The sequence below is a fragment of the Salinicola sp. V024 genome, from assembly GCF_052645315.1.
Window position 1 is genome coordinate 1 of sequence record NZ_JBQXYB010000007.1, and the last position, 57,389, is coordinate 57,389.

The 57,389-nt window shown below is 62.0% G+C and carries 48 protein-coding genes and 8 tRNA genes; 20 read left to right on the plus strand and 36 right to left on the minus strand.

Going from position 1 to position 57,389, the window contains the following annotated elements:
* Positions 1-563, plus strand: a 563-nt coding sequence (locus tag ACUN9V_RS11620) for an IS3 family transposase (RefSeq protein ID WP_445511503.1), incomplete at its 5' end; no start/stop codon positions are given.
* A 119-nt stretch (positions 564-682) separates the two neighbouring features.
* Here the strand turns inward: ACUN9V_RS11620 and coq7 are convergent.
* From coq7 to purD, 4 genes are all read right to left on the minus strand, one after another.
* Positions 683-1,324: a 2-polyprenyl-3-methyl-6-methoxy-1,4-benzoquinone monooxygenase gene (gene coq7 / locus ACUN9V_RS11625; RefSeq protein WP_445511504.1), complete on the minus strand. Its 642-nt coding sequence runs from the start codon at positions 1,322-1,324 to the stop codon at positions 683-685.
* A gap of 83 nt (positions 1,325-1,407) precedes the next feature.
* A complete protein-coding gene (locus ACUN9V_RS11630; RefSeq protein ID WP_445511505.1) occupies positions 1,408-1,752 on the minus strand; it encodes a histidine triad nucleotide-binding protein in 345 nt (114 codons plus the stop codon).
* Positions 1,753-1,799: 47 nt separating this feature from the next.
* Complete coding sequence (locus ACUN9V_RS11635) at positions 1,800-2,672, minus strand: phosphoribulokinase (RefSeq protein ID WP_445511506.1); 873 nt, start codon at positions 2,670-2,672, stop codon at positions 1,800-1,802.
* A gap of 221 nt (positions 2,673-2,893) precedes the next feature.
* Positions 2,894-4,189, minus strand: coding sequence for a phosphoribosylamine--glycine ligase (gene purD, locus ACUN9V_RS11640; protein ID WP_445511507.1), 1,296 nt, complete (start codon positions 4,187-4,189; stop codon positions 2,894-2,896).
* A 171-nt stretch (positions 4,190-4,360) separates the two neighbouring features.
* Here purD and ACUN9V_RS11645 point away from each other — a divergent pair, with 171 nt between their 5' ends.
* The gene (locus ACUN9V_RS11645; RefSeq protein WP_445511508.1) at positions 4,361-5,071 is read left to right on the plus strand and encodes a 16S rRNA (uracil(1498)-N(3))-methyltransferase; all 711 of its coding nucleotides are present in this window, start codon (positions 4,361-4,363) and stop codon (positions 5,069-5,071) included.
* Between the two features lie 70 nt (positions 5,072-5,141).
* On the opposite strand, the gene ACUN9V_RS11650 is transcribed toward ACUN9V_RS11645, so the two are convergent.
* The 3 genes from ACUN9V_RS11650 to ACUN9V_RS11660 all read right to left on the minus strand — a co-directional run bounded on the left by ACUN9V_RS11650 (position 5,142) and on the right by ACUN9V_RS11660 (position 9,613).
* Positions 5,142-5,639: a hypothetical protein gene (locus tag ACUN9V_RS11650; protein WP_445511509.1), complete on the minus strand. Its 498-nt coding sequence runs from the start codon at positions 5,637-5,639 to the stop codon at positions 5,142-5,144.
* Positions 5,636-7,963, minus strand: coding sequence for a flagellar biosynthesis protein FlhF (gene flhF / locus ACUN9V_RS11655; RefSeq protein WP_445511510.1), 2,328 nt, complete (start codon positions 7,961-7,963; stop codon positions 5,636-5,638). The genes ACUN9V_RS11650 and flhF overlap by 4 nt, the downstream gene beginning before the upstream one ends.
* Before the next feature lie 219 nt (positions 7,964-8,182).
* A complete protein-coding gene (locus tag ACUN9V_RS11660; protein ID WP_445511511.1) occupies positions 8,183-9,613 on the minus strand; it encodes a lytic murein transglycosylase in 1,431 nt (476 codons plus the stop codon).
* Positions 9,614-9,982: 369 nt separating this feature from the next.
* Here ACUN9V_RS11660 and ACUN9V_RS11665 point away from each other — a divergent pair, with 369 nt between their 5' ends.
* From ACUN9V_RS11665 to ACUN9V_RS11695, 7 genes are all read left to right on the plus strand, one after another.
* Complete coding sequence (locus tag ACUN9V_RS11665) at positions 9,983-10,153, plus strand: hypothetical protein (RefSeq protein ID WP_168170681.1); 171 nt, start codon at positions 9,983-9,985, stop codon at positions 10,151-10,153.
* A 304-nt stretch (positions 10,154-10,457) separates the two neighbouring features.
* Positions 10,458-13,262, plus strand: a complete 2,805-nt coding sequence (locus tag ACUN9V_RS11670) for a monovalent cation/H+ antiporter subunit A (protein WP_445511512.1) — start codon at positions 10,458-10,460, stop codon at positions 13,260-13,262.
* On the plus strand, positions 13,262-13,609 hold the full coding sequence (locus ACUN9V_RS11675) for a Na+/H+ antiporter subunit C (RefSeq protein ID WP_445511513.1): 348 nt from the start codon (positions 13,262-13,264) through the stop codon (positions 13,607-13,609). Before ACUN9V_RS11670 ends, ACUN9V_RS11675 begins: the two co-directional genes overlap by 1 nt.
* On the plus strand, positions 13,606-15,123 hold the full coding sequence (locus tag ACUN9V_RS11680) for a monovalent cation/H+ antiporter subunit D (RefSeq protein WP_445511514.1): 1,518 nt from the start codon (positions 13,606-13,608) through the stop codon (positions 15,121-15,123). The genes ACUN9V_RS11675 and ACUN9V_RS11680 overlap by 4 nt, the downstream gene beginning before the upstream one ends.
* A complete protein-coding gene (locus ACUN9V_RS11685; protein WP_445511515.1) occupies positions 15,120-15,617 on the plus strand; it encodes a Na+/H+ antiporter subunit E in 498 nt (165 codons plus the stop codon). Before ACUN9V_RS11680 ends, ACUN9V_RS11685 begins: the two co-directional genes overlap by 4 nt.
* Positions 15,614-15,883: a K+/H+ antiporter subunit F gene (locus ACUN9V_RS11690; protein ID WP_075563615.1), complete on the plus strand. Its 270-nt coding sequence runs from the start codon at positions 15,614-15,616 to the stop codon at positions 15,881-15,883. The genes ACUN9V_RS11685 and ACUN9V_RS11690 overlap by 4 nt, the downstream gene beginning before the upstream one ends.
* A gap of 11 nt (positions 15,884-15,894) precedes the next feature.
* Positions 15,895-16,287: a Na+/H+ antiporter subunit G gene (locus ACUN9V_RS11695; protein WP_075563616.1), complete on the plus strand. Its 393-nt coding sequence runs from the start codon at positions 15,895-15,897 to the stop codon at positions 16,285-16,287.
* 74 nt (positions 16,288-16,361) lie between these two features.
* Here ACUN9V_RS11695 and hemH read toward each other — a convergent pair whose 3' ends face one another.
* Complete coding sequence (gene hemH / locus ACUN9V_RS11700; protein WP_075563617.1) at positions 16,362-17,345, minus strand: ferrochelatase; 984 nt, start codon at positions 17,343-17,345, stop codon at positions 16,362-16,364.
* A 112-nt stretch (positions 17,346-17,457) separates the two neighbouring features.
* On the opposite strand from hemH, the gene ACUN9V_RS11705 reads away from it, so the two are divergent.
* Positions 17,458-19,020 carry a cryptochrome/photolyase family protein gene (locus ACUN9V_RS11705; protein ID WP_445511516.1) on the plus strand — a complete coding sequence of 521 codons (1,563 nt, stop codon included), beginning with the start codon at positions 17,458-17,460 and terminating at the stop codon, positions 19,018-19,020.
* Positions 19,021-19,258: 238 nt separating this feature from the next.
* Here ACUN9V_RS11705 and ACUN9V_RS11710 read toward each other — a convergent pair whose 3' ends face one another.
* The 11 genes from ACUN9V_RS11710 to rnr all read right to left on the minus strand — a co-directional run bounded on the left by ACUN9V_RS11710 (position 19,259) and on the right by rnr (position 29,303).
* On the minus strand, positions 19,259-19,561 hold the full coding sequence (locus tag ACUN9V_RS11710) for a DUF6482 family protein (RefSeq protein WP_445511517.1): 303 nt from the start codon (positions 19,559-19,561) through the stop codon (positions 19,259-19,261).
* 190 nt (positions 19,562-19,751) lie between these two features.
* Positions 19,752-20,174 (minus strand): hypothetical protein, encoded by a 423-nt coding sequence (locus tag ACUN9V_RS11715; RefSeq protein ID WP_445511518.1) that lies wholly within the window; start codon positions 20,172-20,174, stop codon positions 19,752-19,754.
* On the minus strand, positions 20,171-21,481 hold the full coding sequence (locus tag ACUN9V_RS11720) for a GGDEF domain-containing protein (protein WP_445511519.1): 1,311 nt from the start codon (positions 21,479-21,481) through the stop codon (positions 20,171-20,173). Before ACUN9V_RS11720 ends, ACUN9V_RS11715 begins: the two co-directional genes overlap by 4 nt.
* Positions 21,482-21,629: 148 nt before the next feature.
* Positions 21,630-21,923, minus strand: coding sequence for a hypothetical protein (locus ACUN9V_RS11725; protein ID WP_075563621.1), 294 nt, complete (start codon positions 21,921-21,923; stop codon positions 21,630-21,632).
* Positions 21,924-22,092: 169 nt separating this feature from the next.
* Positions 22,093-23,478, minus strand: coding sequence for a replicative DNA helicase (dnaB, locus tag ACUN9V_RS11730; protein ID WP_110691405.1), 1,386 nt, complete (start codon positions 23,476-23,478; stop codon positions 22,093-22,095).
* 168 nt (positions 23,479-23,646) lie between these two features.
* Entirely contained in the window at positions 23,647-24,093 is a 447-nt protein-coding gene (rplI, locus tag ACUN9V_RS11735; RefSeq protein ID WP_075563623.1) for a 50S ribosomal protein L9, read from the minus strand.
* Between the two features lie 16 nt (positions 24,094-24,109).
* On the minus strand, positions 24,110-24,961 hold the full coding sequence (locus tag ACUN9V_RS11740) for a hypothetical protein (protein WP_445511520.1): 852 nt from the start codon (positions 24,959-24,961) through the stop codon (positions 24,110-24,112).
* 31 nt (positions 24,962-24,992) lie between these two features.
* A complete protein-coding gene (gene rpsR / locus ACUN9V_RS11745) occupies positions 24,993-25,220 on the minus strand; it encodes a 30S ribosomal protein S18 (RefSeq protein ID WP_035472385.1) in 228 nt (75 codons plus the stop codon).
* Between the two features lie 26 nt (positions 25,221-25,246).
* A complete protein-coding gene (gene rpsF, locus ACUN9V_RS11750) occupies positions 25,247-25,666 on the minus strand; it encodes a 30S ribosomal protein S6 (protein ID WP_075563625.1) in 420 nt (139 codons plus the stop codon).
* A 262-nt stretch (positions 25,667-25,928) separates the two neighbouring features.
* On the minus strand, positions 25,929-26,744 hold the full coding sequence (rlmB, locus tag ACUN9V_RS11755; RefSeq protein WP_445511521.1) for a 23S rRNA (guanosine(2251)-2'-O)-methyltransferase RlmB: 816 nt from the start codon (positions 26,742-26,744) through the stop codon (positions 25,929-25,931).
* Positions 26,745-26,786: 42 nt separating this feature from the next.
* A complete protein-coding gene (gene rnr, locus ACUN9V_RS11760; protein WP_075563627.1) occupies positions 26,787-29,303 on the minus strand; it encodes a ribonuclease R in 2,517 nt (838 codons plus the stop codon).
* 270 nt (positions 29,304-29,573) lie between these two features.
* Between rnr and ACUN9V_RS11765 the strand changes: the two genes are divergently transcribed.
* The 3 genes from ACUN9V_RS11765 (at position 29,574) to ACUN9V_RS11775 (ending at position 29,923) form a co-directional block, all read left to right on the plus strand.
* Positions 29,574-29,660: transfer RNA gene (locus ACUN9V_RS11765), tRNA-Leu, on the plus strand.
* Positions 29,661-29,703: 43 nt separating this feature from the next.
* Positions 29,704-29,790, plus strand: a tRNA-Leu gene (locus ACUN9V_RS11770).
* Positions 29,791-29,836: 46 nt separating this feature from the next.
* A tRNA-Leu gene (locus ACUN9V_RS11775) sits at positions 29,837-29,923 on the plus strand.
* A gap of 231 nt (positions 29,924-30,154) precedes the next feature.
* On the opposite strand, the gene ACUN9V_RS11780 is transcribed toward ACUN9V_RS11775, so the two are convergent.
* The gene (locus ACUN9V_RS11780) at positions 30,155-31,009 is read right to left on the minus strand and encodes a DNA/RNA non-specific endonuclease (protein ID WP_445511522.1); all 855 of its coding nucleotides are present in this window, start codon (positions 31,007-31,009) and stop codon (positions 30,155-30,157) included.
* 6 nt (positions 31,010-31,015) lie between these two features.
* Positions 31,016-31,291, minus strand: coding sequence for an Lrp/AsnC family transcriptional regulator (locus ACUN9V_RS11785; RefSeq protein ID WP_075562155.1), 276 nt, complete (start codon positions 31,289-31,291; stop codon positions 31,016-31,018).
* Between the two features lie 332 nt (positions 31,292-31,623).
* On the opposite strand from ACUN9V_RS11785, the gene ACUN9V_RS11790 reads away from it, so the two are divergent.
* Positions 31,624-31,977 (plus strand): high-potential iron-sulfur protein, encoded by a 354-nt coding sequence (locus tag ACUN9V_RS11790; RefSeq protein WP_445511523.1) that lies wholly within the window; start codon positions 31,624-31,626, stop codon positions 31,975-31,977.
* Between the two features lie 48 nt (positions 31,978-32,025).
* On the opposite strand, the gene ACUN9V_RS11795 is transcribed toward ACUN9V_RS11790, so the two are convergent.
* The 11 genes from ACUN9V_RS11795 to ACUN9V_RS11845 form a co-directional block, all read right to left on the minus strand.
* The gene (locus ACUN9V_RS11795; protein WP_445511524.1) at positions 32,026-33,582 is read right to left on the minus strand and encodes a SpoVR family protein; all 1,557 of its coding nucleotides are present in this window, start codon (positions 33,580-33,582) and stop codon (positions 32,026-32,028) included.
* Positions 33,583-33,628: 46 nt separating this feature from the next.
* Positions 33,629-34,912 carry a YeaH/YhbH family protein gene (locus ACUN9V_RS11800; protein WP_075562157.1) on the minus strand — a complete coding sequence of 428 codons (1,284 nt, stop codon included), beginning with the start codon at positions 34,910-34,912 and terminating at the stop codon, positions 33,629-33,631.
* A 124-nt stretch (positions 34,913-35,036) separates the two neighbouring features.
* Positions 35,037-36,959, minus strand: coding sequence for a PrkA family serine protein kinase (locus ACUN9V_RS11805; protein WP_075562158.1), 1,923 nt, complete (start codon positions 36,957-36,959; stop codon positions 35,037-35,039).
* Positions 36,960-37,278: 319 nt separating this feature from the next.
* Complete coding sequence (locus ACUN9V_RS11810) at positions 37,279-38,328, minus strand: threonine aldolase family protein (protein WP_075562159.1); 1,050 nt, start codon at positions 38,326-38,328, stop codon at positions 37,279-37,281.
* A 266-nt stretch (positions 38,329-38,594) separates the two neighbouring features.
* On the minus strand, positions 38,595-40,607 hold the full coding sequence (locus ACUN9V_RS11815) for an FAD-dependent oxidoreductase (protein ID WP_445511525.1): 2,013 nt from the start codon (positions 40,605-40,607) through the stop codon (positions 38,595-38,597).
* Positions 40,608-40,956: 349 nt separating this feature from the next.
* Positions 40,957-41,033 (minus strand) — tRNA-Asp (locus tag ACUN9V_RS11820).
* 4 nt (positions 41,034-41,037) lie between these two features.
* Positions 41,038-41,114: transfer RNA gene (locus ACUN9V_RS11825), tRNA-Val, on the minus strand.
* A gap of 45 nt (positions 41,115-41,159) precedes the next feature.
* Positions 41,160-41,236 (minus strand) — tRNA-Asp (locus ACUN9V_RS11830).
* Positions 41,237-41,343: 107 nt separating this feature from the next.
* Positions 41,344-41,420 (minus strand) — tRNA-Asp (locus ACUN9V_RS11835).
* A 99-nt stretch (positions 41,421-41,519) separates the two neighbouring features.
* A tRNA-Val gene (locus ACUN9V_RS11840) sits at positions 41,520-41,595 on the minus strand.
* A 77-nt stretch (positions 41,596-41,672) separates the two neighbouring features.
* On the minus strand, positions 41,673-42,398 hold the full coding sequence (locus ACUN9V_RS11845) for an alpha/beta family hydrolase (protein WP_445511526.1): 726 nt from the start codon (positions 42,396-42,398) through the stop codon (positions 41,673-41,675).
* A 188-nt stretch (positions 42,399-42,586) separates the two neighbouring features.
* Here ACUN9V_RS11845 and hpxO point away from each other — a divergent pair, with 188 nt between their 5' ends.
* Positions 42,587-43,759: an FAD-dependent urate hydroxylase HpxO gene (gene hpxO, locus ACUN9V_RS11850; protein WP_445511527.1), complete on the plus strand. Its 1,173-nt coding sequence runs from the start codon at positions 42,587-42,589 to the stop codon at positions 43,757-43,759.
* A gap of 189 nt (positions 43,760-43,948) precedes the next feature.
* Here the strand turns inward: hpxO and ttcA are convergent, their stop codons facing one another.
* From ttcA to ACUN9V_RS11865, 3 genes are all read right to left on the minus strand, one after another.
* Positions 43,949-44,803: a tRNA 2-thiocytidine(32) synthetase TtcA gene (ttcA, locus tag ACUN9V_RS11855; protein WP_445511528.1), complete on the minus strand. Its 855-nt coding sequence runs from the start codon at positions 44,801-44,803 to the stop codon at positions 43,949-43,951.
* A gap of 87 nt (positions 44,804-44,890) precedes the next feature.
* Positions 44,891-45,508: a 3'-5' exonuclease gene (locus ACUN9V_RS11860; RefSeq protein WP_075560846.1), complete on the minus strand. Its 618-nt coding sequence runs from the start codon at positions 45,506-45,508 to the stop codon at positions 44,891-44,893.
* Positions 45,509-45,518: 10 nt separating this feature from the next.
* Complete coding sequence (locus ACUN9V_RS11865) at positions 45,519-47,336, minus strand: putative nucleotidyltransferase substrate binding domain-containing protein (RefSeq protein WP_445511529.1); 1,818 nt, start codon at positions 47,334-47,336, stop codon at positions 45,519-45,521.
* Here ACUN9V_RS11865 and ACUN9V_RS11870 point away from each other — a divergent pair.
* The 5 genes from ACUN9V_RS11870 (at position 47,326) to ACUN9V_RS11890 (ending at position 54,825) form a co-directional block, all read left to right on the plus strand.
* On the plus strand, positions 47,326-47,607 hold the full coding sequence (locus ACUN9V_RS11870) for a hypothetical protein (protein ID WP_445511530.1): 282 nt from the start codon (positions 47,326-47,328) through the stop codon (positions 47,605-47,607). The genes ACUN9V_RS11865 and ACUN9V_RS11870 overlap by 11 nt on opposite strands.
* A gap of 495 nt (positions 47,608-48,102) precedes the next feature.
* Entirely contained in the window at positions 48,103-48,363 is a 261-nt protein-coding gene (locus ACUN9V_RS11875; RefSeq protein WP_075560844.1) for a DUF4212 domain-containing protein, read from the plus strand.
* Between the two features lie 6 nt (positions 48,364-48,369).
* Complete coding sequence (locus ACUN9V_RS11880; RefSeq protein WP_445511531.1) at positions 48,370-50,151, plus strand: sodium:solute symporter family protein; 1,782 nt, start codon at positions 48,370-48,372, stop codon at positions 50,149-50,151.
* Positions 50,152-50,243: 92 nt separating this feature from the next.
* The gene (locus tag ACUN9V_RS11885; RefSeq protein WP_445511532.1) at positions 50,244-50,759 is read left to right on the plus strand and encodes a hypothetical protein; all 516 of its coding nucleotides are present in this window, start codon (positions 50,244-50,246) and stop codon (positions 50,757-50,759) included.
* 97 nt (positions 50,760-50,856) lie between these two features.
* Positions 50,857-54,825 (plus strand): hybrid sensor histidine kinase/response regulator, encoded by a 3,969-nt coding sequence (locus ACUN9V_RS11890; protein ID WP_439286558.1) that lies wholly within the window; start codon positions 50,857-50,859, stop codon positions 54,823-54,825.
* 447 nt (positions 54,826-55,272) lie between these two features.
* Here the strand turns inward: ACUN9V_RS11890 and rpoD are convergent, their stop codons facing one another.
* Positions 55,273-57,117, minus strand: a complete 1,845-nt coding sequence (gene rpoD, locus ACUN9V_RS11895) for an RNA polymerase sigma factor RpoD (protein ID WP_445511533.1) — start codon at positions 57,115-57,117, stop codon at positions 55,273-55,275.
* Positions 57,118-57,389: the final 272 nt, after the last annotated feature.

The following is a 57,389-nucleotide window of genomic DNA, read 5'->3' on the forward strand; positions in this document are numbered from 1 at the left end:
GATACCGCTCCTATCGAGGAACCGTAGGGCGAATCGCGCCCAATCTGCTCGACCGCCAGTTCCAGGCACAATGGCCTAATCAGAAGTGGGTCACCGATATCACGGAGTTCAGCGTCAACGGCCAGAAGCTCTATCTGTCGCCGGTCATGGACCTCTACAATGGTGAGATCGTGGCCTACCAGACAGGCAAGCGGCCGGCCCTGTCACTGGTGAGTGGCATGCTGCATAAGGCGTTGGCTCGATTGGAGCCCTCGGACAAACCGCAGTTGCACTCCGATCAAGGATGGCATTATCAACATCCCGCTTACCGGCGTTTGCTGGCGGAGAGATCCCTGGTCCAGAGCATGTCGCGGAAAGGCAACTGTCTGGACAATGCAGCGATGGAGAGTTTCTTCGGCACCCTCAAGGCCGAGTACTTCCACCTGAATCGGTTCGAGACGCTCGAGCAGCTGCAGCGAGGGATCGATCACTACATCCACTACTACAATCACGAACGCATCAAACTGACACTAAAAGGTCTGAGCCCTGTGCAGTACAGGACCCAGGCCTTGAGAGCCGACTAATTGAACCGTCCAACTTTATGGGGTCAGTTCACAATGTCGCTGGCGCTTTTCGTAGCTCGTAGCTCGTAGCTCGTAGCTCGTAGCTCGTAGCTCGTAGCTCGTAGCTCGTAGCTCGTAGCTCAGATCCGGTAGACGCTAGTCGTCATGACTTTCGACACTAGCCGCATGCCCCACTTCAACGGCAGCGGGAAGCGCTGACCGCCGGATTCCAGCGCCCAGCGCTCATGCTGCGCTTCGTCGATGCACATCTGCTCCAGTACCGCGCGCGAGCGCTTGTCGTCGATCGGCAATTTGCGCAGATGGGCTTCGAGATGCCGGCCGACCTGCTCTTCCGTCGCTGCCACGAAACCGAGACTGACTCGGTCGCCGATGGCGCCGGCCAATGCGCCCAGCCCGAAAGAAGCGGCATAGAACGCCGGATTGAGATAGCTGGTTCGGCTGTCGAGCTCCTGCAGACGCTGATCGCACCATGCCAGATGGTCGATCTCCTCTGCCGCGGCCTCTTCCATGCGTTCGCGAGTCTCGGTCAGCTTGGCCGTCAACCCCTGGCCCTGGTAGAGCGCCTGGGCGCAGACCTCGCCGGTGTGATTGACGCGCATCAATCCTGCGACCTGGTAACGCTGCTCGTCGTTCAGAGCACTTTCTGGCTGGACGTTGGCCGGCGAGGGGCGGCTCGGCTGGGCGGCCTTGGGCACCAGCGTGCGCAGCACGGTATCGAACTGGTGAATCAGATTATCGGCGCGAGAAATCTGGCGAGTCATCGATGCCTCCTGGCAATCTAGCGGCTAAACGAGGTCGGTCACTGTTGGCGAGCTGGGAAAGATGCCCTCGAGCGCGCCTTCATTCAGCCCGGCGGCCATTGCATCGAACGGCCACCCAGCAGATGCATGTGAATATGATAGACCGACTGACCGCCCGCTTCGTTGCAGTTCATCACCACTCGATAGCCGTCTTCGGCGAATCCGAGCTGCTTGGCCAGTTTGGCCGCGGTGTACTGCAGCCGCCCGACCAGGGCCAGATCGTCTTCCTCGATGTCGTTGAGGGTGGCGATCGGTTTCTTGGGGATGATCAGAATATGCGTGGGCGCCTGCGGATTGATGTCGTTGAACGCCAGCACGTGGTCGTCTTCATAGACGATATCCGCGGCTATTTCGCGATCGATGATCTTGCTGAAGAGTGTCGGCTCCATGAAAGCTCCTGAGTTCGAGATGATTTGCCGGCAGCGGCGGCTGGCGCTCAGCGAAAGCGACGCTGGGCCAGCAGTTGGCGCACCTGTGGCGCGAGGATCAGATCCATCGCCAATGACAGCCGTGCGCCCGGCACGACCAGCGTGTTGGGTCGGCTCATGAAGGCATCATGAATCATGGTGACCAGGTAAGGAAAGTCCACGGCCGCGGGATCCCGGAAACGAATCACCACGAACGACTCGCCATCGTTGGGCACGTCCTGCAGCTCGAACGGGTTGGAAGTATCGACCGTCGGCACGCGCTGAAAGTTGATGTGCGTGCGCGACAGCTGGGGCTGAATATAGCGCACGTAGTCGTGCATGCGGCCGAGAATGGTGTCGATGACCGCTTCCTGGGAGTAGCCGCGCAGCTTGGTATCGCGATCGATCTTCTGCAGCCATTCGAGATTGATGGTCGGCGCCACGCCGATCAACATGTCGACGTGCCTGGCGATGTCGACCTCGTGGGTCACCAGGCCTCCATGCAGCCCTTCGTAGAGCATCAGATCCGTGCCGCTGGGAATCGGCTGCCAGTCGGTGAAGGTGCCGACTGGCCAGCCCGCCTCGATCATGCGCTTGTCTTCGGCATGGATGTAATGGCGGTAGGTGCCCTTGCCGCTTTCACCGTACTCCTGGAACAGATCGTCGAGCCGGTCGAGCAGGTTGGCGTTGACCGAGAAATGCGAAAGCTCGGCCTTGCGCTCCGGTTCGACCTGAAGGATCTGGGCCAGCTCGGCCCGCGAATAGCGATGGAAGGCGTCGCCATCGATGAACGCCGCATGCACGTCCTCGCGGGCGAACATGCGCTCGAAGGTTCGCTTGACCGTGGTGGTACCGGCCCCCGAGGAGCCGGTCACCGCGATGATCGGAAATTCACGCGACATGCCGGACCTCCCCGACGACGAGATTCAACGCGGTCCCGAGGTCGCTCGAGAAGACGAACCGTTGTCCGGCCAATCGTTGGCACGTCACTCGCTGCATCGCGGATTCCCTTGTCTCTAAACTGGCCGATTTTCTAGCTGACTATCTCTCAGTAACTGACTTTCTCTACATACCCGACTTGCAGGACGGCCGGCGCTCTTGTCACGCCGGTCGACAGGTTTTCTCAGGTTGACCGACGCTCTCGGGCGATGGCGCGATAGGCGATATCGCGGCGGTACTCGGCGCCGGCCCAGCGGACTACCTCGACGCTGGCATAGGCCTGCGATGCCGCCGCGCCGACCGTCTCGCCGAGAGCGGTCACACATAGCACACGGCCCCCGCTGGTGACGACGCGACCATCGTCGCTGACGCGAGTACCGGCGTGGAACACCTTGCAACCAGCGGCATCCGCGGCATCGAGCCCGCCGATCTCGTCACCCTTGCGATAGTCACCGGGATAGCCTTCCGCTGCCAGCACCACGCCGACCGCCGCACGCGGATCCCACTCGCACTCGATCTGGTCGAGACGGCGCTCCAGTGCGGCCTGGCACAGCGCCACCAGATCGCTCTTCAAGCGCATCAGGATCGGCTGGGTTTCCGGATCGCCGAAACGACAGTTGTACTCGATCACTCTGGGAGCGCCGTCGGCATCGATCATCAGTCCGGCATACAGAAAGCCGGTATAAGGATGACCTTCGGCCGCCATGCCGCGAACGGTGGGCAGGATCACCTCATCCATGACGCGTTGATGAACGCTCGCGGTGACCACCGGCGCCGGCGAATACGCGCCCATGCCGCCGGTATTGGGGCCGGTATCGCCATCGCCGGCACGCTTGTGATCCTGACTAGTGGCCATTGGCAGCACGTGTTCGCCATCGACCATGACGATGAAGCTCGCCTCTTCGCCGTCGAGAAACTCCTCGATGACGACCCGAGCCCCGGCGTCGCCGAAGGCGTTGTCCTCGAGCATGTCGCGAATCGCCGCTTCGGCCTCGGCTTCGGTCATCGCCACGACGACGCCCTTGCCCGCGGCCAGCCCGTCGGCCTTGATCACGATCGGCGCGCCCATCTGCTCGAGATAGGCCAGCGCCGGCGCGACATCGCTGAAAGTCTGATAATCGGCGGACGGAATCGAATGGCGCGCCAGAAAATCCTTGGTGAAGGCCTTGGAACCTTCAAGCTGCGCGGCGCCTTCGCTGGGCCCGAAAATCGAAAGCCCCGCGGCCTGGAACGCATCGACGACGCCGGCAACGAGCGGCGCTTCCGGCCCCACGATGGTCAACTCGATCGCGTTGTCGCGCACAAAGGCGATCAGCCCTTTGCTATCCATGACATCGATGGCAACGTTGGTCAGTCCGGGCTCGCGCGCGGTGCCGGCATTGCCCGGTGCCACGAAAACCGTCTCGACCTGCGGCGATTGTGCCGCTTTCCACGCCAGCGCATGTTCGCGCCCGCCCCCGCCAATGATCAAAACCTTCATCGCTAGCCTTCTTGTGCCGAGCCTTGGCTGGCTGTGTAAGAGTGTGTGGGTAAAAGCAAGGGGCATTATGTCAGAAAGGTGCTGCGCTCGCCGCTGTGTTCAGGTAACGCCCGTTCGGGCAGAATGGCCGCCCGGTCCGATCCCTTTTCACGATGTCTCGAACGCCCGCCCATGAACCTGATTCTCCTGCAACCCGACGAATGGCTGGATGATACCCACGCCGTCATTCGCGACCCCCGCCGCCTGAGCCATCTGCGCGACATCCACGGCGCCAGCCCCGGCGACGTGCTGACCGTGGGCGCCCTCGATGGCCTGATGGGGCGCGGCGAACTGCTCTCGCTGGAGGAGATGCAAGCCCGATTCCGGATCACGCTGGACCGCGAGCCGCCGGCGCCACTGCCGGTTCATCTGCTGCTGGCGCTGCCGCGACCACGAATGCTGGCACGGACGCTGGAGCACGTCGCAGCACTGGGGGTCAAACGCGTGACGCTGATGCATACGCGCCGCGTCGAGAAAAGCTACTGGCAGTCCCCCGAGCTTAAGCCGGACAAGATCCGCCAGCATCTGCTGCTGGGGCTGGAACAGGCCCGCGATACCCGGCTGCCGGAGATTACGTTCGAGACGCGCTTCAAACCCTACGTGGAAGATCGATTGCCGGCCCTGCTCGAGGGTCAGCGCGGCCTGCTGGCGCATCCCGGCCTGAGTCAGGAGTGCCCGCGCGGGATCAGCGATCCGACCCTGCTGGCCATCGGCCCGGAGGGCGGTTTCGTCGACTACGAGGTCGAGAAGTTTCTCGAACTGGGCTTCGAGGGCATTCACCTGGGGGAGCGCATTCTACGGGTGGAAACCGCGGTGACGGCGCTACTGTCGCGATTGTTCTGAACGGATAGTCGGACCGGCCCGGGCGCCACGTGCCGTCGTTTGTACCAGCCGCTAGTACCAGCCGCTCGTACTAGCCGCTCGCTGCCGATACGCGACCCGACGCGATCAGACGATGCTGCCAGTCGGCCGGATCGCGCAGCAGTTCGACGTTCAGAAAGCGTTTGAGAGTTGTACCCAGATTGTCGAGCAGACGCGCCGTCGCGGGAGCCAAGGTTGGACGACCATACTCGCCGCCGTCATCGTCGAGCCAGAGCAGCAGAGGCAGAGAGGTGGCGGAGGCCGCTGACGCGGTGATGGATGTCAGCGCGCGCTTCACCCGGCGGTAGAGATCGGCCACGTCGAGCTCAGCCACATCAAACCCAGCCGTATCGACCCATAGCATCCAGGCCGTCACGCTCGCTTGCCGAACCTGATCGTTGCGCAGCGCTTGCCAACGACGGCCTTCGACGCGGGGAAGTTGCGCTAGCGCTCGCCCTAGCGCGTCCTCTCCCGGATCGCCGATCACCCCCAGCGCCAGGACATCGGCACTCCCCGCCCACACGCGCAGCCCCGCGGCCTGATCGGTCACGCCGCGACCGATCGACCGGAAGCGGTGACGACGCCCGCCTGCGTCAGCGCATCATGGGCGCTTAGCGTATCCATCAGCGCTTCCAGCAGCGCTTTGGGGCGGCGCCCGCAGCGGCGTTGCGCGATGCCCGACAGACGCGCGCGAACATCCATCGCCCAGGCGGCGTCTTCCGCGCCCAGCCGCAGGGCCAGCGCGGCCAACATCGAGGCCAGATGCCAGCGCTGCTCCCGATCCTTCATCAGGCCCCGTTCCTGCATCAGCTGATCGGCCTGCCGGGTCAATCCGGGCAAGGCTTCGACGAGCACGGCCTGAGGCATCCGCGATGCCATATCCAGCCCCGCATGACTGCTGCTCAACCAATAGCGACGCGCCAGGCGGCGGCCATCATCGGCATCCCGGATCTCGCCGCACCACGCCAGCACAGGCAACCCTTGTGAATCCTGCCGGCGCTGACTGATGCTCGTCTCCAGTCGCGTCAGATGAAGACTGGCTGCGCGCCCCTGATGGCGAACGCGCTGCGGTTCGACGGCCTCACCCAGCGCCATCGTCTGGGATAGCGCCTGAGACAACGTCAGCCATTCGCCAGCGTGACGAATCCGCCGCGCGCCGGTCACCGCGGCCAGCCAGCCGCCACCGGCGTCATCGAGGCATTCGAGATCGGCGACGGCCGGCAGTTGCATCAACAGGTGCCAACCAGCTCCGAGCCCGTCGGCCCAGCGCTGCTGCTCGGCATGGCCCGCGGGTAGCCGATGGCGCGGCCAGCTCAGCGGCTGTGGCATGCCCTGATGATTCAGCGAGACCAGCGGCATCGCCCGATCGGCACCGCTGACACTGGAGGTCTTCGACCAGTAGAGCGCATGCGGCGCGTCCTCTGCCGTGAGCAGGCCTTGCTGGGTGGCGTCGGCCATCAGTTGAGCAAACTTGTCAGGGCCGTCATCGGGACGTTTGGCCCGTTGCCAGACCTGCTCCAGCAGCGTCATGCCCAGGTTGTGCTGTCTCAGGGTATCGAGGGTGGCCGCCAGGGCGTCGCTCTGGCGCAGCACGCCTCGCGACAACGCCTGTTGGCGTGCCTGCTGCGGCGGTAGCTCGCGCCCCGCCGGTGCACTTGAAAAAGGGGATTCCCCCGCGAGCGACAGCGCTTCGTCGAGCAGGGATTCGGCATCCGCGCGCTCGAGATCTTCCGGCACCCGTTGCCCACGCGAGACATAGCAGAGCTTGAGCCGGTGGCGCATGACCACGTCCAGCACGCTTCCCAGCCGCGCCGCTTCATCGAGCTTGGTCAGAATACAGCCCCACAACGGCTCTCCCGCTTCCATCGACGCCTGCTGCCAGGCCTCGATGACCTGCGCCAGGGTATCGCCATGACTGGCCGCATTGAGCACCAGCACTCGCCGGACCGTTGACGGGCCGCTGCCCAGCCGCGCGATCTCGCCCATCAGACGCTGATCACGCTGGCTCATGCCGATGGTGTCGATCACCGTCAGCTTTTTTCCCGAGCTGCGCGACAGCAAGGCCCGACGCGGCTGGGTCAGACGCGTCAGCAGATCGCCGAGATCACCGTCCGCCTCCAGTGCATGGACTTCCGTGCCCAGCAGCCGCGCATAGATGCGCAGCTGTTCGGCGGCGCCAATCCGGTAGCTGTCGGTCGTGACCAGCGCGACATCCTTCGGGCCGTGACGCATCACGTAACGCGATGCCAGCTTGGCCGTCGTGGTGGTCTTGCCGACGCCGGTGGGCCCGATCAGTGCAAACACGCCGCCGGCGTCGAACACGGCGTCCTCGTCCTCCAGCAACGACAGTCGCGAGCGTAGCTGACGCACCAGCCAAGCCTTCACAGCGGGGGAATCCGGGGCTTCATCGCGCAACTCCTCCGGCGGATCCTGCAACACGTCATCGGCCAGAGTGGCGCTGAACCCGGCCTGAACCAGCTGCTGGCGCAAGCCGGCAACCAGCGTCGACACACCGGATGTCGAGGCGGATGGCATGGCAACAGTGCTTTCGCGCAACATGGTGCGGACATCATCGAGCAGCTGCCGGTTGAGCGCCTGCAGGGTTTCTACGGTCGCGTCACCGAGGGGTTCGGCGGCCGGTGTCGCGACGGTGGCCACCGTCGTCGAAGGATCAAACTCGGAAAGCGCCTGCTCATGCTCCTGTTCGGGCATGGCAATGATCTCGACCCCTCCTTCGACGGAGCGGTTGGAAAGAATCAATACCTGATCCCCCAGCGCCGATCTCACTTGGCGCATGGCTTCGCGGCTGTTGCTGGCAATGAAACGCTGGACGCCCATGGCTTCCTCGGTAGCTCGAGGCAGCCACTCGGTCATCGCGGGCTGCTCTGGAAAATCGCGCCCACAGTCTGCCAGCCGAGAAGCCTCGGGGAAGGATCGGAATGGCATTGAAATCGGCGCCAATTCGCCGCGTGAACGATCCCTACGAGATTGGGATCGATAACGACCCTATCGGCGTTTGAACACATGAAGTCTGCGAGAAGGATGGCTAGACGAGACCGGCGCCAAGGTTCGGCGCCGGTTCGACGGTCGCGATCAGCTGTCGGTGAGTTGCTGGATCAGCGACTGAGTGGGATAACCGTCGGGGATGACGCCGACACTGCGCTGATAGTCACGCAATCCCGCGCGGGTATTGGGGCCAACCAAACCGTCCGGCGTGCCGACCTCGAAGCCGTGATCGTTGAGACCCTGCTGCATGCGCCGGATACGATCCCGCGACAGCGCCGGCTCATCACGCGGCCAGTCGCTCTGGATGCCGGGACGCCCGGCCAGCCGATCCGAGAGTGTCGCCACCGCCAGCGCATAGCTGGTCGAGGCGTTGTAACGCATGATCACGCGGAAGTTGTGACCCACCAGAAAGGCCGGTCCCTTGGCGCCGGCGGGCGCAATGACCGAGGCCTGATCGAAGTCCGGCAACGATTGGCCGTCCAGGCGCTTCACACCCTGCGCCTGCCAGTCCTGGGCCGCATGGCGCACCGATAGCTCGGTCTGCGAGTAATCGAAATCATCCGGCAGTGTGACCTCGACGCCCCAGGGCTGGCCGCGCTGCCAGCCGGAAGCATCCAGATAGTTGGCGGTCGAGCCCATTACGTCGGGAATGCTGCCCCAGATGTCGCGCCGACCGTCGCCATCCTCGTCGACGGCATAGGCCAGGAAGCTGCTGGGGATGAACTGGGTATGGCCCATCGCCCCGGCCCAGGAACCCCGCATGCGATCGCGATCGATATCGCCATTCTGCAAAATCTTGAGCGCCGCCATCAGTTCGCTCCGCGCGAACGACTGACGGCGACCGTCGAAACCCAGCGTGGAGAGCGCGTCGATGGTCTCGAAGTCGCCGAAGTTGCTGCCGTAATTGCTCTCGATGCCCCAGATGGCGACGATCACTTCGCCAGGAACGCCATATTGCTGCGTCACCTCGTCCGCCGTGGCGCGATTTTCCGCGAGCCGTTCACGCCCGTTGGCGACGCGAGTCGACGATACGGCCGTGTCGAGATAGCTCCAGATCTGACGGGTGAACTCCGGCTGGGAGCGATCGAGCTCGAGAATACGCGGCTGGTAGCGGGCCTGATCGAAGGCTTCGGCAAGCGTTGCCTGGTCGATGCCCTCAGCGGCGGCGCGCTGGCGGAAATCGTCGACCCATGCATCGAACTTGGGGGCATCCTGAGCGACCTCCGGGTCCGAATCCCGTTTTGCCTCATCGTCTGCCGCCGTCGTCGAGGACGCCTGCGAGTTCGATGGCTCGGAACGCGACGATGCCGGCTGGGGTGAAGTCGCTCCAGACGAGTTCGTTCCCGAGGGGTTCGCGCTGGAAGTCGCACCGGCGGACGATGCGGATGCCTCGCTCGCACTCGCGTCCGAGGCGCTCTGCGCCGTGTGGGTATCGGCAACGCTCTGACAGCCCAGGAGGGCGAGACAGAGGCACAGCGAGAGTGTGGCTGGGGCCTTGACCGGCAGTGAACGCTTCACGAGAGCACATCCTTAATGCTGAGTTCTTGATGCAGAGTTGTTCCGAAATCACGCTGGACGCGGTGGAGCTCACCATCGCGCCGCATCCGCAGTGTAGCGCATCCCATCACCGGGGGAATTCGAGGATGGCGAGGAAGCGACGATAGAGGGCCACCGGCCCGCCCCGCTTTCAGCCACCGGCAGCGAGCGCCACGACCCGGTCGCCGGTGTCGCACCCTATGGCTAGGTGTATATCGGCATGGTACAGTCGGTGCGACACCCTCGTTCGAATCTCGTAAATCACTAGGTTTTTCAGTGATTTCGCTGCGCGCGAACGATGATCGAGCGTTTTCTACCCATCGCGCGTTTCGTGCAAAGAGGAGAGACACCATGCCGGGCCACATGCCTAGCCAGCGATCGCTGACATGCGCGACCTGCCGCATCGGTGCCCACGCCCCGTCGTCCCTTACCGGTACGATCCAGGACCAGACGCCCGCCTGGATGCTGGCCCCTCGCGGCGCTCGCCGCCCCTATCTGACCGATCCGCCTCGGCGTCTCTGAGCTGGCACGGAAGCTCGGGCGGGCCAATAGCGTCGCTGCCCTCTCCGTTCGTCAGCCGCATCGTTGGGTAGATGAATGCTCCTACCGCTTCGCGCGGAACAAGCTCACCAGGCCCCCGCGTCAACTCCTGATCCCGACGACACGATGCCATTCTCGTGCGACTGGCGACATCGCTTACACTGAACCAGGAAGCGATTGCAGACCCGGAGCGACAAACGCGAGAACGAAGCTCGACCCCTTGGCTCGCGGCCCTGTGCCGGGCCGAACTCGAGCCTCCCTGATCCCAGAATAGAGCGACAACTTCATGTCACTGCCGCTAATCGTTCTGCTGCCCCTGCTGGGCAGCCTGATACCGATGCTGAGCAACAACCAGCATCGAACGATCAATGCCTGGTCCACCGCGCTGCTGCCGGCCATTGCGCTGGGCATCGTCATCGCCCATGCGCCGGGCGTGATCTCCGGCGAGGTCTACCACTTCAGCGTGAACTGGGTGCCTCAACTGGGGCTCGATCTGGCGTTCCGGATCGATGGGCTCTCGCTGCTGTTTTTGCTGCTGATTCTGGGCATCGGGCTGCTGATCATTCTGTATGCCCGCTACTATCTGTCGCCGGACGACAGCATGCCGCGCTTCTACGCCTATCTGATGCTGTTCATGACCTCGATGATCGGCATCGTCATGGCCGACAACCTGCTGCTGCTGTGGGTGTTCTGGGAGCTGACCAGCCTGTCGTCCTTCCTGTTGATCGGCTACTGGTCTCAGCAGAGCGAGGCCAGACGCGGCGCTCGGATGGCGCTTGTCGTGACCGGCATGGGCGGGCTCGCGATGCTGGCCGGGTTCCTGCTGATCGGCCATATCGTCGGCACCTACGACATGCAGACCGTGCTCGACAGCCGTGACCTGATCCAGGCCGATCCGCGCTATCTGCCGGCACTGCTGCTGGTGCTGCTGGGCGCCTTCACCAAGTCGGCGCAGTTCCCGTTCCACTTCTGGCTGCCGCATGCGATGGCAGCGCCGACACCGGTGTCGGCATTCCTGCACTCCGCGACCATGGTCAAGGCCGGGGTGTTTCTGCTCGCGCGCATGCATCCGGCGCTGGCTGGCTCCCAGCTGTGGCTCTATATCGTCACCCTCACCGGGCTGGTGACGATGATCTACGCGGCCTATTTCGCCCTGCTCAAATACGACCTCAAGGGCGTGCTGGCGTTCTCTACCGTCAGCCATCTCGGCATGATCACCATGCTGTTCGGCCTGGACAGCAAGCTGGCGGTCGCCGCGGGCCTGTTCCACATCATCAACCACGCGCTGTTCAAGGCGTCGCTATTCATGTCAGCCGGCATCATCGATCACGAAACCGGTACGCGCGACATCCGCAAGCTCAGCGGCCTGCGCCACAGCATGCCGATGACCGCGCTGCTGGCCGGATTGGCCGCGTCATCCATGGCCGGGGTGCCCCTGCTCAACGGTTTCATCTCGAAAGAGATGATGCTGACCGAAGCGCTGGGGACCGGCATTCTCGGCGGCCTGGCCTGGCTGATTCCGGTGCTGGCAACGATCGGCAGCATACTCTCGGTGGCCTATTCGCTGCGCTACGTGCGCAACATCTTTTTCGGCCCCGAAGCCAAGGATCTGCCCCAAACGCCCCACGAAGCCCCATTCTTGATGCGGCTACCGATGCTGGTGCTCGTCGGCCTCTGCGTGATCATCGGTCTGATGCCGGCGCTGACGGTCACGGGGCTGCTCGATGCCGCCGCTCAGGCCACGATCCTGTCGCCGCGCCCGGAACTCCATCTGGCGATCTGGCACGGTTTCAATCTGCCGCTGCTGATGAGCGCCGTCGCCCTGGCCGGCGGCGCCGGGCTCTATGCGGTGCGTCGCAATCTGTTCAACTTTCAACGCCAGTTTCCGCAGCGCGATGCCCTGATGACCTTCGAGAACAACGTTCTGCGGCTCCTGCACTGGACACAGACGGCGATCGACCGTTTCGAAAACGGCTCGCTTCAGCGCTACATGCTGTGGCTGATCATTGCCGTGCTGTTCCTGACCGGAAGCGGTCTGCTGGATCTCGAGCAGCTGCAGGGCCCACGTCAGCTGCAGGCCCTCGATGGTCTGCTGATCGTCGGCGCCGCGATCACTATCCTGGCCGGGCTGGGCACGGCGATCCTGCATCGGCGACGGCTGGTGTCGTTGATGATGCTGTCGGTGGTCGGTCTGATGGTCTCGCTGGCTTTCGCACGCTTCTCGGCCCCCGATCTCGCGCTGACCCAGCTGGCGGTCGAGGTAGTGACGGTGATCCTGCTGATGCTGGCGCTGTTCTTCCTGCCCCAGCGTACGCCCAAGGAGTCCAGCGGCCCGCGAGTGGTCAGGGACGTACTGTTAGCCGCAGGTTTCGGCGGCGTGGTCGCGAGTCTCAACTACGCCCTGCTGACCCGACCGCTGGATACCATCTCCGGCTTCTTCCTCGACAATAGCGTCAGCGGCGGCGGGGGCCACAACGTGGTCAACGTCATCCTGGTCGACTTCCGCGGGTTCGATACGCTAGGCGAGATCACGGTGCTGTGCATCGCCGCCATCGGCATCTACAAGCTGCTCAATCGCCTGCGCCTGTTCATGCCGTCGAGCGACAGTGAGGGCCGCCCGTGGTCGAAGGATCTCCATCCGATGCTGCTGGGAACGGTATCGCAGACGCTACTGCCACTGGCGCTGCTGGTGTCCGTCTACATCTTCCTGCGCGGCCACAACGAGCCCGGTGGCGGTTTCATCGCCGGGCTGGTGACCGCGGTGGCGCTGATCCTGCTCTACATCGCCCGTGGCGTGGACTGGTCTCAGCAGCGACTGTCGTTCCACTATCAACCGATCGCGGTGACCGGGGTCGCCATCGCGGCGCTGACCGGGCTCGGCAGCTGGGCCTTCGGTCACAACTTCCTGACCTCCGCCTTCGGTCATTTCTCGATTCCCTACATTGGCGAGGTCGAGCTGGCGACGGCCATGCTGTTCGACCTGGGCGTCTATCTGACCGTCGTCGGCGCCACCCTGATGATCCTGGCCAACCTGGGCAAACTGACGACACGCCATCGTCCCAGCAAAGAAAATGACAAGGAGACCGTCTGATGGAAGCGCTCTATGCCACCGTGACCGGTTTCCTCGCCGCCAGCGGCCTCTACCTGGCGCTGCGCGGGCGGACTTTCCCCGTGGTCGTGGGCCTGACCCTGCTCTCCTATGCGGTCAACCTGTTCCTGTTTTCCACCGGCGGCCTGACCACCAACGGCGCCGCGGTGATCCAGGACGGCGTCAGCTACTATGCGGATCCGCTCCCCCAGGCCCTGGTGCTGACGGCGATCGTGATCGGCTTCGCCATGACCGCCTTCTCGGTGATCCTGGCGATGCGCGTGCGTGGCGATCTGGGCAGCGATCAGGTCAATGACCAGCGCGAAGAGTCGAAGGAGGACAAGTCATGATGCACCACTTGATCACCCTGCCGATCCTTCTGCCGCTGTTGAGCGGGCTGCTGATGCTGGTCAAGCGCGACTCGGTGGTACTGCCACGCCGAGTGATCGCCGTCGTCACCACGGCGCTGCTGCTGCTGATCAGTGCCGTGCTGGTGATCCAGAGCGACAGCGGCGAGATCACCTATTACGCGCTGGGTGACTGGCAGCCGCCGTTCGGCATCATTCTGGTGCTCGATCGGCTCTCCGCGCTGATGGTATGCCTGACCAGTTTCCTAGCGCTGGGTAGCGTGGTCTACGCCTGTGCCGGTGACGATCGCAAGGGCAGCAACTTTCACGGCCTGTTCCAGCTCCAGTTGATGGGGATCAACGGCGCCTTCCTGACCGGCGACATCTTCAACCTGTTCGTGTTCTTCGAGGTACTGCTGATCGCCTCCTACTCGCTGCTGATGCACGGCGGCGGCAAGGATCGAACCCAGGCCGGCTTCCACTACGTGGCGCTGAACCTGGCAGGGTCGGCGATGTTCCTGATCGCTCTCGGCGTGCTTTACGGCACCACCGGCACCCTCAACATGGTGGACATGTCGCAAAAAGTGGCAACGCTCGATCCCAGCCGGCTGGGCTTGCTGAAGGCGGGGGCGTTCCTGTTGCTGGTGGTGTTCGGGCTCAAGGCGGCGATCCTGCCGCTCTATTTCTGGCTGCCGCGCGCCTACAGCAGCGCGCCGGCACCGGTGGCGGCACTGTTCGCGATCATGACCAAGGTGGGTGTCTACGCCATTCTGCGGATCTACACGCTGATCTTCGGGGGTAGCGCAGGAGAGCTCGCCAATTTCGTCCAGCCCTGGCTGTGGTGGTTCGCGCTGGCGACCCTCGCGCTGGGTGGCGTGGGCGTGCTGTCGGCGCGCGATCTACGCAGCCAGGTGGCCTATCTGATCATCATCTCGGTGGGCACGCTACTGGTCGGCGTCAGCATGAGTCGTGAGGCACCTTTCGCCGCCCTGCTTTACTACATGATCCATACGACCCTGGCCACCGGCGGACTGTTTCTGCTCGCGGATGCGATCAGCGAACAGCGTGGCAAGGCCGGGGCGCGTATCGTGTCCGGGCGCGGCGTCACTCAGCCGGCGCTGCTGGGTCTGTTCTACTTCGTCGGCGCAATGACCGTCGTTGGTCTGCCACCGCTGTCGGGTGCGATCGGCAAGGTGCTGCTGCTCGACTCGGCCCTACCCAGCGAACAGCCCTGGCTGTGGTCGCTGCTGCTGCTCTCGAGTCTCGCCGGGCTCATTGCCATGTCGCGCAGCGGTTCGGCGGTTTTCTGGAAGGCGACGCGTGGCGATGAGGAAGGACCGCGCCTGAAGGTCGCCATGCTGGCCGGCCTGATCCTGCTGATCGGTGCCTCGCCGGTGATGTCGATTCTGGCCGGCCCGATCACGCGATTCACCGATGCCAGTGCCACGCAGCTGCTCGATCACAGCGCCTACGTCGAGGCGATCCTGTCCCACAACGTCGCTGGAGGTGATTCATGATTCCTCCCACTCGCTGGCTGCCGATGCCGGTTCTGTCCCTGATGCTGCTGGTGGTGTGGCTACTGCTGCAGCACAGTATTTCACTCGGCCAGTGGCTTCTCGGCGGCTTTCTGGCGATTCTGATTCCGGTGCTGTGTCGTCCGTTCTGGGAGCGCCAGCCGACCATCAAGCGACCGCTGAAGCTGGTCGGCTACTTTTTTCGTGTCCTGGGCGACATCGTGACCGCCAATCTGCAGGTCTCGAAGTTGATTCTCGATCCTCGTGGCCGGATGCGCCCGGCCTTCGTCGAGTATCCGCTGACGCTGAAGGAGAATTTTCCGATCACCATTCTCGCCAGCACCATCACCATGACACCCGGCACCGTTTCGGCCCACCTGCGTCTGGATGGCAGGACTCTGCTGATTCACGCGCTGGACGTGGGCGATATCGACGCCCTGATCAACGACATTCACCAGCGCTACGAGCGCCCGTTGCTGGAGATCTTCGAATCATGATCGATACGGCTCTGTGGATCGCACTGGCGCTGTTCTGCGCCGCCATCGTGCTCAATTTCTATCGTGCCGTGGTCGGGCCGAGCCTGCCGGATCGCATTCTGGCGGTGGACACCATGTACATGAACTCGATCGCGCTGATCGTGCTGTTCGGTATCTGGGTCAACAACAAGGACTACTTCGAGGCGGCACTGCTGATCGCGATGCTGGGCTTCGTCAGTACCATTGCCGTCTGCAAGTATCTGCTGCGCGGCGATATCATCGAATAGGAGGCGAGAAGATGCTGGATACGATGATTGAAGGCGCGATCGCCTTCATGCTAATCGCCGGGGGTGCGTTTGCCTTCATCGGCTCGTTGGGCCTGACCCACCTGAAGGACTTCTACATGCGCCTTCACGGCCCTTCGAAGACCACCACGCTGGGAGTCGGCTGCACGCTGATCGGCGCACTTATCTTCTTCAGCCGCGAGGATGGGCCGGTGATCCAGGAACTGCTGATCACCATCTTCGCGTTCATCACCGCGCCGGTTTCGGCACATATGCTGGCCAAGAGCGCGCTGCACCATAAGCTCAAGCCGGATCCCCGCACCCGCGGCAATCCGGTCGAGCTGGAGAGTGAAAAGCCCCGGCACACGATCGAGGAATCCCCTCAGGGCGACTCTCCCCTGCCTTAGCTTTGGCCTTGGCCTGGGCCTAAAAACCGCCCGGGGAGTGCCTGGAACAGCGTGCGTCGCCCGCCACCGCGGCTTTACCAGCCTGCGGTGTGCTGTTCGACCAGATTGGCCAACAGGGTGATGTGCTCGGGGCGTTCGTTGAGTGCAGGGATATAGCGGTAGCGCCCGCCTCCGGCGTGCTGGAAGTATTCGCGGTTCTCGGCGTCGATCTCTTCCAGCGTCTCCAGGCAGTCCGCCGCAAAGGCGGGGCTGATGATGTCGACGCACTCGGTCTTGTCCGCGCCCCACGCCTTCAAGGTTTCGTCGGTGTAAGGCTTGAGCCACTCCTCCCGCCCGAATCGCGACTGATAGCTCTGGAACCACTCTCCCTTGCCCAGCCCCAGCTCTTCGGCCAGCAGCCGGCTGGTCGTCTGGCAGTGCCGAGCGTAGGGATCGCCGTTATCGACGTAGCGCTTGGGGATGCCGTGGTAGGACATCAGCAACCGACCGCGGTCGCCGTTAACCTCCCAGTGCTGACGAACGCTAGCCGCCAGCGCGGCGATGTAGTCAGGATGGTCGTGATAATCGCGCACGAAACGCAGTTCCGGCAGATGTGGGCAGGGATCCAGCGCCTTGGCCAGGCGCTGGAATACCGCGCCGGTGGTGGTACGCGAGAACTGCGGATAAAGCGGCAATACCAGAATGCGGTCGACCCCGGCGTCGCGCAGCCGCAGCCCAGCCTCTTCCATGCTCGGCTTGCCGTAGGTCATCGCCAGCTCCACCGGGATTTCCTCACCTTCAGAGCTTGCCAGACGCGCATGCAGCGCGCGCTGCTGGCGCCGGCCGATCGCCAGCAACGGCGACCCCTCCTCCTGCCATACCGAGGCGTAGGCCTTGGCGACCTTGGGCGGACGAATACGCAGAATCACGCCATGAAGAATGGGCCACCACAGCCAGCGCGGCGCGTCGATGACCCGTGGGTCGCCGAGAAACTCGCCCAGATACTGCCTCACCGCCTTGGGGGTGGGCGCCTCGGGCGTACCCAGATTGACCAGCATGACTCCGTAACGGGCCGTCATTTATACCACTCCTGTCCCTGCCATCTTGGGGCGAAATTCTATCACTATCGGTTTGCACGAACCCGATCATCTTATACGATCAAATCCATGTGTATAAGTTATGGATAACTTCATGTCGAAACCGCTGATCCTGATTCTGGGCGATCAGTTGAGCGAGGCACTGGACGTCCTCGCCAGCGCCCCGCCCAATGCCGTGGTCGCACTCTGCGAAGTCAAGGCAGAGGGAGACTACGTCCCCCACCACCCCCAGAAGATCGTGCTGATATTGTCGGCGATGCGTCACTTCGCCGATACCCTGCGCGACAAAGGGTATCAGGTCCACTACAGCGCGCTCGACGACGATGACAATCGCCAGGACCTGCTGGAAGAAGCCGAACGACTTGCCGACGCCTACGGCTGTGACGAGATCCGGGTGACACATCCCGGCGAATGGCGGCTGCTCGAACGCATTCAGCGTAGAGGGACGCGTTGGCGACTGTTCGAGGATTCACGCTTCTACTGCTCGATCGATGATTTCGGCGATTGGCTCGAGGGGCGCAAGCGCTTCCGGATGGAAGATTTCTACCGCCAGATGCGCCAACGTACCAGCCTGCTGATGGAAGATGGCGAACCCGCCGGCGGGCAGTGGAACTTCGACCATGACAATCGCCGGCCACTCGATAGCGACCTTGTCTTTCCCACTCCGCCAAGACACCGCCAGGACGAGATCACGCGGGACGTCACGGCGCTGGTGGAAGCGCATTTCGGCGATCATTTCGGCACGCTGGAGGGGTTCAACTGGGCGGTGACTCGACGTCAGGCGCTGACGGACCTGCGCCACTTCATCGCGCAGGCGCTGCCCGACTTCGGCACCTACCAGGATGCCATCAGCGATAGCGAACCGCTGCTGTTTCATTCGCGATTGTCGGCATCGATGAACATCGGCCTGCTTTCGCCAAGGGAGGTGTGCGAGGCGGCGCAGACGGCCTGGCAGCAGGGTCGTGCGCCGATCAACGCAGTGGAAGGCTTCGTACGTCAGATTCTGGGCTGGCGCGAATACGTGCGCGGTATCTACTGGCAACGAATGCCGGACTACAAGAGGGAGAATCGGCTCGACGCTCGGCGCGGCCTGCCCGACTTCTACTGGACCGCGGAGACCGATCTGCGCTGCGTGCGCCGTGCGCTGGAGATGACCCGCGACAACGCCCATGCCCATCACATTCAGCGGCTGATGGTCACCGGCAACTTCGCGCTGCTTTGCGGTGTCGCACCGGCGGCGCTTTGCGACTGGTATCTGGCGGTCTATGTCGACGCTTTCGAATGGGTAGAACTGCCCAATACGCTGGGCATGACACTCTACGCCGACGGCGGCTACCTCGGCTCCAAACCCTACTGCGCCTCGGGAAAATATATCGATCGCATGTCGGATCACTGCCGTCACTGCCGCTACGACGTCAAGCAGGTCACCGGCGAACACGCCTGTCCCTTCAACAGTCTCTACTGGCATTTTCTGGATCGCCATCGCGAGCAGCTGCGCGGCAATCATCGCATGAAACTCATCTACGGCAGCTGGGATCGCATGCAGGAAGACAAGCGGACGGCGATACTCGATCAGGCCGGAAAGTTCATCGACTCGCTCACCTTCGAGGCCGCATACGGCAAAGGCGATCACGCCAATGGCTACCGACGTCGCTGAGAAGCGAGAGCAGCAAGATCGGGACGACTAGCGAAGAAAGGATCGGATCGAGACGGGATGACAACCTGAACGAGACACGGCAAGAGAACTGCGCGAGAGCTGCATGGGAACTGCGTGAGAGCTGCAGCGACAAAGCAAACTTCCCTCCAAAGCAGGGCAAGTCAATTCTGAGCTTGCCGGAGGGAAACGGGGTGGATGAATGAAGAAGGGTGGCGGTTGCGGCGTTCGAACTGCGGGATCAGAAGACCAGCGGCATCCGGGATAACAGCGGGTCATGATAGCGCGCTTCGTGCCCGACGATCTCGTCGTTGGCGACCTGCTGAACCAGATAGGCGCGACGAATACCGGCCTGCTTCAGCTCGCCGTAGACATCGTCTAGCGAACGAAACAGCATCGGCTTGCCGCGCCGGGTCAAGATTTTCGTGGCCCCATCTGCCGGTTCCAGCATGACCTGATAGTAGCGACTGCCGGCATGGGCAATGACACGAATCTCGAAATTTTCGTGCTGTCGCTGATAGTGCGCGAACTCCGTGAGTTCCATGATTTCCTCCTGCGGATCGTATATGCAATCGTTATCTGGATCGGGACGACATGCCTTGTCATCCCGTGCGACACACTGACAGTCGGTTATGACAGGGCTGTGACTACGCTCTGCCTGGAAAAGCCTGCCCTTACTTATACGGCGTTAAAAGCCTTGTCTGGCTATCGCTCGTCGATTTCTTAGACAGCGTTCAGGACGCGGCGACATATTGATCGTTCAATTCCGCGGCAGGTTGTGATCGGTGATTTAGCGTTACCACGATACGGCCGTTATCGGCACGCTTGGCAGCCGGCTTGAAGTGACTCCAGAGATCGCCGAAGCTCTCGACCCTGGCCTCGGCACCGACGCGAAGCGCAATGATCGACAGGCGGACCAGCGGAAAGAAACGCCATTGATCGTAACGATCCTTGGCATGAAAGCCGCCATCCGCTCTGGCGTCGGCAGGAACCAGCGCATGCATCTCGACGATGAATCGGCGCTGGATGGCGGCCAGCCGGCGGTGAAGATCCTCCCCGTCATCCAGCAGCAAGATGAAATCGTCGCCGCCGAGATGGCCCAGGAAGTCTTTCCGTCCCAGTTCGTTTCTCACCAGGTTTGCCAGCGTGAGGATCATTCGATCCCCAGGGCGTAGCCGAAACGGTCGTTGAAGGGCTTAAAATGGTCGATATCCAGATAGCAGGCGACGAAGCTACGCGCCTGACGCTGATAATTTTCCAACGCCAACCTGATGGGCCGGTTGCCGGGCAACTGGGTCAGCGGATTGGCTTGGCGGGCCAGTTGAACCTGCTGCTCGGTGAACAGTTGCAGCAGGTTGATGACGTGCCCCATGCCCAGATAGCGACCACCGTCAGTGATGATGAAATCCTCGTCACGAGAGGTCTCCCCGCGCCCCGTCACCTTGCGCGAGACCCGGTCGAGCGGCTCATGCGCTTCCACGCAGAGCGCCCGGGTTCGCATCACCCTGGCAATGGGCTGACGACCGTGCAGATCGAAACCGAAGCGTTTGCCGAGCAGTGCCATGAGTTGCTGACGCGCGAGAATGCCGACAGGTCGGCAATGGTCATCGACGACCGCCAGCGCATTGGCATGGGGCAGACGGCTGAAGCGTTCGGATGCCTCCGCCACACTGAGACCGGACTCTAGCGCCGGTAGAGGAATGCTGAGTCGGCGGATCTCGGTCGCTGCAGTCGCAGGACGACGATTGGCAGCCAATGACGCCAGCCTAGCTTCGAGCGACTCGCGTATCTGGTGGGGGGCCGGATCGGGGCGCGCGAACAGCCATCCCTGGCAATAATCCACGCCCATATCGAGAAGGGTATCCAGCTCTCCCTCTCGCTCCACACCCTCCGCGATGACACGACTGTCCATGCTGTGCGCGATGTCGATGATGGAGTGGACGAAGCGGCGTTTGACCCGATCACCGTCGAGGCCCGTGACGAAGTGTCGGTCGAGCTTGACGTAGTCGGGGTTCAGCTGCGACCAGAGCCGAAGCCCAGCATAGCCATCTCCCAGATCATCCAGGGCGATGGAAAAACCCATCGACTGATAGTGGCGAGCGGCCTCGGCCATGAGATCGGGATCGATCCCCGGCGACTGCTCGGTAATCTCGATGACAAGGTTCGAGGGCGCGAGACCGTGCTGCTGCAACGAGGTCAGGGTCTTGCCAGTGAGATGCTCGGGATCGATCAGCACTTCCGGACTGACGTTAAGAAATAGAAGCTCGTCGAGTCCAGTAGCGACCCAGCTCTCGATTGCCCGTTCCCGGCATCCGCGCTCCAGCGCAGCAAGCAGACCCCGCTCGCGCGCCGCCTGGAACATCGGGATCGGGCTGGCATAGGGCGAACCCTGCGGCCCCCGGGACAATGCCTCGTAAGCGAGAATTCTCCCGGTGACAACGGAGACGATCGGTTGAAAATGCACGCTCAAATCGCGTTGAGCGATAATGTCCTCGAGGGAGGGCGGAGCGATCAGAGCGGTAGGTGGATTCATGAACGTCATGGAAGCGCAACAACATGACGCAATGATGACACAACCTGTTACACTTCGTTTACTCGCTCAAAAAGTTCTGTTACTGGTAGTCGGCGGGGTCGATGGCCTTGCCCAGCGAGTTGCGATCGACCCATTTCCCCGCCTTGGCTTCCTTGTAGCGAAACACGACCCGGTCGCCGACGCTCACCGGTATCTCGGAGTCTTCGGTCTGGTAGCTATAGAGCTCGCCGTCGACGGTCAGCCAATGGCGGTAGAGATCCGGCATCCCCAACCACTCCTTGAACGGTCCTTCCCGCTCATGCTTCTCCAGTTGGCCGCGTACTTCGATCTTGGGTGTACGTTGACGACGCCCCCGCTGAAAACCGCCTGCCATGTTTGACTCCTTGATGTCTTTCCCACGTCGGCAATGCCGACGCGCTTCAGTTTGTATCGAGCTAACTGTTCGAGCTAACCGTATCGAACTAAACGTCTCGGCCTATTCGCATGCAGGCCTGTTCGCAGTGCTGACCTGTTCGTAGTGCTGGCCTATTCGTAGCGCTGACCTATTCATAGTGCTGCCCATAGCTATCCGGGGCGAGATCCTCGAACCGCGTGTACTTGCCGATGAACGCCATGTGGACAGTGCCGATGGGGCCGTTACGCTGCTTGCCGATGATCAGCTCCGCCAACCCCTTGTTGTCCGGGTTGTCGGCATTGTAGACCTCGTCCCGGTAGACGAAGGCGATGACATCGGCGTCCTGCTCGATGGCGCCCGACTCACGCAGATCCGACATCACCGGGCGCTTGTTGGGGCGCTGCTCCAGGGAGCGGTTGAGCTGCGACAGCGCCACCACCGGGCAGCCGAATTCCTTGGCAAGCCCCTTGAGCGAGCGCGAGATTTCGGAGATTTCCGCGGTACGATTCTCGGAGAGCCCGGGCACCTGCATCAGCTGCAGATAGTCGATCATCACCAAGCCGATATTGCCGTGCTCGCGAGCAATGCGTCGCGCGCGCGTGCGCAGCTCATTGGGTGACAGTGCCGGCGTGTCGTCGATGAACAGCTGGCGATCCTTGAGCAGGTTGACCGCCGAGGTCAGCCGCGGCCAGTCCTCGTCCTCGAGCTGGCCGGTTCGCACCCTGGTCTGATCGATCCGTCCCAGCGATGACAGCACACGCAGCATCAGCGATTCGGCAGGCATCTCCATCGAGAACACGACCACCGGCTTGTCGTTGGAGACCACCGCATGCTCGACCAGATTCATGGCGAAGGTGGTCTTGCCCATCGATGGGCGCCCGGCGATGATCACCAGATCCGAGGGCTGCAGCCCCGACGTCATATCGTCGAGATCGCGAAAGCCGGTCGAGATCCCGGTCATCTGGCCCTTCATGTTGAACAGCTCGTCGATCCGGTCGACCGCCTTGGTCAGCAGATCGCTCATGCCGATCGGCCCGCCGAACTTGGGTCGCGACTCGCTGATCTGGAACACCAGCCGCTCGGCCTCGTTGACCAGCTCGTCTGGGAGCCGTCCTTCCGGCGAGTAGGCGCTGTCGGCGATCTGACGTGAGGCCTGGATCAGCTTGCGCAGCGTCGCACGCTCACGGACGATATCGGCGTAAGCGCGAATGTTGCTTGCCGAAGGGGTGTTGCGCGCCAGTTCCGCCAGGTAGGCGAGCCCGCCCACGCTTTCGAGTTGGTCGCGACGCTCGAGGGCTTCCGACAGGGTCACCACATCGAGTGGATGGGAGCTTTCGGCCAGCTCGGCCATCGCGTTGAACGTCAGCCGGTGCTCGTGGCGGTAGAAATCGTCCGCGACCAGACGCTCCGATACGGTGTCCCAGCTGCTGTTGTCGAGCATCAACCCGCCGAGTACCGACTGCTCCGCCTCCAGCGAGTGTGGCGGCATCTTCAGCTGCGCGGTTTCCCGATCGTTGTCGACGCGTTGGTTCATGCTTGGCATTCATCCTATGTCGTGCGCTGGACACGCAAGAATTCTCAGGCGCTCATTCTACCCAGTCGAGCGCGAGCACCGCCACGTCGACGGTCATGAAAAAGGCACGCAGGGCGTGAACCCTGCGTGCCTTGGTCAGACGTCGCGATCAATGATCGTGGTCGAGACTTACTCGGCCACCACCACCACACGGACGCTGGAAGTGACTTCGGCGTGCAACTGCAGCGCGATGTCATATTCGCCAGTCTGACGAAGCGGACCTTCCGGCATGCGCACTTCGCTCTTGGCGACTTCGATGCCGGCCTGAGCCATGGCTTCGGCCAGATCGCGCGGACCGATGGAACCGAACAGCTTGCCTTCTTCACCCGCCTTGGCCACCAGAGACAGTTCGATCTCGGCGAGCTGAGCAGCGCGCGTTTCGGCCTGGGCCTTGCGCTCGGCAGCCTGAGCTTCGAGCTCGGCGCGCTGCGTTTCGAACGCTTCGACGTTGTCTTTGGTCGCCGGTACGGCCATGCCGTAAGGAACCAGGTAATTACGACCGTAACCGGGCTTGACGGTGACCTTGTCACCCAGATCGCCCAGCTTGCCGATGTTATCGAGCAGAATGACTTCCATTCTCGTGAACCTCTCGTCAATCACTGCGTGTCAGTCGACCGCGAAAATCCGCGAAGGTATCTACCAACGCCAACAGCAGTACAATCAAAATCGTGGGCCAGGTGGTCAACAGCAAGGCGTAGAAGCCTACCAGCCAGAACCCGCTCATTCCCTTCAAACCAATAAACCCATGAACCAGCGCGACACCGGCAACCAGCAACGGTATCCAGGCCAACAGACTGGCGGCGGGGACGGCAAATACGACACCCACCGCCATCAGTCCGAGCAGCAGCAGAAGTTGTCGCCGCGAGAGCTTCAACGAATGAAACTCCTCGCGAAATCCGCCGGGGTTATAAAGCCCCGCCTGCCAGCTCCTGGCGAGTGCCAGACAGGCAATCCCCGCCAACAGCACTACCAGCCCGGTCGCACCGCCGATCACCAATGTCGCCATTCTCTCGGTGTCGATGCCCTGTGCCGCCAGCTGATCCAGCATGCTGGCCACTTCCGACGAGCTTTGCCGCAGCTCGTTGAGTAGCGGTCCGGTACCGCCGGTCGGTACGAAGATGCCCAGTTGCACCATCGCCATGCAGACGACGCTGCCGACGATCAGCGCTTCCGACCAGCGCATGCGTGCCCGCAGGACGGTCGCCATCAACGTCACCAGCAGGATACTGGACAACGGTACCGCATCGCCCTGAATCCACCACCAACCGGCAGGGATCGCCGCAGCGATCAGTACCGGCGCTGCCGGGGTCATGCCTCGGCGCAGCGTGACCAGACCCGCCACGGCGGCGCTGAACCAGAACAACCAGGGCACCAGCGCTGTCAGTGCGGCCGCCACCAACGCTTGCGGCGTACCGCGCATGATCCAACGGGCCAATGCCAGCATGACACCTCGTCAAGGTTTACCGGGTCAGGATTTACTGGTGGCTGTCGGAGTACGGCAGCAACGCCAGGTAGCGCGCCCGCTTGATCGCGGTGGACAGCTGACGCTGGTAGCGCGCCTGAGTACCCGTGATGCGGCTGGGAACGATCTTGCCGGTCTCGGTGACGTAGGCTTTCAGCGTATCGATGTCTTTGTAGTCGATGTACTTCACGCCTTCGGCGGTGAAGCGGCAGAACTTACGGCGACGGAAAAAACGTGCCATGAGAATCTCTCCTTAGCGAAATCGAATCAGTGGGTTTCTTCAGCAGCTTCGGAACGCTCGGGGCGCTCAGAACGCTCACGATCGCCACGCTCGGAGGGCTTGTCGTCACGACGACGGCTCTTTTCTTCAGCCGGCTTCATCATCGGCGAGGCTTCAGTCACGACCTCTTTGCAACGCACGATCATGCTGCGGATGATGGCGTCGTTGAAACGGAAGATGTTCTCGATTTCGTCGAGAGTCTCACCGCTGCATTCGACGTTCATCAGCACATAATGTGCCTTGTGAATCTTGTTGATCGGGTACGCCAGGTGACGACGACCCCAATCTTCGAGACGATGCACGGTGCCGCCGTTCTCGGTCACGAGGCCGGTGTAGCGCTCGACCATGGCCGGGACCTGCTCGCTCTGGTCCGGGTGGACCATGAACACGATTTCATAATGACGCATGTTAGCTCCTTTCGGTTTGGCAGCTTCCACGCGGGCCCTCGTTTGAAGGGGTACCACGAGAAGCAAGGAGTCGATATCGGGTCGCGGCGCAAAACCACGTTGCCATCCAGATATTCAGACCAATTGACGCTCTGCTCGGGCAAATCGCCTGGATCAGACTCACCTGACCCGCCGATTCATCCCGTAGACGAGGCGCGCTCCGTGAGCATAGCCTGCCCACAGAACCGCGCAATTGTAGAGACCGATCGCCTCGGGTGCAAGCTCAAGTGGAGCTGGCACGCCCTCGCTGACGAACGGCTTCGAACAGACAGATGCCCGTGGCGACCGAGACATTGAGACTGGACACGCCGCCCTGCATCGGCAGCTTGACCAGTCCGTCACACGCTTCGCGGGTCAGACGGCGCATGCCCTTGCCTTCCGCCCCCATCACCAGGGCGCAGGGAACGGTGAAGTCGGCATCGAACACCAGCGCGTCGGCTTCCCCGGCCGTTCCGGTAATCCAGACCCCGGCCTGCTTGAGCTTCTCCATGCAGCGCGCCAGGTTGGTGACCTGAAACACCGGCACGCTCTCGGCCGCGCCGCAGGCGACCTTGCGCACCGTGGCATTGAGCGGGGCCGACTTGTCCTTGGCAACGATGACGCCATCGACACCGGCAGCATCGGCGCTGCGCAGACAGGCACCGAAGTTGTGCGGATCCGTCACCCCGTCGAGAATCAGAAAAAGCGGCGGCTGGCTCTGCTGCCATTGGTCGAAGCGCCACCATAGCGCCGTCTCATTCTCCGCGATCAGCGGCTCGGAAAAACCGATCACGCCTTGATGAGAGGCCTGACCCGAAATCACGTCGAGGGTTTCCCGCGGCACCCTTTTCAGCTCGCAACCAGCGGCATGGGCCTGCTGCAGCAACGCCTCGAGACGTTGTTCGGCATGCCCCTGCTGAATCCACAGCACTCGCGGTGGCTGCCCACGTTCGAACAGCGCGCGCACCGCGTGAACGCCATAGACGGGTTCGAGTCCGTCTGGCGTCCGGGGAAGATCCGGCGATCTGCCGGCTTGACGTCGATGGGTTGGGCGACTCATGGCGTCACCTACTCCATGCCGCGGAACGACAGATCACGGCACTCATCGCTTGCCCCGGCGCTGGCGCGGCCCGCGGGAGCGCCGCTTGGGAGCGCCACCCTCCTTGTTGCCGCTCGAGTCGCTGTTCGTCGAATCGTTATTCGCCGCCCCGTTACTCGTTGACTCGTCATTCGTCGAGTCATTACCCACGGCGTCGCTGCCGGACTTGCCACCCTGACGCTCGCGCTTGCCGGGGCGATTCTTGCTCGCTGAAGGCTTCGCGTTTCCGCCGCCCCCACCCGTCTTCTGGGCGCGCGGCGTGCGGCGATGACGCGGCGCCGCATCAGCGAGGTCGAAATCGATCTTGCGATCGTCCATATCGACGCGCGCGATGCGGACGGTGACGCCGTCACCCAGGCGATAGGCCACACCGCTGCGCTCGCCTTTCAGACGATGCTTCTCGGCTTCGTAGTGATAATAATCGGACGGCAGCGAGGTCACGTGGACCAGACCTTCGACATAGACGTCGTCGAGACGCACGAAAATACCGAACTGCGTCACGGCGGCGATGGTGCCTTCGTAGACTTCGCCGACCTTGTCGGAAAGGAATTCGCACTTCAGCCAGTCGGTGACGTCACGCGTCGCGTCGTCGGCGCGGCGCTCGGTCATCGAACAGTGCTCACCCAGCTCGATCATCTGCTCGAAGGTGTACGGGCACCAGGTAGAAGGCTTCTCCACCGGTGCGCCCTCGGCCCGCAGGACCGTCTGGGTCTGACGCGGGCCGCGAATGACGGAGCGAATCGCACGGTGCACCAGCAGATCGGGATAGCGACGGATCGGCGAGGTGAAGTGCGCATAGGCCTGATAGGCCAGCCCGAAGTGGCCATCGTTCTGGGGCGAATAGACGGCCTGACTCATCGAACGCAGCATCACGGTCTGAATGATATCGAAGTCCGGGCGCCCCTGGATCGCCTCGCGCAGCGCCTGATAATCCTTGGGCGTCGGCTCGTCGCCACCACCCAGCGTCAATCCCAGCTCGCCGAGGAACACTCGCAGGTTCTCGAGCCGCTCCGATGCTGGCGCCTGGTGCACCCGGTAGAGCGCCGGCAGGTCATGCTTGTCGAGGAAGCGCGCCGTGGCCACGTTGGCCGCCAGCATGCACTCCTCGACCAGCTTGTGGGCGTCGTTGCGGCTACGCGGGACGATCTTCTCGATCTTGCGCTCGTCGTTGAAGACGATCTGCGTCTCGGTGGTCTCGAAGTCGATGGCGCCACGCACGTCACGCGCCTGTCGCAACACCTTGTAGAGCGCATGCAGGTTTTCGAGCGACGGGACCAGCTCGCGATACTGTTCGCGCAGCGCCGACCCTTCCTCGCTGTCCGGCTCCTGCAACATGGCGCCGACCTGGTTGTAGGTCAGCCGTGCATGCGACTGGATCACCGCTTCGTAGAACTTGTAGCGACTGATGGTGCCGTTCTGCGAGATGTTCATCTCACAGACCATGGTCAGGCGATCGACGTGCGGGTTGAGCGAACAGAGCCCGTTGGAGAGCAGCTCCGGCAGCATCGGCACCACCTGACCGGGGAAGTAGACCGAGTTGCCGCGAACGTAGCCCTCGTTGTCCAGCGCGCTGCCGCCGCGGACATAATGGGAGACGTCGGCGATCGCGACGACCAGTTTCCAGCTGCCGGACTTGGTCTTCCAGGCGCAGACGGCGTCGTCGAAATCCTTGGCATCTTCGCCATCGATGGTCACCAGCGGCATCTCGCGCAGATCGATCCGTGCGGCCTTGTCCTCGTCCTTCACCTCCGCGGACATGCCGGCGATCTGATCGTCGACTTCCGGCGGAAAGTCCGCAGGAATATCGTGCGAGCGGATCGCGATGTCGATCTCGAGCCCCGGGTCCATTCGCTCGCCGAGGATCTCGACCACCTCGCCGACCGGCTGCTTGCGGGTCTCCGGCTGCTGAGTGATCCGGACCGAAACGATCTGACCGTCTTTCGCCCCACCGCTGACACTGTGAGGGATGATGACCTCCTGACTGATCCGCGAATTTTCGGGAATCAGGACCGCGAACTCGGAGGTATTCTGACGGAACACGCCGACCAGCGTCTGGGTATTGCGCGCCAGCACTTCAGCGATGGTGCCCTCGGCACGGTTACGCCGGTCCCGGCCGCTGATACGCGCCAGTACCACGTCGCCGTTGAACACGCGTCGCATCTGACGCGGAGGCAGCACCAGATCGGGTTTGACACCGTCATGGCGAATCAGGAAACCCATGCCGTCCCGGTGACCCTGAACGCGCCCCTTGATCAGATCGAGCTTGTCGATCAGTGCGTAGGCGCCCTTGCGATCCTTGAGGATCTGACCGTCGCGCTCCATCGCCGCGAGCCGGCGACGCACCGCCTCCAGCTGGTTGTCATCTTCGAGCCCCAGCATGGCACTCATGTTTTCGTGGGTAATCGGCTTGCCGTACTCTTCAAGGCGCGCGAGCAAGTACTCACGGCTGGGTACGGGACTGTCATATTTGTCTGCTTCACGAGCCGCGTGCGGGTCGTCATCCAATGTCCAATGAGTCATGCAACCATCGTCCTTGCGTTGAGCCTACTGGGCTTGGGCTGTGGAGAGAATTCACGCGGCAGGCGGCTTGAGCCGTTCAATTTTTTGGGATTCATGCACCAAGTATAGCGGTCACGCCTGCCCGACCCAACCATGCACTGCGCAAACGGGACAATAGCGTTGACGAAGAGCCACGGTGGAACGCCGCAGCGACAAGGTTCGGGAGGATAAATCGCCGACAATCGGACGCTTGCATTCGGACGCAAAGCCGGTATCATGCATCGCGCCTTGGCCCAGATGGCGGAATTGGTAGACGCGCTAGCTTCAGGTGCTAGTGTCCTTATGGACGTGGAGGTTCAAGTCCTCTTCTGGGCACCATCGCTTCCGGCGATGGATGTTTCGAACGCACAAGGCCGGATAAGCCCGGATGGCGGAATTGGTAGACGCGCTAGCTTCAGGTGCTAGTGTCCTTATGGACGTGGAGGTTCAAGTCCTCTTCCGGGCACCATTCCAAGGGAGTTCTTCAGACTCCTGGCAACACCGATACATGACACGCCCAGGTGGCGGAATTGGTAGACGCGCTAGCTTCAGGTGCTAGTATCCTTACGGATGTGGAGGTTCAAGTCCTCTCCTGGGCACCACGTGTCATGTAATAGTCGGCAGCACTCCCCCCTGCGAACGACGGCTTTGACGTAACGCTTTCCCATCTTGATTTTTCGTCGTTTCCGACCCTTGTTTACATCCAGATCGTTCTTTGCATCCAGATCGTTCTTTGCATCCAGATCGTCGCTGGCTCGATGAATTCGCGAGTAGACGACCGGTTTGCCAAGCGGCCGACATCGGCAACCTTCAGCGCCGACTCCATTCCACGGCTACTGATAGCGTCCGGGCCGAGTCGAGACCGCTTCCAGCCCCCAACCGCTCTTTTCCACCTTTCCTTCCAACTGACGCTCGATCGGATCAGCCAGTTGCGGAAAGAAGTCCAGCCCGGTTCGAGCCTCGATTTCGTCGATGGTGATCACGAACCGCGCCAGCGGTTCGTCGCCCGTGACGTCCTGCGGCATCAGAAATGCCAGCGCTTTCGGCGTCTTGCCCGGCACGACCAATATCTTGTAGAAGCCCACGGGCACCTGCGAGAACCCGACACGGTGCAGCAGCTGGTCATCGAAGACCGGCCCGGTCACGACCCGAACGCTGCCAAAACGCGGCACGAAATCGTCGATGACCGCCTCTTCCAGGCGCTGCCATAGCTGTCGATTGAGCTTGGGTCGCTGCGGCGTGATATTGGTCATCAGGAAACTGTCCAGCTGGCCTTCGCGCCCATGAACGACCGCCATGGCATAGTTCGGCGCCAGATGACCGCGATCGTAACCGCTGCGGGCATAGTCGTCGCCGGAGATCGGCCACAGGCTGCGCCAGTCGGATTGGAAATGATCGGGGCGCGGCAGACTATGCGGATTGTCGACCCGATTCAGCGTGTAGCCCACCCACAGCGGCTCGGCCCGCACGTCCGACCAGCCGACCAGAAAGCCGTCGTTTCGCAGCACCCGATTCCAGCCCCGCCAGTCGTTCCATTGCCAGTCGGGAACACCCATCCAGCTCAGCCGGTCGCGGACGCCGCCTTCGTGCCAATACCACAGCCCGCTGATGACCACGACGAAGATCAATCCGATCCGAGACGAACGAGCCAACTGACCCAGCAGCCCCCGTCGTTGACGACGCGCCATCCCGACCTAGAGACCGACGGAGAACATGGCGTCGAGATCGTGGCGCGAATGCACCTGCATGGCATTGAGCGTTTCGGTATCGCGGATGCCTTCGACCTCCATCAGCCGCTCGGTCACCAGCGCGGCCAGCGATTCGAAATCTCGGGTGCGAGCGATGGCGATCAGATCGTAGCGACCGCAGGTCGAATAAACCTCACTGATTCCCTCGAGATCCGCCAGACGCTCGGCCACGCCACGAATTCGGCCTTTTTCCACATTGATCAGAATAACGGCGTTCTGCATTTCCCTCTCCTATCGATCCAGCCCAGCGAGCCAGCCACCGATCCGGCTATCGGCCTGCCCAGCGCGCCAAATCTCGCGATCCGCGGCCCAGTAGTGAAGTTGATGGCGCGAGTATATCAGCTCCGTGACCCATCGCCTCGTCGCACCAATAGCCAGCAATCGATCTGATCAGCGCTGGCTTGCAACCCGACAAGTCCACTCGGCGGGGCCCGCCAATCGGTTGTGGACGCTCCACACCGCGTCGCATAATTTCCGGGGAGAGATCATTTCAGCGACGGGACATCACGAGCGTCACCACGGCGAGGCGCAGAATGTCGATCCAGGAGAGGGCAATGAAAATGAGACAGGAGAGTCACGCCAATGCCGAGAACGGCGTGACGGATATCAAGCGTCGCCGGTTTCTGCAACGCGGCGTCTGCGCATCCGGGTTGGCGCTGCTGGGGTGGCAGGCCGTCCCGGCACTGGCCCAGCAGAAATCGATGCTCGACCCCGAATCCTACCCGGCCCGCGCGCTCGACTATGTCCAGAATGCCGAAGAAGCGAGCGACCATGACGCCTACCGAGCGGGACAGCGCTGTGATAACTGCGAGTTCTTCACCGCCGAGACGCAGGTTTGCGGCCTGTTTCCCGATCATCGAGTCGCCAGCCAGGGCTGGTGCAGCAGCTGGACGAGCGAAGACTCCTGAGGCCCATGCCAGCCGGCCCGATTCCGTTGCGCCGGAGCGATCTCGGTCTCATGCCGACTCTCGCGCCGGTTCCGGGATCGGCCATTGATAGCGGCGCACGACGTCGCCTCCTTCCATCGATTCGAGCTTGATAGGAAATCCCCACAGCTGATGCAGATAGCGCATCACCGGGAACAGACTCTGCCCCAGGGGACGGCGCCGATCCTGCACGTGACGTAGCGTCAGCGAGCGGTCTCCACGGATATCGGCTTCCCAGACCTGGATATTGGGCTCCCGCGCCGACAGCGCGTACTGCACGCTCAGCGCTTCGCGGATGCGTCGATAGCCGCGGTCGTCGTGAATCGCCTCGATCTGGAGGCTATCGTCACGGTCGTCGTCGACCAGACTGAACAGCTTCAGATTGCGGATCACGGTGGGAGAGAGAAACTGCTGGATGAACGACTCGTCCTTGAAGTTCTGCATCGCGAAATGCAGCGTCTCCAGCCAGTCGCTGCCGGCGATATCCGGAAACCATTCGCGATCCTCGCTGGTCGGCGCCTGACAGATACGCTTGATGTCACTGAACATCGCGAAGCCCAGCGCATAGGGATTGATCCCGTTGAAGTAGGGGTTGTCGAAGCCCGGCTGGCTGACGACCGACGTGTGCGATTGCAGGAACTCGAGCATGATGCCCTCGTCGATCTGGCCATCGTCGTACAGCCGATTCATCAGGGTGTAGTGCCAGAACGTCGCCCAGCCTTCGTTCATCACCTGGGTCTGACGCTGGGGATAGAAATACTGCGCCAGCTTGCGCACGATGCGCACGATCTCGCGCTGCCAGGGCTCCAGCAGCGGCGCGTTCTTCTCGAGAAAATAGAGCAGGTTCTCCTGCGGTTCGCTGGGGTAGCGGCCATGACGATGCAGGCCCAGGGGGTCGTTTTCGTGGTCGTGCAGTGGCTCCCGGGCGAGCTCGCTCACCGCCAGCGGGATCGTGCTCCAGAGTCGATTGACCTGAGTCTGCAGGTACGCCTCGCGGTCCTCCTGGCGGCGCGCCTCCTCCTCGGCGGAGATCGACGAGGGCCGCTTGTAGCGATCGACGCCGTAGTTCTGCAGCGCATGGCAGGCATCGAGAAGCTGCTCGACCGCCTCGACACCGTGACGCTCCTCGCACTGGGCGATGTACTTGCGCGCGAACACCAGGTAATCGACGATCGCCGACGCGTCGGTCCAGGCGCGAAACAGGTAGTTGCCCTTGAAGAAGGAGTTGTGACCGTAGCAGGCGTGGGCGATGACCAGCACCTGCATCATCAGCGAGTTCTCCTCCATCAGATAGGCGATACAGGGATCGGAGTTGATCACCAGCTCATAGGCCAGCCCCATCTGGCCGCGCCGGTAAGCCTGTTCCACCGACAGGAACTGCTTGCCGAACGACCAGTGGTGATAGCCGATCGGCATGCCCACGCTGGCGTAGGCGTCCATCATCTGCTCGGAGGTGATGACCTCGATCTGATTGGGATAGGTCTCCAACCGATACTCTTCGGCCAGTCTGGCGATGGCACGCTCATAGGCTTCGAGCGTCTCGAAATTCCAGTCCGAACCGGTAGCTATGGGCTTGCGTTGCGTCATCGCTGCGTTCCTCCTCGCTGCGTTCCGTCTGACCCCAAGACTGATATCAGCTCTGGGCGCGCTGTCGGAAAAGCTCACGAAAGACCGGGTAGATATCTTCCGCCTGGACGATCTGCTGCATGGCGAAGCGCTCGGGATAGGCCGCTCTGACCGTGTCGTAGGCTTCCCAAAGCGCCTGATGGGCGTGGGGAGTGATCTCCACGTAGGTGAAGTACTGCAATTTTCGCATCAGCGATTCGTCGAGCCGTTCGAGACAGGTCGATGAGTCGTCGTCCCAGTTGTCGCCATCGCTGGCCTGGGCCACGTACAGATTCCACTGCTCCGGCGCATAGCGCGCCTCGATGATCTCGTCGACCAGCGTCAGTGCACTCGAGACGATGGTGCCGCCGGTCTCCCGCGAGTAGAAGAACTCCTCCTCGTCGACCTCCTTGGCCACGGTATGGTGGCGCACGAACACCAGTTCGACCTTCTCGTAATTGCGCTCGAGAAACAGGTAGAGCAACAGGAAGAAGCGCTTGCCGATATCCTTGTGGGCCTGGGTCATGGAACCGGAGACATCCATGATGCAGAACATCACGGCCTGGTTCGACGGCATCGGCTGGTGGGTGAGATGGTTGTAACGCAGGTCGTAGGTATCCAGAAACGGGATCGACCCGATCCGTTTCTCGAGCCGCGCGATCTCGGACTTCAGCTCGTCGATTCGCGCCGGGTTGCGCAGTACCGGATCCTTGCGCTCTTCGGCGACCAGTGCCTCCTGCGCTTCGCGAAGAGCGCGCTTCAACGGCCCGCGCATGCCGATCCGCCTGGCCTGTGCCTCGCGCATCGAACGCACGATATTGATCCGCGCCGGCACGCCCTCCTTGGAGATGCCCGCGCGCACGGGTCGGGTCTCCTCCAGTACCCGCAGCTGCTTGCGCTCGAGGTGCGGTAATTCCAGCCCGTCGAAGACGAAATCGAGAAACTCCTCCCGCGACAGCGAGAACACGAATTCATCCATGCCTTCGCCCTGACCCGATGCCTGGCCGTCGCCGCTGCCTCCCCCGCCACCTCCACCGCCGGGCCGGCGTAGCCGATCACCCTCGGCGAACTCCTTGTTGCCGGGGTTCACGACCGTGCGCCGCCCGCCTGGGCCATGTTGAAACGAGGGCTCGGAGATATCCTTGGTGGGAATCGAGACTCGTTCGCCACGCTCCATGTCGGTGATCGAACGTCGATTCACCGACTCCTCCACGGCGCGCTTGATGTGCGAGCGATAGCGTTGCAGAAATCGCTGACGATTGACCGCGCTCTTGTTGCGCGCATTGGGGCGTCGATCGATGAAGTAGCTCATGGCACCTCCTGCAGGCTGACCGCAGACTGCTGCGACAGCGACCACCCGAGGATGGTCTCTGCTCCGGGAACGGCGCGGCTCGGGCCGCCACTGCCGCTCCGACGACGTCGTTTGACGCTGTTCTCTAGTGCGACTTCCGCACTCGCAGATACCACTCCGACAGCAGACGCACCTGCTTTTCGGTATAGCCGCGGCTCACCATCCGGTCGACGAAATCCTCGTGCTTGCGCTGGTCCGAGGCCGACGCCTTGGCGTTGAACGAGATCACCGGCAGCAGCTCCTCGGTGTTGGCGAACATCTTGTGCTCGATCACGCCTCTGAGCTTCTCGTACGACTGCCAGCTGGGATTCATGCCGTTGTTGTGGGCACGAGCCCGCAGCACGAAATTGACCACCTCGTGGCGAAAGTCCTTGGGATTGGAGATACCGGCGGGCTTCTCGATCTTCTCGAGATCCTCGTTGAGCGACTGGCGATCGAACAGCTCGCCGGTTTCCGGGTCGCGATACTCCTGATCCTGAATCCAGAAGTCGGCGTAGGTCACGTAGCGATCGAAGATGTTCTGACCGTACTCGGTGTAGGACTCGAGATACGCGGTCTGGATCTCCTTGCCGATGAAGTCGACGTAGCGCGGCGCCAGATACTCCTTGATGAAGCGCAGATAGCGCTCGTGGACTTCCTTGGGCAGCTGCTCCCGCTCGAGCGCCTGCTCCAGCACGTAGAGCAGATGCACCGGGTTGGCAGCGATCTCGTGAGCGTCGAAGTTGAACACCTTGGAGAGGATCTTGAAGGCGAAACGCGTGGAGAGCCCGTTCATGCCTTCGTCGACACCCGCCGCGTCGCGGTACTCCTGAATCGATTTGGCCTTGGGATCGGTGTCTTTGAGATTCTCGCCGTCGTAGACCCGCATCTTGGAGTAGATGCTCGAGTTCTCCGGCTCCTTGAGCCTGGAGAGCGTCGAAAACTGGGCCAGCATGCGCAGCGTATCCGGCGCGCAGGGGGCTTCGTTGAGCGACGAATGTTCCAGCAGTTTCTGGTAGATCTTGATCTCTTCGGAGACGCGCAGGCAGTAAGGCACCTTGACGATGTAGACCCGGTCGAGAAAGGCCTCGTTGTTGCGATTGTTGCGAAACTGCTGCCACTCGCTCTCGTTGGAGTGGGCCATGATGATGCCCTCGAAGGGGATCGCGCCCATACCCTCGGTGGGGTTGTAGTTGCCCTCCTGCGTGGCCGTCAGCAACGGATGCAGCACCTTGATCGGTGCCTTGAACATCTCGACGAACTCCATCAATCCCTGGTTGGCCTTGCACAGACCGCCGGAGAAACTGTAGGCATCCGGGTCGTCCTGGGAATAGAGCTCCAGCTGGCGGATGTCGACCTTGCCCACCAGTGACGAGATATCCTGATTGTTCTCGTCGCCCGGCTCGGTCTTGGAGACCGCGATCTGGTTGAGGCGTGAGGGATGCAGGCGCACCACGCGGAATCGGGACAGATCGCCGCCGTACTCTTTGAGCCGCTTGGCGGCCCAGGGCGACATCGGCCCCCGCAAGTGGCGCTGGGCGATGTTGTACTCCTTCTCGAGCAGCTCGCCATCCTCTTCCGGCGAGAACAGCCCGAGCGGAGACTCGAAGACCGGCGAATCCTTGATCGCGTAGAACGGCACGCGCTCCATGAGTAATTTCAGGCGTTCGGCCAGCGAGGACTTGCCGCCCCCGACCGGGCCCAGCAGGTAGAGAATCTGCTTGCGCTCCTCGAGCCCCTGGGCGGCGTGACGAAAGTAGGAAACGATCTGCTCGATCGCCTCTTCCATGCCGTAGAACTCGGCAAAGGCGGGATAGCGTCGAATGACCTTATTGGAGAAGATTCGCGACAGGCTGGGATCCTTGGCCGTGTCGATCGTTTCCGGCTCCCCGATGGCATTCAGCATTCGTTCGGCAGCGTTGGCGTAGACCCGAGGATCCTTTCGGCACAGCTCTAGATATTCCTGCAGGCTCAATTCTTCCTGCTGAACCTGCTCGTAACGGCTCTGCACGTGATCGAAGATGCTCATGGAAGCCTCCTGGTCGTGACCCTCGACCGTACAGGACGAACGCCCTGCCAGCCGGGCTAGCTGACTATCAGCATAGACAGATGCACGAAGCGTCGGGTAGACCCATTTCGCGAGTCTTTTCAACGCAGCGTCGGAACATACGCTTTAGAACACGCTACCACGATCCGGTTTCGTTGCACGGGGAATTTGCGGGGACAAAATGCGCAACACTGCACGATGGCAGGCAAGCAGAGGAAAAGTCAGGGAAATTTCGTTGTCGAGTCGAACAGGTGGGAACTCGGGAAGGGAACGGCGCCCGTTTGACGGACGCCGCTCGGGCTCATGCCGCGTCGAAGGCAGTGCGGGCGTCGGCCAGCAGTTGATCGAGCAGCTCGGGCGTGGTGTTCCAGGAGCAGACAAAACGCGCGCCACCGGCACCGATGAAGGTGTAGAAGGTCCAGCCCCTGGCGCGCAGCTGGGTGATGACCGGTTCGGGCAAGCTGACGAAAACGCTGTTGGCTTGCGCCGGGAACATCAGCGAGGCGCCGGGTAACGAGGCGAGCCCGTCGGCGAGATACCGGGCCATGGCGTTGGCATGGTCGGCGTTACGCCGCCAGGCGCCAGTTTCCAGCAACCCAAGCCAAGGCGCGGCGATGAAGCGCATCTTGGAGGCCAGCTGCCCCGCCTGCTTGCAGCGATAGGCAAAATCCTCGGCCAGCTCCTTGTTGAAGAACAGGATCGCCTCGCCCATCGGCAAACCATTCTTGGTACCGGAAAAACAGAGCACGTCGACGCCTGCCTGCCAGGTCAGCTCGGCCGGAGTCGCATCCAGGGCACTGCAGGCGTTGGCGAAACGCGCGCCGTCCATGTGAACGCGCAGATCGTACTTGTCCGCGACGGTGCGGATCGCCAGTAGCTCCTCGCGAGAGTAGACCGTGCCCACTTCGGTGGCCTGGGTAATCGAGACGACCCGTGGCTTGGGGTAGTGGATGTCGTTGCGCTTCACGACCAGCCTCTCGATTCCCTCCGGGGTCAGCTTGCCGTTTTCGCCAGGACTGGTGAGCAGCTTCGAACCGTTGGAGAAGAACTCCGGTCCGCCGCACTCATCGGTCTCGATATGCGCCAGTTCATGACAGATCACGCTGTGGTAACTCTGGCCCAGCGCCGCCAGCGACAACGAGTTGGCGGCAGTGCCGTTGAAGACGAAGAAAACGTCACAGTCGTAATCGAAAAGCTCACGGAAACGGTCCGCGGCACGGTGGGTCCAGGCATCGTTACCATAGGCGAGGTCGTCGCTGCCATTCGCCCGGATCATATAATCGAGGGCTTCCGGGCAAATGCCGGAGGTGTTGTCGCTTGCCAGATAGCGAGGGCTGCAATCGGATGTCATCTGGGGGTCCTTGTACGATCCCTCCACGGAGAAAAGCGATTCAGAACCCGTGACGGTAACCAGAATCGCGTTTTCTGAGGGTCAGGCGTGGCGGTCGCAATGCGTCGCGGCCCGAATAACAAGAAGCGCGAATCCGCGGGTAACGGGATCCCCGTCACACGGCTCGCGCTCGCTGGTGAACCCTTAGTCTAACACCTGTCCTCGAACCCCGGCAGCGCCGGGACACTCGCCACTCACGCTGACTCAACGCAATCGGGCGCCCGCGCTCACAGCATCGCCGCCAGCCGCACCCCCTGATCGATGGCGCGCTTGGCATCGATCTCGGCCGCCACTTCTGCCCCGCCGATTCGATGAACCCGCGTCCCGCTCGCGGCAAGCGTGTCGTAAAGCGCCTGCTGCGACTCCTGCCCGGCACAGATGACGATTGTGTCGACCGCCAGCAGCCTGGACTCCCCATTGACATCAAGGTGCAGCCCGTCGCTGTCGATGCGCCGATAGACGCAGCCCGACAGCGTCTCGACCTTGCGAGCCCGTAGCGCGGCGCGATGAACCCAGCCGGTGGTCACCCCGAGCCCAGCCCCTGGCTTGCCGGTCTTGCGCTGCAGCAGCGTGATCTGTCGCGGCACCGTGGGCTCCAGCCGCGGCTTCAATCCGCCGGCATTCTCGACGCTCAAATCGACGCCCCACTCGTCGCACCAGCGCTCGATATCCAGCGTCGGCTGCTCGGCATGCGCCAGCAGTTCCGCGACGTCGAAGCCGATCCCGCCGGCACCGATGATCGCCACTCGACGCCCCACGCGCTCGGGATGCTGGATCGCCACCGGGTAGGAGATCACGCTGGAATGCTCGATTCCCTCGATATCGAGCGCGCGCGGCCGGACGCCGGTGGCGACAACGACCTCGTCGAAATCCTGCAGTTGCTGACTGTCGGCCTCGGTGCCGAGGCGCAGCTCGACGCCGTGCCGCGAAAGCTGGGTGGCGAAGTAGCGCAGCGTTTCGGCAAACTCCTCTTTTCCCGGTATTCGCTGGGCCAACCGGAACTGGCCGCCGATCTCCCCATCGCGTTCGAATAGCGTTACCCGGTGTCCCCGCTCGGCGCAGGCCACGGCAGCGGCCAGGCCGGCCGGCCCGGCTCCCACCACGGCGATGCGCTTGGGAGACTTGGTCGGCGGCAGCGTCAGCTCCGTTTCATGACAGGCGCGCGGATTGACCAGACAGGAGGTCAGCTTGCCCTTGAAGGTATGATCGAGGCAGGCCTGATTGCAGGCGATGCAGGTATTGATCTCGTCGACTCGGCCCTGCTCGGCCTTGGCCATCCAGGCCGGATCGGCCAGGAAGGGGCGGGCCATCGAGACCAGGTCGGCAGCCCCCTCGGCCAGCACCGCTTCGGCCACGGCCGGCATGTTGATACGGTTGGTCGCGATCAGCGGTATCGAGACCGCTTCGCGCACTGCCCGGCTGACCGAGACGAAAGCGGCTCGCGGCACGCTCGTAACGATGGTCGGCACGCGCGCTTCGTGCCAGCCGATGCCGCTATTGATCACGTCCGCCCCGGCATGCTCGATCGCCTGTGCCAGCGCCACGATCTCCTCCCGCGTGCTGCCTTCTTCCACCAGATCGATCATCGACAGCCGAAAGATCAGCAGAAAGTCCGGACCGCACACGTCACGAACGCGGCGCACGATCTCTACCGCGAAGCGTTGACGACGCTGGCTATCGCCACCCCAGGCATCGTCGCGATGATTGGTACGCCGACACAGGAACTGATTGATCAGGTAACCTTCCGAACCCATGATCTCGACGCCGTCGTACCCGGCACGCTGGGCCAGACCGGCACAGCGCACGAAATCCTCGATCTGCCCCTCGACCTCGTCGGCACTCAGCGCCCTCGGCGTGAACCGATTGATCGGGGTGGCGATCGCCGAGGGCGCCACCAGATCCGGAGAGTAGGCGTAGCGGCCGGCATGCAGGATCTGCAGGCAGATGCGCGCGCCGTGGGCATGCACCGCCTTCACCACTGGCCGATGCCGTTCGACCTCGGCGGCGTCAGTGAGCTTGGCGGCCCCCTGAAACACCGCCCCTTCCGGATTGGGCGCAATGCCGCCGGTGACGATCAATCCGACGCCGTGTTGCGCCCGCTCCGCATAGAACGCCGCCAGCCGTGCGAACCCGTCGGGGGCTTCTTCCAGATTGGTGTGCATCGAGCCCATCACCACGCGATTGCGCAGCGTCAGCGAGCCAACTCGCAGGGGACGAAAGAGATTGGGAAAGCGCGTCACGTATCGGCTCCACTCATGTCTTGGCACAGTCCTTGGAACAGTCCTTGGCACAGCTCTTGGTACAGCCTGGGCGCACACCGCGGCAGCGGCTTTCAAACGCGCGTATGAACGTCAGTGTAACGGAAAGCGAGACGAGGGCCATTCCACCAAAGCGGTAGGTGACCGTGCAGCCGACCTTAGCGCCATTCGACTGACACAGACGATCGACCAGAACAGGCATCAGTGCGATTGAACGGAGAAACCGGACGGATTGACAGGCAAGGAGAAAGCGTCGTCAACCTGCAGGGAGACGAGGAACCCAAGGGGCAACGAAAGAGAAGAGAATACAGAGGAGGTCAAAAGACGTTATTGGCGGACCGGACGAGACTCGAACTCGCGACCTCCGGCGTGACAGGCCGGCATTCTAACCAACTGAACTACCGGTCCGCTATGGTGGGTGGTACGGGACTCGAACCTGTGACCCCCAGCATGTGAAGCTGGTGCTCTAACCAACTGAGCTAACCACCCAAACGTCAAACAGCTTTCAGTACAACAACCGCATGGAGCGAAGCGTGGCGGACCGGACGAGACTCGAACTCGCGACCTCCGGCGTGACAGGCCGGCATTCTAACCAACTGAACTACCGGTCCACTCTATGTGTATCGAGAGGCTGAGTCGAAACTCGTGCCCACAATACCTGCTACGCAACTAGCGGGTGACACTGCACGCCTCGAAGGCATACTCATGTCGGCGGAAATGGCGGACCGGACGAGACTCGAACTCGCGACCTCCGGCGTGACAGGCCGGCATTCTAACCAACTGAACTACCGGTCCGCATTTTCCAACTGCCTTTCTTGCAACGACATCTTCTACAACGATGTCTCTTACAACAACCACTTGCAACACGTGAACCCGAGCACTGCGAAAACGCAATGGTGGGTGGTACAGGGTTCGAACCTGTGACCCCCAGCTTGTAAGGCTGGTGCTCTCCCAGCTGAGCTAACCACCCGTGGTCACGTGGCGCTGCATTCTACCTGTGACCGATTCAAAGTCAACAGCTTTTCGTGCCGCTTTTCTCTATCCGGATCATTCACTTGCGCCCAGCCGCCGTACCACGTGGCCGGCCGCTTCATCGATCAATGTCGCCTGCGTCTGCGCCTGGCGTTTGGGAGCCTGCCAGTCGTGGTCGCCGCCCTCCATGAAATGGCACTCGACCTGCGCCGGCAGATCGTAACCCTCGACCTCGTCACGTCGCCCGAACGGATCGCGAGTGCCCTGAAAAAGCACTATCGGGCAGCGGATCTCCGGCCAGTGATCGAGCCGCAAGCGTTCAGGTTTGCCGGGTGGGTGGAACGGGTAGCCGCACAGTACCAGCCCGGCCATGTCGACGCGCGTCGCCAGCAGGCTCGCGACTCTTCCGCCCATCGACTTGCCACCGAGCCAGAGCGGCGTCTCGCTATCTAGCGTCCTGATGGCCCGATGCCATTCGCCAAGTTCCGCGACCAGTGTCTCGATTCTGGGCGGGGGACGGCGCCTGCCCTCTCGGCGCATGGTGGTCATGTAGCCGAATTCCAGCGCCACGACCTGGATACCGCACGCAGCCAGCCGTTGACGCCAGCGGATCAGGAACACGGAGTCGTGGCCGGCGCCCGCGCCGTGACACAGGATCAGCCGCCCATGATGCGCCACACCTTCGACCATGAAGCCGCCCAGGGCGGTTTCATGGCGCGAGCCCTCCCCCGTGGCCAGCGCCTTGCGCAGCTTTGCCAAGTCCCGGGTTTCAAGCGTGGGTATCATCATCGCCTTGGTCATCGTATCGCCTCACCGAATTTCAGGAGCGGGTTGGTTCGGTTTCTGCCTCGGCGGTGGCCGTATCGGCATTCCCACCGGCTGTCTCTTTTGCGTAGGATGACAAAACTTGATCGATCGGTCAGATTCGCTCGGTCAGACTCGATCGAACCGCCGATACGTTCTTTAACGACAACAATTCAGGACAACTCATGGCTTTGAACGTTCTCGTCATCGGCGCCGGCATGGGCGGGCTCACCGCCGCCCTGGCGCTGCAGCAATCGGGCCACCGGGTCGAGGTCGTCGACCGGGTCACCGAACTTCGCCCGGTGGGCGCCGCCCTTTCGGTCTGGTCCAACGGCGTCAAGGTGCTCAAGGCTCTCGGCGTGGGCAACGCCGTCGAACAAGCCAGTGGGCGCATGAACGAGATGGCCTATCTCACTCAGGATGGCAGACCGCTGACGCGCTTCAGTCTGCAGCCGCTCTATGACCAGGTCGGACAGCGCGCCTGCCCCATCGCCCGGGCAACGCTTCAGCAGCTGCTGCTGGACGCCGTGGGGCCGGATAATGTCACGCTCGGCCTTTCCTGCATCGACTACCGCTGCGACGACAGCGGCATTCTCGCCGAATTCGCCGACGGATCGAGCCGCCGGGCCGACCTGATCGTGATTGCCGACGGCACCCATTCACGCCTTCGCGAGCGTGCGCTGGAGCGCCCCGTCGAACGCCGCTACTGCGGTTACGTCAACTGGAATGTACGCGTCGCCGCAACGCCGGATCTGGCGCCGCTCGATCAATGGGTCCAGTACGTCGGCGATCATCAGCGCGTGTCGATGATGCCGATGAGCGGTGACGACGACGCCCCGGAGTTCTACTGCTTCTTCGACGTGCCGTTGGCGGCGGACACGCCCAACGATTCCTCCCGCTACCGGGAAGAGCTCTCCAAGCATTTCGCCGGCTGGGCGGAGCCTGTGCAGAAGCTGATCGAGCGTATCGATCCCGCGTCGATGGCCCGCGTCGAGATCCATGACATCGAGCCGCTGGAGACGCTGGTCGGCGAACGCGCGGCGATTCTCGGTGATGCCGCCCACGGCATGGCACCGGATCTGGGTCAGGGCGGCTGTCAGGCGATGGAGGATGCCTGGGTACTGGCTCGCACCCTCGATGACGCCGGCAGCGACATCGATACTGCCTTGAAAGCCTACGATGACGCACGAACCCGGCGTGTCGGCGAGATCATCACCCGGGCGCGACAGCGCGCGGAGACGACTCACGGCGCCGATCCGCTCGCTACCCAGGCATGGTACGCCGAGCTGGCCGAGGAAGACGGCACTCGCATCATGGGCGGCATGAGCAAGACCATACTCGGCGGTCCACTGGGCTGAGGGATGAGGGATGAGGGCTGAGGGCTGAGCAACTGGGGCTGAGAGCTGAGGGCTGTCGACGGTCCAGATACGACCTGAAAACCGATCGCCCCAACGCAAGAAGCCCGCCAGAGATCACCTCCGGCAGGCTTCTTGTTCCCTATCGCGGCCCTGTATCCGTTACGCCGTATTCGATACGCCTTACTCGTGTCAGGCTTCGCGGGCGAGCAGGTCGAACGCGTCGATCCGCGTCTCCTGCCTTTGGCGCTGCTTGGCTTCCAGCCCCTCGAAGTCGAACAGATTGCGATCCGCGAGCTGAGAAGGGGCGACGTTAGTCACCGCCTTGAACATGGTCTCGAGCCGTCCGGGATGCTTGATCTCCCACTCCGCCAGCATCTCCTTGACCACCTGTCGCTGCATGTTGGGCTGGGAGCCACACAGATTGCAGGGGATGATCGGAAACGCCATCTGCCGGGAAAATTCGGCGATATCGGCCTCGCGGCAGTAGGCCAGCGGGCGGATGACGATGTTCTTGCCGTCGTCCGACAGCAGCTTGGGCGGCATCGACTTGAGCGAGCCCCCGAAGAACATGTTGAGAAACAGCGTCTCGAGAATGTCCTCGCGATGATGCCCCAGCGCCACCTTGGTCGCGCCGATCTCCTCGGCGAAACCGTAGAGCGACCCGCGACGCAGACGCGAGCACAGTGCACAGGTCGTCTTGCCTTCAGGCGTTTTCTCCTTGACCACCGAATAGGTGTCCCGCTCCATGATGTGATAATTCACACCCCTGGCGGCCAGGTATTCGGGCAGCACATGCTCGGGAAAACCCGGCTGCTTCTGGTCGAGATTGACCGCCACCAGTTCGAAATCGACCGGCGCGTTGCGCTGCAGATTCATCAGAATCTCCAGCATGGTATAGGAGTCCTTGCCACCGGACAGACAAACCATCACCTTGTCGCCTTCATGGATCATCCCGTAATCGATGATCGCATTGCCGACCTGGCGACGCAGGCGCTTCTGCAGCTTGTTGAACTCGTACTTCTGGGTAACGGTAGATGCTTGCATGGGTCGAACGACACACAGGGAAATGAAGGCGAACTCATGCTATCACTGCGCCCGACGACTTGCGATGCCGCGCCCGCTGCCAGACGCCTAACTCGCCGCCAGAGCGCCCTTCTTCAGGCGTACGTACATCAAGGCCGTGGTCGTCGCGTCACCTAGGGCAGTATGGCGGCCCATCACCGGCACATTGAGCGCCTCAGCGACCCGCTCGAAATTCATCGTTGGCTCCAGCTGCGGCCGCGTCCGATGCATTTCGCGACGATAGAGCCCTGCCACATCGACGCATGGATTGGGCAAACCGAAGTCGAACAGGGGGCGCAGCTGGCGGTCGATGACCGCCAGGTCATAATCAATGCACCAGCCCAACAGCGGCCGGTTACCGATGAAGTCGAGGAACTTCTCCAGCGCCTCGCCCAGCTCGTTCCCATCATTCAGGTCGACCCCGCGCATGCCATGGATCTTGATAGAGTCACCGTGGAGGCTGGCCGGCGGCTGGAGGCGCAGATCCAGCGAGCCGCTGGTCATCACCCGCTCGCCCTTGATGCGTACAGCGGCGATCGAGACTAGTTCGGCGGTCCTGGTGTCGAGGCCGGTGGTCTCGCAGTCGATGGCCACCAGCTCGTCGCCGGCGTAGGGGCTGAACAGCCAGTCATAGCGGCCATGCCCTTGGCGGCGTCGATCGGCCGCACGGCGTAGCGAACGTAGCATCGAGGCCTCTTCAGTATTCGAGATGAAAACGATGCGTCAGGCGTTGCTGGAAATCCTTGACGATATGCAGCGCCTGGCGCAGCAGGTCGCGCTCCAGCGAAGACAGGGACTGAACCACGACCAGATTGGGTTCGTCGCTGTTCTGCCGTCCGTCGAGCTGGGCCAGCTGTTGCTTGAGGCGCAGCTCGATGAATAGCGCCAGCGCCTCGCCGAGATCTGCGGCAAAGTCCACTTCCAGCCGTCCCTGTCCGGCAAGCGCCGCCAGCCGGGCGAGGGTCGATGTTTCGTTGATACGACATTCCAGCGCCAGGGTACGTACCCCGTGCACGATCGGAAAGATGCCGCCCTTCTTGATGTCGATGCCGTGTCTGGGCTTCTTGAGCGTTCCGAACAGAGTCAGCGGTGCGGCGAAATGCAGTGCGGCCCGAGCCAGGTAGGAAAGCAGCAGTTCATCGTGGGAGCAGCTGTCGAAGAGATATTCGCGTAGGCGATCCAGCAGACGGGTGTCGCCGGCCACGCCACGGGCATCGAGCATGATCGCGAGGTTCATCAGCGACGCCCCGTCACGGCGTTCAACCCAGCGCGAGACCGTCCTTCTCCAGCCGCTCTCGCTGTCTGCCCAGGCAGGGTTCGAGACCATGATGTTGCCCGGACACGGCGGGTAGCCGAGAGTGTAGAGCGTTTCGGTGAAACGCTGCATGGCCATCGCGCGATCGGGCCAATCGCTATCGTCGGCAACAATCAGCGCATTGTCCTGATCGGTCTTGAGAATCTGTTCGCCGCGTCCTTCACTGCCCATCACCAATAGGCAGCTCTGGGCGCGGTAGCGAGGGTCGATGAGAAACTGATAGGCCTTGTCGACGATACGTCCGTTGAGCGCCGCCAGCAGGTTCATGACAAAATGGAGTTTGATTCCCTGGGCCATCAGCGCCTGGACCAATTCCGGCAATCGTGCGCTGGCGCGAGCCAGCGCATCGAGGTCGTCGGCCTGCTCGAGCTCGAGACTGACCATGTAGGAGCGGCTCGAGAAGTAGCTGAGCACATCAGTCAACTCCACCACGCCGACCGGCAGATCCCGCTCGACCACTACCACCCTGGCTACCTGATGCCGGGTCATCTGTACCAGCGCTTCGAACAGATACTGATCGGGGCCGGCGGATACCAGCTCGAAGTGGGCAATGGTGACGACCGGACGCGCCTGCGTCGCGCCCTCCATGACCAGAGCGTTGAGCAAATCGGTCTTGGTCACCACGCCGAAGCGACCGTTGTTGACGACTAGCAGACTATCGGCATGACTCTCGTTGAGCCGGTTGACCGCCGCGGCGATGGTGGTGGCCGCATCGACGATCAACGGTGCTCGCATGCACGCGCTGACCCGAGCCAGCATGAAGCCCGCCATGTTCACGCCGCTCTTGGCGCGACGCTCGGCTAGCAGGCGGGTCTTCTGCGCCAACCTGCGCTGGAAGAAGTCGGCGAACGTCGGGTAATCGTCGCAAAGGTGTTCGAAGAGTAACTTGGGCATCGCGTAGCAGAGGCTTTCCTGCTCCACCTTGAAGCGATATCGGCTGGTCCCTTTGAGAATGCTGATAGCGCCGAACAGGTCACCAGCCGTGTAATGGGCAATGCGCACCCGATCACTCGGCGCGTGAGGGTCGAGCTCCGCGACCTCACCCTTGTGAATGATGTACACGAACTCCCCGGGCTGGCCGGCATCGAGAACGATCTCGTCGCGACTGAAATAGAGCAGATCGACGCCACGAGCCACACGCTCACGTCCGCTGTCGTCGAGCAGCGTGAAAGGCGGCTGGGAAAGGTCCATGTTGACCATCAAGTGGCTCCCGTCATCGCAATGGCACACCCTTGTCGGGAATCTGGCAGCGGACGAACCCGATGGGGGTATGCTCGAACTATTGTCTCGTTTCAATCACGAGAATTCCCCTCTTGAAAAGCATCATGCCATCGTTGCTCAAGCAAAACGCAAAGACGGCGCGCCGCAAACACTTCCGGTACTCCGTCAGTATTCTTCACGACTAGCTCCAGCACCACTCCACTCGCTTTACTTTATCCTGCATTTTGTTTGCCACCTCATTATAACTTAACGAAACACATTCTCTTTTATTGTTAATGACTCGCTATTTGGCATCAAAAAATAGACTATCGACTCTGGACTTCCGGCAACATCGAGCACTTCCCGTTCGTCACGAGACCATCGTCTTATAGACGTCGACGCAGATTCTAAGAGCGAATTGATTCATGCCGAGTCAAACTCGCGCCGCTATATCTAGCCATTTTAACAATACTAAGGTAGAAGATTTAACGTCTTGTTTTCGTTGCCCAATATTGCTATTGAGTAACTCAGGGCAATCGCAGATCGATAATGCATCCCGTCGACGAGCCATGGCGCCAATAAAGAGTGACTTTAGTCGCTATAAATGAGTGATCGAAACGCGCCAATCGGTCGAACCTTCCCGCGCAGAATTCGTATGCACGCGAATCACTCATGATGAATACGGTTTGTATATGAACGACGGATCCATCGGGTAAGCATAAATTCAAAGCCACTTCCCACCCTCAATGACGCGGAGAACGATAATATGGCAGATGACAAAACCAACGCTGCTGCCTATTGGAAGGCGAATGTTCGCCTGATAACCGGCTGCCTGATCGTGTGGGCGCTGGCGTCCTATGGCTGCGCCATCCTGCTACGCCCCCTGCTCGCCGGCATAGCCGTCGGCGGCACCGACCTGGGTTTCTGGTTCGCGCAACAGGGATCCATTCTGATATTCATCGGCCTGATCTTCTTCTACGCCTGGAAGATGAACCGACTAGACAAAAAATTCGGTCTCGGGGAGTAAGCCTGCATGAGTCAATTTGCGATCAACGTTCTCTTTGTCGGGGGGTCCTTTGCGATCTACATCGGCATTGCGATCTGGGCCAAGGCCGGCTCAACCAAGGACTTCTATGTCGCTGGCGGCGGGGTACATCCGATCACCAACGGCATGGCGATCGGCGCCGACTGGATGTCCGCCGCCTCGTTCATCTCAATGGCAGGCATCATCGCCTCGTCAGGCTATGGCGCCTCGACTTTCCTGATGGGCTGGACCGGTGGCTACGTGCTGCTGGCCCTGCTGCTCGCCCCCTACTTGCGCAAGTTCGGCAAGTTCACCGTTCCCGAGTTCATCGGTGACCGCTTCTACAGCAAGTCGGCACGCATGGTCGCGGTGGTCTGCCTGATCATCGCTTCGCTCACCTACGTCATCGGCCAGATGGCCGGTGCCGGCGTGGCCTTCTCGCGCTTCCTGGAAGTCGACGCGACCACCGGCCTGATCATTGCCGCGATAGTCGTATTCTTCTATTCGGTATTGGGGGGGATGAAAGGTATCACCTATACCCAGGTGGCCCAGTACGTCGTGCTGATCATCGCCTACACCATTCCGGCGGTGTTCATTTCGCTGGAATTGACCGACAACCCGATACCGCCGCTGGGGCTGTTCTCCGATCACAGCGCATCCGGCGAGCCGCTACTGTCCAAGCTCAACGAAGTCGTCGTCGCGCTCGGTTTCAACGAGTACACGGCGATGGTCGACAACAAGCTGAACATGGTGCTGTTCACGCTATCGCTGATGATCGGTACCGCCGGTCTGCCGCACGTCATCATGCGCTTTTTCACCGTCCCCAAGGTCGCCGATGCTCGCTGGTCCGCCGGTTGGGCACTGGTGTTCATCGGGCTGCTCTACCTGACGGCGCCGGCCGTGGCCTCGATGGCTCGCCTCAATCTGGTGACCACCATCTATCCGGACATGGCCGGCCAGGTCGAGAACTACGAGGACGCCGCGGCCAACCCGATCGCCTACGCAGACCGGCCCGACTGGATCCGGACCTGGGAAGAAACGGGGCTGATCAAGTTCGACGACAAGAACAACGACGGCAAGATTCAGCTCTACAACGACGCGGCCGACTTCTCCGGACGCGGTTGGCAGGGCAACGAGCTGGAAGTCAGCAACGACATTCTGGTGCTAGCCAACCCTGAAATCGCCAATCTGCCCGGCTGGGTGGTCGGCCTGATCGCCGCTGGCGGCCTGGCGGCAGCGCTGTCCACGGCAGCAGGCCTGTTGCTGGCGATCTCCTCGGCGATCAGTCATGACCTGATCAAGGGTGCGATCAATCCCAGGATCTCCGAGAAGGGCGAACTGCGGGCAGCGCGCATCTCGATGTCCGTCGCCATCGTCGTCGCCACTTATCTTGGCGTCAATCCGCCGGGATTCGCCGCTCAGGTGGTGGCCCTGGCCTTCGGTATCGCCGCCGCTTCGCTGTTCCCTGCCCTGATGATGGGGATCTTCTCCAAGCGGATTAACAACAAGGGGGCCATCGCCGGCATGTTGACGGGCCTGATCTTCACTCTGGTCTACATCTTCGTCTACAAGGGTTGGTTCTTCATTCCGGGCACCGCCAATCTGCCGGATACCGAGGCCAACTGGGTGATGGGCATCTCGCCGCTATCCATCGGCGCCGTGGGTGCCATCCTCAACTTCGCCGTGGCCTACGTGGTTTCCAGCGTCACCGAGGAGCCACCGCAGGAGATCCAGGACCTGGTGGAGAGCGTGCGCTATCCCAAGGGGGCTGGCACCGCGATCGATCACTAAGCGACAATGCCTCCCTGACGAGCCAGGCTAACTGGTTCCAATCGAATCGGGCTTCCCAACGGGAAGCCCGATTCTTTGAGCAAGGACTCACTATGATATGGCATTTGGTCGCCGCCGCCGCCGCTGGCCTGGGCGCCGCCGGCGTAGCACTGCTGCTGCGTATGCTCAGCGGCAAGCGCCTCCCACGCTGGATCATTCCGGCCTGCGCGGGTCTGGGCCTACTGGCCTACCAGATCAACTACGAATACGACTGGTACGGGAACAAGCAACAGCAGCTGCCGGAATCAGCGCAGGTGGTGTCGACCGAGCAAAGCCGGATGCCGTGGCGCCCGTGGACTTACCTCTATCCGCTGACCACGGCGTTCAGCGTCGTCGACCGGGACAAGCTGGTGAGCTCGCGAGCCGATGGCGAGCATCTGGTCGAGTTCATCCTCTACCATTTCGAGATGCAGTATCGCGACGTACTCACTCATCAGGCGTACCTGATGAACTGCAGCAACCGGGAACGGGTACCACTCGTCGGCGACAGTCGACGGCCCGATGTCGATCGCCTGCGCCACCTCGCAGACGACGATCCGCAACTCGAGACGGTGTGCGCCAAGGGCTGACGCAACACACAGTACTGTTATCCCCAAGCCCGGGATCGCGGCTGCCCTCAGGGCCGGCATTGCCCTAGAATGGCCGCAGTTCAAGGGAGAGAATTTCATGTTCGAAGGCGGGTTGTTGATCGTCGTGGCGCTACTTTACGTCGCCACGCTGTTCGCGGTTGCCTGGCGGGGAGACCGTCACGCCAGACTTCACGGTCCAGCGACCCGTCGGCCCATCGTCTACAGCCTGGCGTTGGCGGTCTACTGTACGTCCTGGACTTTCTACGGCAGCGTCGGTCAGGCCGCGACATCCGGCTGGTCGTTCGCCAGCATCTTCTTCGGCCCGGTACTGACATTTCTGCTGTTCTGGCCGGTGATCACCAAGATGATCCGCGTCGCCAAGCGCCAGAACGTCACCTCGATCGCCGACTTCATTGCTTCCCGCTACGGCAAGTCGCAGTCATTGGCGGCGTTCGCCAGCCTGATCGCGTTGATCGGCACACTGCCCTACATTGCCCTGCAGTTGAAAGCGGTTTCCACCGCCTTCCAGGTGATGACCAGCGATGGCGATGCGATCAAGGCCCCGATCGTCGACGACACCGCTTTCTACATCGCCATTTTCCTGGCGGTCTTCGCGATACTGTTCGGGACCCGTGACACCAATGCCACCGAGCACCACGAAGGCTTGATTCAGGCGATCGCTTTCGAATCGGTGGTCAAACTGCTGGTATTTCTGGTTCTGGGTGCCTACGTCACCTGGGGCATGTTCGACGGTCTGGGCGAGCTCATGACGCGCGCCGATACGTACCTGAAGTTGCAGCAGCAGCTGACCGAACAGAACTTCGATACCGGTTTCTGGACCCAGACGCTGCTGGCGATGCTGGCGGTCTTCTGTCTACCCCGCCAGTTCCATATCACGGTGGTAGAAAACACCCACGCCGACGATGCCAAACGGGCACGCTGGCTATTCCCGATCTACCTGGTGGCGATCGGCTTCTTCGTGTTACCGCTGGCCGCTGCAGGGCTTACGCTGTTCTCCGGCGACGACATCTCGCCGGACAGTTACGTTCTCGCCCTACCGATCGTTGCCAACCAGCCCTGGCTGGCAATGATAACCTTCGTCGGCGGCCTCTCGGCGGCCACCGGCATGGTGATCATGGCCGTGGTCTCCAACGCCATCATGATCTCCAACGAGATCGTGCTGCCCGCGCTGTTCCGGCTGCGCTGGTTCGAACAACAGCCGCGAGACTACGGTCGGATGGTCCTGCGGGCTCGCCGAATTACCATCGTCGTCATTCTCGCGCTGGCCTACCTGTTCTATCAGCTGGTGGCCGAGTACAGCTCGCTGGCCGCGACCGGCCTGCTATCGCTCTCGGCGGCGGCCCAGTTTGCGCCGGCGGTGCTCGGCGGGCTCTACTGGAAACGAGGCAATCGTCTTGGCGTCGTCACCGGTCTCAACGTCGGTTTCCTGATCTGGGCCTACACCCTGCTGATGCCGGCGCTGATCCAGGCCAACCTGCTGCCGGAATCGTGGCTGGCCGGCGGGCCGCTAGGGGTGACGTGGCTCTCGCCGCTACATCTGTTCGGCCTCAACGTCACCGATAGTTTCGCCCACGGCGTCATGCTGTCGCTGGGTCTGAACCTGTTCTTCTACATCTTCATTTCGCAGCTGACACCGCAGCGCGTGGTCGATCGCATCCAGGCTTCGCTGTTCGTCGACAGCATCGAGACCCGTCAGACAACCGTCAACCGCCCATGGACCGGCGCCACCACCGTCGGCGATCTCAAGGTGCTGTGCGAGCGCTTCCTGGGCAAGTCGCAGGTCGAGCGGGCCTTCGAGGACTACGCCGGACGCACCGCCAAACCGATGGAGAACAACACCCGGGCGTCGATCGACGTGATCCAGTTCACCGAACGCCTGCTGGCGTCGGTGCTCGGCGCATCGTCGTCGCGCATCGTCGTCAACTCCGCCCTTCAGGGGCGCGGCATCGGTATCTCGGACGTCATCTCGATCGTCGACGAGGCGTCGCAGGTGCTGGAGTTCAACCGCGCCTTGCTGCAGGCCACCATCGAGAACATCAATCAGGGCATCGGCGTGGTCGACCAGAATCTCAATCTGGTGGTCTGGAATCAGCGCTATCTGGAGATCTTCCGTTTTCCGGACAACCTGATTCGTGTCGGAACGCCGATGGAAAAGGTCTTCCGCTACAACGCCCACAACGGTGAATACGGCCCCGGCGATCCGGAAGAACACGTCGAACAGCTGATCGACAATATCCGCAGCGGCAAGCCCCACCGCTACGAACGCTACCGCCCCGACGGCAGCGTGCTCGAGGTGCTGGGCAATCCGATGCCGGGCGGCGGGTTCGTCTACACCTATCAGGACATCACCCAGCAGAAGCGCACCGAAGAGGCGCTGATCCGCTCCGAAAGCAATATCCGTATCTACACCGACAACGTGCCGGCGCTGATCGCCTATTTCGACAAGGAGTGCCGCTATCTTTTCACCAACCGCGCCTACGAGGCGACGATGGGGATCGATCGCAATGCGGTGATCGGCGAACGGGCGGAAAACGTGCTGCCGCCGCAGACCGCGCGTCAGCGCACGCCGTGGATGCAGCGGGCGCTGCGGGGCGAGCGGGTCACTTTCGAGATTTCGCTGGACGATGGCGACGGCGGCGTGCGCTACATGCTGGTGACCTACACCCCGCACTTCGGCGAAGGCGGGCGTATTCTCGGCTTTTTCGCACTCTACCAGGACATCACCGAGCGTCGTCTGGCCGAAATCGCGCTGCGCGAGACCAACGAAAATCTCGAGGAACGCGTGCGCGAGCGCACCCAGGCGCTCTCCGAGGCCAACGCGGCTCTGCGCCAGGAGAACCGCGTTCGTGCCGAGGCCGAGCTGGCGCTACGTCAGGCCAAGCAGACTGCCGAGGATGCCAACGCCTCGAAGACCCGCTTTCTGGCAGCGGCCAGCCACGACCTGCTGCAACCGCTGAACGCGGCGCGGCTTTTCACCTCCGCGCTCGGCCAGCAGATCGAGCATGTCGACCACAGCCGTACCATCGGCCATATCGACAATTCCCTGCAGGCCGCCGAGGAGCTGCTGGGTACGCTGCTCGATATCTCCAAGCTCGATGCCGGCGCGCTGACACCTCGCCGCAGCCAGTTCCCGCTGGCGGATATCCTGCGTCCGCTGCGCGCGGAATTCGAGGTCATGGCGGATGATCGCGGTCTCGACTTGGAAGTGGTCACTACCAGCCTGTGGGTCGACAGCGATGCCCAGATGCTACGTCGGATCGTGCAGAACTTTCTCTCCAACGCGCTGCGCTACACCCAGCAGGGCCGGGTGCTACTGGGCTGCCGACGCTACGCCGAGCGGATATCGATCGAAGTGTGGGATACCGGCCCGGGCATCCCGGAATCCAAACTGAGCGAGATATTTCAGGAATTCCGCCGGCTCGACCAGGCGTCGCGCCACAAGGAGAGCGAGCGCGGCCTGGGGCTGGGGCTGTCGATCGCCGAGCGCATGAGCCGGGTGCTGGACCACCCTATCCGCGTCCGTTCTCAGGTTGACGCGGGCACTGTGTTTTCGGTTTCCGTGCCGCTGGTGGCCGGCCGCCGCGGCGCCGCCGATCCGGAGGAGACTGCACCCGGCAAGCGGGTCAGCAACAAGCTGGGAGGAACGCGGATCCTATGCATCGACAACGAGCGCCTGATTCTCGAGGGAATGAAGGCGATGCTGGAAGGCTGGGAGTGCGAGGTCTACACCGCCACATCGATCGGCGGCGCCAAGTCGGCGATTCGCAACATGGGTGGCGATCCGGATGCCATTCTGGCGGACTACCATCTCGATAACGAAGTCACCGGGATCATGGCGCTGGAAGCGCTGGAGGAACTCTGCGAACAGGCGGTGCCGGGTATCGTGATCACCGCCGATCGCACCGAAGAAGTCGCCGAGGAAATCAAGCGCGGCGGCTATCAGATCCTGCTCAAGCCGGTACGCCCGGCCGCCCTGCGTGCGCTGATGACGCGCACGCTGCAGGCGAGTCGGGCAGCGAGACTATCAAGCGACCAAGGAGACTGATTTTTCAGTCGCTGACAACCTTCATTGCCACAGAGCCCGGCGGCTATTCAAGACCGCTCCTTCAGGCTCATTTGCGAGCCGGGTCTTGCGACATGGATGTCGCAAGAGGCGCGTTAGGACAGGATGTCCGTTACGCGTCGACCCGAGCGAGCACATGAGTTTGAAGGTGAAAGCGGACTTGTGCCGCCAATAGAGGGGGAGCGGCGAGGGGGCGAGCGTTAAGCCCCCTCGTCATTACGCAGATGAGTTCGAGAAGTCCTCGGCAGTGAGGTTCCCGCCGATTTCGAATCAGTCGCAGTACCCAGGATATTCACGTCCCCGCCGACCGGCCGCCTCATAATGACAAAAGCCCAGCCAACCTCTCGGTTGGCAGGGCTCGTCGTTCGTGCCCGCGATAGGGCTTTGCGATAGGGCTTTGCGATAGAACTTCGCGATGCAGCTTCGCGCTTACTCGTCGAGGAACGAACGCAGCGGCTCGGAACGCGACGGATGACGCAGCTTGCGCAGCGCCTTGGCCTCGATCTGACGAATACGCTCGCGGGTGACGTCGAACTGCTTGCCGACCTCTTCCAGCGTGTGATCGGTATTCATGTCGATCCCGAAGCGCATGCGCAGGACCTTGGCTTCGCGTGCCGTCAGCCCGCCGAGGACGTTGCGCGTCGCTTCGATCAGGCCTTCACCGGTGGCGGAGTCGATCGGCAGCACCATGGTGCTGTCCTCGATGAAGTCGCCGAGGTGCGAGTCCTCATCGTCACCGATGGGCGTCTCCATGGAGATCGGCTCCTTGGCGATCTTGAGCACCTTGCGCACCTTGTCTTCCGGCATCTCGAGGCGCTCGCCCAGCTCTTCCGGCGTCGGCTCGCGACCCATCTCCTGTAGCATCTGGCGCGATACGCGGTTGAGCTTGTTGATCGTCTCGATCATGTGCACCGGAATACGAATGGTACGAGCCTGGTCGGCAATCGAACGGGTGATTGCCTGACGGATCCACCACGTCGCATAGGTCGAGAACTTATAGCCGCGACGATACTCGAACTTGTCCACCGCCTTCATCAGGCCGATGTTGCCTTCCTGGATCAGATCCAGGAACTGCAGACCGCGGTTGGTATACTTCTTGGCGATCGAGATGACCAGACGCAGGTTGGCCTCGACCATCTCCTTCTTGGCCCGGCGGGCCTTGGCCTCGCCGATGGAAAGACGCCGATTGACCTCTTTCAGCTGGCCGACACTGAGCAGGACCATCTCTTCTTCGAAACTGATCTTGCGCTGGGCGCGCTGAATGTCGCCGCGGAACGGTTCGAGGCGATCGGCATACTTACCGTGCTTGGCGAGGAAATCGTCGAACCACGTATTGGTCGCTTCACTGCCCAGAAACGAGCTGATGAACGTCTTGCGCGGCACTTTGCCCTGCTTGACGAACACCTGCATGATCGCCTTTTCCTGGCTCCGAACCTGATCGACACTGATCCGGACCTGACCGACCAGACGCTCGAAATGCTTGGGCGACAGCTTGATCGGCGAGAACAGCTCGGCCAGACGCGCCTGCTCGGCATTGGCGTCTTTCGAACCACGCCCGTGCTTGTCGATAGCGGCCTTGGCAACTTCATTCTGTTCGCGAATCTGCTCGAAGCGAACCCGAGCTTCTTCGGGATCGGGGCCGCCTTCGCTGGCGGTGTCGTCGTCTTCTTCGCTCTCTTCGTCGTCTTCGTCGTCACCACTGGACGTGGTTTCGACCTCTTCCGGCAGCTCGACCTCGGCAACACCGGGAATCCCCTCGTCGGGATCGATGAAACCGGAAAACAGATCCGACAGGCGCCCAGGGGCTTCCTCGTCCTGAGTCTGATCGTAGACCTTGAGGATGGAATCCACGGCACCGGGCAGGTAGGAGAGAGAAGACATGACTTCCCGCAGGCCTTCCTCGATGCGCTTGGCAATCTTGATTTCGCCTTCGCGGGTCAGCAGCTCGACCGTCCCCATTTCACGCATGTACATGCGCACCGGGTCGGTCGTGCGTCCGACATCGCTCTCGACGGCGGCAAGTGCCGCAACAGCCTCTTCCGCCGCCGATTCGTCTGCCGAATCGTCGGACATCATCAGCGTATCTTCGTCAGGTGCCTCCTCGACGACATTGATCCCCATGTCATTGATCATGGAGATGATATCTTCCACCTGATCGGGATCGGCGATATCTTCGGGGAGGTGATCGTTCACTTCGGCATAAGTCAGGAAACCCTGCTCTTTGCCGCGTGCGATCAGCTCCTTCAAACGTGACTGCTGTGCATTTCCAGCCATAGAAACCCTACTCGACGAAGAAGAATGAAGCACCTGGGGATGACAGCGCGCCGCCCAAAAGCCGGCCAGTATAGCGCGCCCCCGCTTTTTGCTGCCAGCTTCTACTAACTTGCCTGCCAGGTGTGCTAGTGTGCTTGGTTAACCTATTTGGTGGCGATCGCCGCCATTTCAACCTTTTTGACCGCGCGTTCGGTTGATAACCTTACTGATTGACCACTTCATGCTTCCCTGCCTTGGTAGTCCAAATCTCGTGACGCCGTTTCCCGTCCGAT

What these genes read in the sequence shown, in the direction of transcription:
- coq7 (WP_445511504.1), bottom strand. Translation starts at nt 1,324, where the DNA reads ATGACTCGCCAGATTTCTCGCGCCGATAATCTGATTCACCAGTTCGAT.
- ACUN9V_RS11800 (WP_075562157.1), bottom strand. Translation starts at nt 34,912, where the DNA reads ATGAGCTACTTCATCGATCGACGCCCCAATGCGCGCAACAAGAGCGCG.
- dnaB (WP_110691405.1), bottom strand. Translation starts at nt 23,478, where the DNA reads ATGAACCAACGCGTCGACAACGATCGGGAAACCGCGCAGCTGAAGATG.
- rpsR (WP_035472385.1), bottom strand. Translation starts at nt 25,220, where the DNA reads ATGGCACGTTTTTTCCGTCGCCGTAAGTTCTGCCGCTTCACCGCCGAA.
- ACUN9V_RS11780 (WP_445511522.1), bottom strand. Translation starts at nt 31,009, where the DNA reads ATGGCGCGTCGTCAACGACGGGGGCTGCTGGGTCAGTTGGCTCGTTCG.
- hpxO (WP_445511527.1), top strand. Translation starts at nt 42,587, where the DNA reads ATGGCTTTGAACGTTCTCGTCATCGGCGCCGGCATGGGCGGGCTCACC.
- purD (WP_445511507.1), bottom strand. Translation starts at nt 4,189, where the DNA reads ATGAAGGTTTTGATCATTGGCGGGGGCGGGCGCGAACATGCGCTGGCG.
- ACUN9V_RS11705 (WP_445511516.1), top strand. Translation starts at nt 17,458, where the DNA reads ATGTCGAAACCGCTGATCCTGATTCTGGGCGATCAGTTGAGCGAGGCA.
- ACUN9V_RS11725 (WP_075563621.1), bottom strand. Translation starts at nt 21,923, where the DNA reads ATGGCAGGCGGTTTTCAGCGGGGGCGTCGTCAACGTACACCCAAGATC.
- ACUN9V_RS11870 (WP_445511530.1), top strand. Translation starts at nt 47,326, where the DNA reads ATGTTGACCATCAAGTGGCTCCCGTCATCGCAATGGCACACCCTTGTC.
- ACUN9V_RS11715 (WP_445511518.1), bottom strand. Translation starts at nt 20,174, where the DNA reads ATGATCCTCACGCTGGCAAACCTGGTGAGAAACGAACTGGGACGGAAA.
- hemH (WP_075563617.1), bottom strand. Translation starts at nt 17,345, where the DNA reads ATGACGGCCCGTTACGGAGTCATGCTGGTCAATCTGGGTACGCCCGAG.
- ACUN9V_RS11795 (WP_445511524.1), bottom strand. Translation starts at nt 33,582, where the DNA reads ATGACGCAACGCAAGCCCATAGCTACCGGTTCGGACTGGAATTTCGAG.
- ACUN9V_RS11810 (WP_075562159.1), bottom strand. Translation starts at nt 38,328, where the DNA reads ATGACATCCGATTGCAGCCCTCGCTATCTGGCAAGCGACAACACCTCC.
- ACUN9V_RS11675 (WP_445511513.1), top strand. Translation starts at nt 13,262, where the DNA reads ATGGAAGCGCTCTATGCCACCGTGACCGGTTTCCTCGCCGCCAGCGGC.
- ACUN9V_RS11740 (WP_445511520.1), bottom strand. Translation starts at nt 24,961, where the DNA reads ATGCTGGCATTGGCCCGTTGGATCATGCGCGGTACGCCGCAAGCGTTG.
- ACUN9V_RS11785 (WP_075562155.1), bottom strand. Translation starts at nt 31,291, where the DNA reads ATGCAGAACGCCGTTATTCTGATCAATGTGGAAAAAGGCCGAATTCGT.
- ACUN9V_RS11680 (WP_445511514.1), top strand. Translation starts at nt 13,606, where the DNA reads ATGATGCACCACTTGATCACCCTGCCGATCCTTCTGCCGCTGTTGAGC.
- ACUN9V_RS11665 (WP_168170681.1), top strand. Translation starts at nt 9,983, where the DNA reads ATGCCGGGCCACATGCCTAGCCAGCGATCGCTGACATGCGCGACCTGC.
- ACUN9V_RS11635 (WP_445511506.1), bottom strand. Translation starts at nt 2,672, where the DNA reads ATGTCGCGTGAATTTCCGATCATCGCGGTGACCGGCTCCTCGGGGGCC.
- ACUN9V_RS11885 (WP_445511532.1), top strand. Translation starts at nt 50,244, where the DNA reads ATGATATGGCATTTGGTCGCCGCCGCCGCCGCTGGCCTGGGCGCCGCC.
- rplI (WP_075563623.1), bottom strand. Translation starts at nt 24,093, where the DNA reads ATGGAAGTCATTCTGCTCGATAACATCGGCAAGCTGGGCGATCTGGGT.
- ACUN9V_RS11865 (WP_445511529.1), bottom strand. Translation starts at nt 47,336, where the DNA reads ATGGTCAACATGGACCTTTCCCAGCCGCCTTTCACGCTGCTCGACGAC.
- rnr (WP_075563627.1), bottom strand. Translation starts at nt 29,303, where the DNA reads ATGACTCATTGGACATTGGATGACGACCCGCACGCGGCTCGTGAAGCA.
- ACUN9V_RS11805 (WP_075562158.1), bottom strand. Translation starts at nt 36,959, where the DNA reads ATGAGCATCTTCGATCACGTGCAGAGCCGTTACGAGCAGGTTCAGCAG.
- ttcA (WP_445511528.1), bottom strand. Translation starts at nt 44,803, where the DNA reads ATGCAAGCATCTACCGTTACCCAGAAGTACGAGTTCAACAAGCTGCAG.
- ACUN9V_RS11670 (WP_445511512.1), top strand. Translation starts at nt 10,458, where the DNA reads ATGTCACTGCCGCTAATCGTTCTGCTGCCCCTGCTGGGCAGCCTGATA.
- rlmB (WP_445511521.1), bottom strand. Translation starts at nt 26,744, where the DNA reads ATGAGTCGCCCAACCCATCGACGTCAAGCCGGCAGATCGCCGGATCTT.
- ACUN9V_RS11695 (WP_075563616.1), top strand. Translation starts at nt 15,895, where the DNA reads ATGCTGGATACGATGATTGAAGGCGCGATCGCCTTCATGCTAATCGCC.
- ACUN9V_RS11645 (WP_445511508.1), top strand. Translation starts at nt 4,361, where the DNA reads ATGAACCTGATTCTCCTGCAACCCGACGAATGGCTGGATGATACCCAC.
- ACUN9V_RS11710 (WP_445511517.1), bottom strand. Translation starts at nt 19,561, where the DNA reads ATGGAACTCACGGAGTTCGCGCACTATCAGCGACAGCACGAAAATTTC.
- ACUN9V_RS11875 (WP_075560844.1), top strand. Translation starts at nt 48,103, where the DNA reads ATGGCAGATGACAAAACCAACGCTGCTGCCTATTGGAAGGCGAATGTT.
- ACUN9V_RS11790 (WP_445511523.1), top strand. Translation starts at nt 31,624, where the DNA reads ATGAAAATGAGACAGGAGAGTCACGCCAATGCCGAGAACGGCGTGACG.
- rpsF (WP_075563625.1), bottom strand. Translation starts at nt 25,666, where the DNA reads ATGCGTCATTATGAAATCGTGTTCATGGTCCACCCGGACCAGAGCGAG.
- rpoD (WP_445511533.1), bottom strand. Translation starts at nt 57,117, where the DNA reads ATGGCTGGAAATGCACAGCAGTCACGTTTGAAGGAGCTGATCGCACGC.
- ACUN9V_RS11630 (WP_445511505.1), bottom strand. Translation starts at nt 1,752, where the DNA reads ATGGAGCCGACACTCTTCAGCAAGATCATCGATCGCGAAATAGCCGCG.
- ACUN9V_RS11845 (WP_445511526.1), bottom strand. Translation starts at nt 42,398, where the DNA reads ATGACCAAGGCGATGATGATACCCACGCTTGAAACCCGGGACTTGGCA.
- flhF (WP_445511510.1), bottom strand. Translation starts at nt 7,963, where the DNA reads ATGACCGAGTGGCTGCCTCGAGCTACCGAGGAAGCCATGGGCGTCCAG.
- ACUN9V_RS11685 (WP_445511515.1), top strand. Translation starts at nt 15,120, where the DNA reads ATGATTCCTCCCACTCGCTGGCTGCCGATGCCGGTTCTGTCCCTGATG.
- ACUN9V_RS11860 (WP_075560846.1), bottom strand. Translation starts at nt 45,508, where the DNA reads ATGCTACGTTCGCTACGCCGTGCGGCCGATCGACGCCGCCAAGGGCAT.
- ACUN9V_RS11690 (WP_075563615.1), top strand. Translation starts at nt 15,614, where the DNA reads ATGATCGATACGGCTCTGTGGATCGCACTGGCGCTGTTCTGCGCCGCC.
- ACUN9V_RS11890 (WP_439286558.1), top strand. Translation starts at nt 50,857, where the DNA reads ATGTTCGAAGGCGGGTTGTTGATCGTCGTGGCGCTACTTTACGTCGCC.
- ACUN9V_RS11880 (WP_445511531.1), top strand. Translation starts at nt 48,370, where the DNA reads ATGAGTCAATTTGCGATCAACGTTCTCTTTGTCGGGGGGTCCTTTGCG.